The sequence below is a fragment of the Methylomonas paludis genome (genome assembly GCF_018734325.1).
In the GTDB taxonomy this organism is placed as follows: domain Bacteria; phylum Pseudomonadota; class Gammaproteobacteria; order Methylococcales; family Methylomonadaceae; genus Methylomonas; species Methylomonas paludis.
Genome location: NZ_CP073754.1, coordinates 3,108,997 through 3,165,906, shown reverse-complemented (window position 1 = coordinate 3,165,906; position 56,910 = coordinate 3,108,997). Strand labels below are relative to the sequence as shown.

At 48.3% G+C, this 56,910-nt stretch carries 57 protein-coding genes and 3 tRNA genes (2 of these 60 cut by a window edge); 35 read left to right on the top strand and 25 right to left on the bottom strand.

The genetic code is table 11. The features are described from left to right. A protein-coding gene (locus KEF85_RS14365; RefSeq protein ID WP_215581737.1) for a hypothetical protein crosses the window boundary here: on the top strand, positions 1–63 show its final stretch. It extends 345 nt beyond the left edge of the window; only the last 63 of its 408 coding nucleotides appear in the window; its start codon lies beyond the left edge, outside the window; the stop codon is at positions 61–63. A 154-nt stretch (positions 64–217) separates the two neighbouring features. On the opposite strand, the gene KEF85_RS14360 is transcribed toward KEF85_RS14365, so the two are convergent. Further along, the gene (locus tag KEF85_RS14360) at positions 218–1,237 is read right to left on the bottom strand and encodes a DUF3466 family protein (protein WP_215581735.1); all 1,020 of its coding nucleotides are present in this window, start codon (positions 1,235–1,237) and stop codon (positions 218–220) included. Between the two features lie 391 nt (positions 1,238–1,628). On the opposite strand from KEF85_RS14360, the gene KEF85_RS14355 reads away from it, so the two are divergent. Next, on the top strand, positions 1,629–2,030 hold the full coding sequence (locus tag KEF85_RS14355; protein ID WP_215581733.1) for a thiol-disulfide oxidoreductase DCC family protein: 402 nt from the start codon (positions 1,629–1,631) through the stop codon (positions 2,028–2,030). Here KEF85_RS14355 and KEF85_RS14350 read toward each other — a convergent pair. The 3 genes from KEF85_RS14350 to KEF85_RS14340 form a co-directional block, all read right to left on the bottom strand. Beyond that, positions 2,020–3,321 carry a M18 family aminopeptidase gene (locus KEF85_RS14350; RefSeq protein WP_215581731.1) on the bottom strand — a complete coding sequence of 434 codons (1,302 nt, stop codon included), beginning with the start codon at positions 3,319–3,321 and terminating at the stop codon, positions 2,020–2,022. The two genes, KEF85_RS14355 and KEF85_RS14350, sit on opposite strands and share 11 nt — an antisense overlap. Further along, the gene (gene msrB, locus KEF85_RS14345; RefSeq protein WP_215581729.1) at positions 3,318–3,713 is read right to left on the bottom strand and encodes a peptide-methionine (R)-S-oxide reductase MsrB; all 396 of its coding nucleotides are present in this window, start codon (positions 3,711–3,713) and stop codon (positions 3,318–3,320) included. Before msrB ends, KEF85_RS14350 begins: the two co-directional genes overlap by 4 nt. Before the next feature lie 457 nt (positions 3,714–4,170). Continuing rightward, complete coding sequence (locus KEF85_RS14340; RefSeq protein WP_215581727.1) at positions 4,171–5,628, bottom strand: TolC family protein; 1,458 nt, start codon at positions 5,626–5,628, stop codon at positions 4,171–4,173. A 536-nt stretch (positions 5,629–6,164) separates the two neighbouring features. Here KEF85_RS14340 and KEF85_RS14335 point away from each other — a divergent pair. From KEF85_RS14335 to KEF85_RS14325, 3 genes are read left to right on the top strand one after another with little or no spacing between them, the layout of a single operon-like run. Next, on the top strand, positions 6,165–6,485 hold the full coding sequence (locus KEF85_RS14335; RefSeq protein ID WP_215581725.1) for a YtcA family lipoprotein: 321 nt from the start codon (positions 6,165–6,167) through the stop codon (positions 6,483–6,485). 18 nt (positions 6,486–6,503) lie between these two features. Further along, the gene (locus KEF85_RS14330; protein WP_215581723.1) at positions 6,504–7,691 is read left to right on the top strand and encodes an efflux RND transporter periplasmic adaptor subunit; all 1,188 of its coding nucleotides are present in this window, start codon (positions 6,504–6,506) and stop codon (positions 7,689–7,691) included. Further along, positions 7,688–9,952 carry an FUSC family protein gene (locus tag KEF85_RS14325; RefSeq protein ID WP_215581721.1) on the top strand — a complete coding sequence of 755 codons (2,265 nt, stop codon included), beginning with the start codon at positions 7,688–7,690 and terminating at the stop codon, positions 9,950–9,952. The genes KEF85_RS14330 and KEF85_RS14325 overlap by 4 nt, the downstream gene beginning before the upstream one ends. Before the next feature lie 12 nt (positions 9,953–9,964). On the opposite strand, the gene KEF85_RS14320 is transcribed toward KEF85_RS14325, so the two are convergent. Together KEF85_RS14320 and KEF85_RS14315 are read right to left on the bottom strand one after the other, a co-directional pair. Then, complete coding sequence (locus tag KEF85_RS14320) at positions 9,965–10,696, bottom strand: UDP-2,3-diacylglucosamine diphosphatase (RefSeq protein ID WP_215581719.1); 732 nt, start codon at positions 10,694–10,696, stop codon at positions 9,965–9,967. A 103-nt stretch (positions 10,697–10,799) separates the two neighbouring features. Continuing rightward, complete coding sequence (locus KEF85_RS14315) at positions 10,800–11,312, bottom strand: peptidylprolyl isomerase (RefSeq protein WP_425515572.1); 513 nt, start codon at positions 11,310–11,312, stop codon at positions 10,800–10,802. A gap of 182 nt (positions 11,313–11,494) precedes the next feature. Here KEF85_RS14315 and cysS point away from each other — a divergent pair, with 182 nt between their 5' ends. The 18 genes from cysS to KEF85_RS14230 all read left to right on the top strand — a co-directional run bounded on the left by cysS (position 11,495) and on the right by KEF85_RS14230 (position 21,546). Then, entirely contained in the window at positions 11,495–12,868 is a 1,374-nt protein-coding gene (gene cysS, locus KEF85_RS14310; protein ID WP_215581714.1) for a cysteine--tRNA ligase, read from the top strand. 9 nt (positions 12,869–12,877) lie between these two features. Further along, positions 12,878–13,507 carry a methenyltetrahydrofolate cyclohydrolase gene (fchA, locus tag KEF85_RS14305; protein ID WP_215581712.1) on the top strand — a complete coding sequence of 210 codons (630 nt, stop codon included), beginning with the start codon at positions 12,878–12,880 and terminating at the stop codon, positions 13,505–13,507. 330 nt (positions 13,508–13,837) lie between these two features. Further along, a tRNA-Pro gene (locus tag KEF85_RS14300) sits at positions 13,838–13,914 on the top strand. A gap of 8 nt (positions 13,915–13,922) precedes the next feature. Beyond that, positions 13,923–13,999, top strand: a tRNA-Arg gene (locus KEF85_RS14295). A 19-nt stretch (positions 14,000–14,018) separates the two neighbouring features. After that, positions 14,019–14,094 (top strand) — tRNA-His (locus KEF85_RS14290). A gap of 187 nt (positions 14,095–14,281) precedes the next feature. Next, a complete protein-coding gene (locus tag KEF85_RS14285; RefSeq protein ID WP_215581710.1) occupies positions 14,282–14,575 on the top strand; it encodes a DUF4258 domain-containing protein in 294 nt (97 codons plus the stop codon). 37 nt (positions 14,576–14,612) lie between these two features. After that, positions 14,613–14,873: a type II toxin-antitoxin system MqsA family antitoxin gene (locus KEF85_RS14280; RefSeq protein ID WP_215581708.1), complete on the top strand. Its 261-nt coding sequence runs from the start codon at positions 14,613–14,615 to the stop codon at positions 14,871–14,873. A gap of 208 nt (positions 14,874–15,081) precedes the next feature. Beyond that, complete coding sequence (gene tnpA, locus KEF85_RS17125) at positions 15,082–15,189, top strand: IS66 family insertion sequence element accessory protein TnpA (protein WP_425515570.1); 108 nt, start codon at positions 15,082–15,084, stop codon at positions 15,187–15,189. Continuing rightward, entirely contained in the window at positions 15,153–15,779 is a 627-nt protein-coding gene (locus KEF85_RS14275) for a penicillin-insensitive murein endopeptidase (protein ID WP_246534962.1), read from the top strand. The genes tnpA (KEF85_RS17125) and KEF85_RS14275 overlap by 37 nt, the downstream gene beginning before the upstream one ends. Before the next feature lie 74 nt (positions 15,780–15,853). Then, the gene (locus KEF85_RS14270; protein ID WP_215581706.1) at positions 15,854–16,243 is read left to right on the top strand and encodes an HAD family hydrolase; all 390 of its coding nucleotides are present in this window, start codon (positions 15,854–15,856) and stop codon (positions 16,241–16,243) included. Positions 16,244–16,303: 60 nt separating this feature from the next. Then, entirely contained in the window at positions 16,304–16,636 is a 333-nt protein-coding gene (gene tnpA, locus KEF85_RS14265; RefSeq protein ID WP_215579397.1) for an IS66 family insertion sequence element accessory protein TnpA, read from the top strand. An 8-nt stretch (positions 16,637–16,644) separates the two neighbouring features. Next, a complete protein-coding gene (gene tnpB / locus KEF85_RS14260) occupies positions 16,645–16,998 on the top strand; it encodes an IS66 family insertion sequence element accessory protein TnpB (RefSeq protein WP_215579399.1) in 354 nt (117 codons plus the stop codon). 45 nt (positions 16,999–17,043) lie between these two features. Beyond that, positions 17,044–18,699, top strand: a complete 1,656-nt coding sequence (gene tnpC, locus KEF85_RS14255) for an IS66 family transposase (protein WP_215579402.1) — start codon at positions 17,044–17,046, stop codon at positions 18,697–18,699. Beyond that, on the top strand, positions 18,689–19,054 hold the full coding sequence (locus tag KEF85_RS14250) for an HAD-IA family hydrolase (protein WP_281413644.1): 366 nt from the start codon (positions 18,689–18,691) through the stop codon (positions 19,052–19,054). Before tnpC ends, KEF85_RS14250 begins: the two co-directional genes overlap by 11 nt. Positions 19,055–19,487: 433 nt before the next feature. Beyond that, positions 19,488–19,796: an HAD-IA family hydrolase gene (locus KEF85_RS16845; protein WP_246534961.1), complete on the top strand. Its 309-nt coding sequence runs from the start codon at positions 19,488–19,490 to the stop codon at positions 19,794–19,796. A gap of 292 nt (positions 19,797–20,088) precedes the next feature. Next, entirely contained in the window at positions 20,089–20,343 is a 255-nt protein-coding gene (locus KEF85_RS14240; RefSeq protein ID WP_215581702.1) for a hypothetical protein, read from the top strand. Positions 20,344–20,803: 460 nt separating this feature from the next. Continuing rightward, entirely contained in the window at positions 20,804–21,274 is a 471-nt protein-coding gene (locus KEF85_RS14235; protein ID WP_215581700.1) for a MarR family winged helix-turn-helix transcriptional regulator, read from the top strand. Between the two features lie 107 nt (positions 21,275–21,381). Continuing rightward, positions 21,382–21,546, top strand: coding sequence for a Txe/YoeB family addiction module toxin (locus tag KEF85_RS14230; RefSeq protein WP_215581698.1), 165 nt, complete (start codon positions 21,382–21,384; stop codon positions 21,544–21,546). Between the two features lie 131 nt (positions 21,547–21,677). Here KEF85_RS14230 and KEF85_RS14225 read toward each other — a convergent pair whose 3' ends face one another. From KEF85_RS14225 to KEF85_RS14215, 3 genes are read right to left on the bottom strand one after another with little or no spacing between them, the layout of a single operon-like run. After that, on the bottom strand, positions 21,678–22,907 hold the full coding sequence (locus tag KEF85_RS14225; RefSeq protein ID WP_215581696.1) for a metallophosphoesterase: 1,230 nt from the start codon (positions 22,905–22,907) through the stop codon (positions 21,678–21,680). Beyond that, positions 22,897–23,274 (bottom strand): DUF3106 domain-containing protein, encoded by a 378-nt coding sequence (locus tag KEF85_RS14220; RefSeq protein ID WP_215581694.1) that lies wholly within the window; start codon positions 23,272–23,274, stop codon positions 22,897–22,899. Before KEF85_RS14220 ends, KEF85_RS14225 begins: the two co-directional genes overlap by 11 nt. A 14-nt stretch (positions 23,275–23,288) precedes the next feature. Continuing rightward, complete coding sequence (locus KEF85_RS14215) at positions 23,289–23,876, bottom strand: RNA polymerase sigma factor (protein ID WP_215581692.1); 588 nt, start codon at positions 23,874–23,876, stop codon at positions 23,289–23,291. Between the two features lie 275 nt (positions 23,877–24,151). Between KEF85_RS14215 and KEF85_RS14210 the strand changes: the two genes are divergently transcribed. Then, a complete protein-coding gene (locus KEF85_RS14210; RefSeq protein WP_215581690.1) occupies positions 24,152–24,535 on the top strand; it encodes a Rieske (2Fe-2S) protein in 384 nt (127 codons plus the stop codon). An 80-nt stretch (positions 24,536–24,615) separates the two neighbouring features. Here the strand turns inward: KEF85_RS14210 and KEF85_RS14205 are convergent, their stop codons facing one another. The 5 genes from KEF85_RS14205 to KEF85_RS14185 all read right to left on the bottom strand — a co-directional run bounded on the left by KEF85_RS14205 (position 24,616) and on the right by KEF85_RS14185 (position 33,893). Next, positions 24,616–26,871, bottom strand: coding sequence for a tetratricopeptide repeat protein (locus tag KEF85_RS14205; RefSeq protein ID WP_246534960.1), 2,256 nt, complete (start codon positions 26,869–26,871; stop codon positions 24,616–24,618). Positions 26,872–26,987: 116 nt separating this feature from the next. Beyond that, entirely contained in the window at positions 26,988–29,489 is a 2,502-nt protein-coding gene (locus KEF85_RS14200; RefSeq protein WP_215581688.1) for an arylsulfatase, read from the bottom strand. A gap of 14 nt (positions 29,490–29,503) precedes the next feature. Next, complete coding sequence (locus tag KEF85_RS14195; protein WP_215581686.1) at positions 29,504–30,172, bottom strand: VPLPA-CTERM sorting domain-containing protein; 669 nt, start codon at positions 30,170–30,172, stop codon at positions 29,504–29,506. 528 nt (positions 30,173–30,700) lie between these two features. Beyond that, positions 30,701–33,202, bottom strand: coding sequence for an arylsulfatase (locus KEF85_RS14190; RefSeq protein WP_215581684.1), 2,502 nt, complete (start codon positions 33,200–33,202; stop codon positions 30,701–30,703). Between the two features lie 13 nt (positions 33,203–33,215). Further along, entirely contained in the window at positions 33,216–33,893 is a 678-nt protein-coding gene (locus KEF85_RS14185) for a VPLPA-CTERM sorting domain-containing protein (protein ID WP_215581683.1), read from the bottom strand. 678 nt (positions 33,894–34,571) lie between these two features. Here KEF85_RS14185 and KEF85_RS14180 point away from each other — a divergent pair. Beyond that, entirely contained in the window at positions 34,572–36,914 is a 2,343-nt protein-coding gene (locus KEF85_RS14180) for an alpha-amylase family glycosyl hydrolase (RefSeq protein ID WP_215581681.1), read from the top strand. A 9-nt stretch (positions 36,915–36,923) separates the two neighbouring features. Here the strand turns inward: KEF85_RS14180 and KEF85_RS14175 are convergent, their stop codons facing one another. From KEF85_RS14175 to KEF85_RS14165, 3 genes are all read right to left on the bottom strand, one after another. Continuing rightward, positions 36,924–37,400, bottom strand: coding sequence for an amine oxidase (locus tag KEF85_RS14175; protein WP_215581679.1), 477 nt, complete (start codon positions 37,398–37,400; stop codon positions 36,924–36,926). 2 nt (positions 37,401–37,402) lie between these two features. Then, entirely contained in the window at positions 37,403–38,197 is a 795-nt protein-coding gene (locus tag KEF85_RS14170; protein ID WP_215581677.1) for a symmetrical bis(5'-nucleosyl)-tetraphosphatase, read from the bottom strand. A gap of 417 nt (positions 38,198–38,614) precedes the next feature. Then, positions 38,615–39,187, bottom strand: a complete 573-nt coding sequence (locus KEF85_RS14165) for a hypothetical protein (RefSeq protein ID WP_215581675.1) — start codon at positions 39,185–39,187, stop codon at positions 38,615–38,617. Positions 39,188–39,799: 612 nt separating this feature from the next. On the opposite strand from KEF85_RS14165, the gene KEF85_RS14160 reads away from it, so the two are divergent. The 4 genes from KEF85_RS14160 to KEF85_RS14145 all read left to right on the top strand — a co-directional run bounded on the left by KEF85_RS14160 (position 39,800) and on the right by KEF85_RS14145 (position 44,841). Further along, positions 39,800–41,335, top strand: coding sequence for a phytoene desaturase family protein (locus KEF85_RS14160; protein ID WP_215581673.1), 1,536 nt, complete (start codon positions 39,800–39,802; stop codon positions 41,333–41,335). Between the two features lie 2 nt (positions 41,336–41,337). Next, complete coding sequence (locus tag KEF85_RS14155; RefSeq protein WP_215581671.1) at positions 41,338–42,930, top strand: aldehyde dehydrogenase family protein; 1,593 nt, start codon at positions 41,338–41,340, stop codon at positions 42,928–42,930. Between the two features lie 2 nt (positions 42,931–42,932). Beyond that, positions 42,933–44,426: a phytoene desaturase family protein gene (locus KEF85_RS14150; protein ID WP_246534959.1), complete on the top strand. Its 1,494-nt coding sequence runs from the start codon at positions 42,933–42,935 to the stop codon at positions 44,424–44,426. Positions 44,427–44,640: 214 nt separating this feature from the next. Next, positions 44,641–44,841, top strand: coding sequence for an addiction module protein (locus KEF85_RS14145; protein WP_215581667.1), 201 nt, complete (start codon positions 44,641–44,643; stop codon positions 44,839–44,841). A gap of 498 nt (positions 44,842–45,339) precedes the next feature. Here the strand turns inward: KEF85_RS14145 and ispH are convergent, their stop codons facing one another. The 5 genes from ispH to KEF85_RS14120 all read right to left on the bottom strand — a co-directional run bounded on the left by ispH (position 45,340) and on the right by KEF85_RS14120 (position 50,390). Continuing rightward, complete coding sequence (ispH, locus tag KEF85_RS14140; RefSeq protein ID WP_215581665.1) at positions 45,340–46,296, bottom strand: 4-hydroxy-3-methylbut-2-enyl diphosphate reductase; 957 nt, start codon at positions 46,294–46,296, stop codon at positions 45,340–45,342. Positions 46,297–46,335: 39 nt separating this feature from the next. Next, positions 46,336–46,821, bottom strand: coding sequence for a ribonuclease E activity regulator RraA (gene rraA, locus KEF85_RS14135; RefSeq protein ID WP_215581663.1), 486 nt, complete (start codon positions 46,819–46,821; stop codon positions 46,336–46,338). A 9-nt stretch (positions 46,822–46,830) separates the two neighbouring features. Next, on the bottom strand, positions 46,831–48,189 hold the full coding sequence (gene trhP / locus KEF85_RS14130) for a prephenate-dependent tRNA uridine(34) hydroxylase TrhP (RefSeq protein ID WP_215581661.1): 1,359 nt from the start codon (positions 48,187–48,189) through the stop codon (positions 46,831–46,833). A 105-nt stretch (positions 48,190–48,294) separates the two neighbouring features. Continuing rightward, on the bottom strand, positions 48,295–49,701 hold the full coding sequence (locus tag KEF85_RS14125) for a sensor histidine kinase (protein ID WP_215581659.1): 1,407 nt from the start codon (positions 49,699–49,701) through the stop codon (positions 48,295–48,297). Then, positions 49,701–50,390 (bottom strand): response regulator transcription factor, encoded by a 690-nt coding sequence (locus KEF85_RS14120; RefSeq protein ID WP_215581657.1) that lies wholly within the window; start codon positions 50,388–50,390, stop codon positions 49,701–49,703. The genes KEF85_RS14125 and KEF85_RS14120 overlap by 1 nt, the downstream gene beginning before the upstream one ends. Before the next feature lie 197 nt (positions 50,391–50,587). On the opposite strand from KEF85_RS14120, the gene KEF85_RS14115 reads away from it, so the two are divergent. The 5 genes from KEF85_RS14115 (at position 50,588) to KEF85_RS14095 (ending at position 54,064) form a co-directional block, all read left to right on the top strand. Next, complete coding sequence (locus tag KEF85_RS14115) at positions 50,588–51,031, top strand: Spy/CpxP family protein refolding chaperone (RefSeq protein ID WP_215581655.1); 444 nt, start codon at positions 50,588–50,590, stop codon at positions 51,029–51,031. Positions 51,032–51,147: 116 nt separating this feature from the next. After that, a complete protein-coding gene (locus tag KEF85_RS14110) occupies positions 51,148–51,363 on the top strand; it encodes a TraR/DksA C4-type zinc finger protein (protein WP_215581653.1) in 216 nt (71 codons plus the stop codon). Positions 51,364–51,564: 201 nt separating this feature from the next. Then, positions 51,565–52,239: a class I SAM-dependent methyltransferase gene (locus tag KEF85_RS14105; RefSeq protein WP_215581651.1), complete on the top strand. Its 675-nt coding sequence runs from the start codon at positions 51,565–51,567 to the stop codon at positions 52,237–52,239. A 17-nt stretch (positions 52,240–52,256) separates the two neighbouring features. Then, positions 52,257–52,913: a thiopurine S-methyltransferase gene (locus tag KEF85_RS14100; RefSeq protein ID WP_246534958.1), complete on the top strand. Its 657-nt coding sequence runs from the start codon at positions 52,257–52,259 to the stop codon at positions 52,911–52,913. Between the two features lie 419 nt (positions 52,914–53,332). Continuing rightward, positions 53,333–54,064, top strand: a complete 732-nt coding sequence (locus KEF85_RS14095) for a pteridine reductase (protein WP_215581647.1) — start codon at positions 53,333–53,335, stop codon at positions 54,062–54,064. On the opposite strand, the gene folK is transcribed toward KEF85_RS14095, so the two are convergent. Both folK and folB read right to left on the bottom strand, forming a co-directional pair. Then, positions 54,053–54,553 (bottom strand): 2-amino-4-hydroxy-6-hydroxymethyldihydropteridine diphosphokinase, encoded by a 501-nt coding sequence (gene folK / locus KEF85_RS14090; RefSeq protein WP_215581645.1) that lies wholly within the window; start codon positions 54,551–54,553, stop codon positions 54,053–54,055. The genes KEF85_RS14095 and folK overlap by 12 nt on opposite strands. Further along, on the bottom strand, positions 54,550–54,906 hold the full coding sequence (gene folB, locus KEF85_RS14085) for a dihydroneopterin aldolase (RefSeq protein WP_215581643.1): 357 nt from the start codon (positions 54,904–54,906) through the stop codon (positions 54,550–54,552). The genes folK and folB overlap by 4 nt, the downstream gene beginning before the upstream one ends. Before the next feature lie 89 nt (positions 54,907–54,995). On the opposite strand from folB, the gene plsY reads away from it, so the two are divergent. Further along, positions 54,996–55,568, top strand: coding sequence for a glycerol-3-phosphate 1-O-acyltransferase PlsY (plsY, locus tag KEF85_RS14080; protein WP_215581641.1), 573 nt, complete (start codon positions 54,996–54,998; stop codon positions 55,566–55,568). Positions 55,569–56,242: 674 nt separating this feature from the next. Here the strand turns inward: plsY and tsaD are convergent. Next, positions 56,243–56,910, bottom strand: partial view of a tRNA (adenosine(37)-N6)-threonylcarbamoyltransferase complex transferase subunit TsaD gene (tsaD, locus tag KEF85_RS14075; RefSeq protein ID WP_215581639.1) — the 3' portion only. 349 nt of this gene lie beyond the right edge of the window; only the last 668 of its 1,017 coding nucleotides appear in the window; its start codon lies off the right edge, out of view; the stop codon is at positions 56,243–56,245.

Genomic DNA, 56,910 nt, shown 5'->3' with positions numbered 1-56,910 from the left:
CTTTTTGGGGTATGTCTGATGAGTCTGGGGTTTATTGCTTCCCTTTTAGAAGCGGCTCAGTAAGCGAATGCTTAATGGTAGCAGGCGTTAAAAAATACCCAGTCAGATTTGTAGGCAATCAGTATGGCGTATCGACTGAATTCTAATATTGTCGCGGGCTGAACCCGAATCTGGTTCAGCCCGCAAGCAACAGTTGCCTATTTACCAGGGGCAGAGTTTAGCCCGCGATAAATGGCTTTGAATGTTTTTGTTGTTTCATACCAAAGAATGCAGCGATTGCACTACCGAACAAATACAGTGCCGAAGGCAGCGGTACGTTGCTGGGCGTGGCCAGAAAACCATGCCGACCGCCGGCATCGATGAAATTACCGGACACCAGTCCGCTGGTATTGATGCCGTATCCCAGAGTACCGTTGCTGTAACCGGGCGCAATCACGCCGGCAATGGCGCTGGGGTAATCCAATGTGGTAAATACCCCGTTTTCGTACACAAAGCCATGATTACTGTTGTTATCGGTATAAGTTCCGATTAACCAGCCCAGATCGTTAATACCGGTGACATAAGTACCCTGGGTGGCGTTGGGGTCGTCTATGGTGGTGAATGCCCCGCCACTATACACAAAGCCGTGTTCCCCGCCGGCATCGTTATAGGAGCCGGCTATTTCGCCGCTGGCATTGATGCCGGTCAGAAACGTGCCGTTATTCAGGCCAGTCAAGGCATTGGGGTCATCCAGCGTGGTATAGGTGCCTGCAGTATAGGTAAAACCATGGATAGTGCCGCTCGCGCCTTGATAAAGACCAACGATCTCGCCGCCGGCGTTAATACTCAATGCGGCAGTGCCGATGGACGCGCCTGGTACGTCTATCGTGGTGTAAGTGCCGCCATCATATAAAAAACCGTGCCCGCCGCCGGTGGCTTTGAAATATTCACCCACTACCTGACCGCCGGAGTTTATCGCTAAAGCGTGGGTGCCATTACCCAATGCACCGAGCGAAGGTACGGCATTAGGGTCATCCAGTGTGGTGTAAGTGCCGTTGGCATCTGTAAAACCATGATCCCCGGTGCCGTCCGAGAAATAACCGGTCACTACGCCATTATTATTAAGGCCGGTCGCATAAGTGCCGCGAGTGGCATTGGGGTCGTCAAATGCGCTGAAAGTATAAGTGGAAGCCTGTACCGTACCGGTATTGCAGCCGAGTACCAGGGCAAAAGTTAGTAAACGTTTTATCTGGGTCATGGTGAACTCTTCCTAAAAATCAAATTTGCAAGCATCAACGGCACTTAAATCAGGATATTTGACAAAATGCCACGAGTAAAAATGTTGGTGGCCAAAAGCGCCGCTGTTTATGTTCGCCCGGTAGGCTTGGTTAAATAGCACCGATATTGCCGAATAAAAAATACCATACAAATACCATAAGTCAATATATTGATGGTTTTTGGCCATTTTTAAGTTATTAGGTGTTTGTTTGGTTTATTTATGGTTTGTGTGGAAATATTGGCAGGTATGACTTGGTGAATTGGAATAATCTGTACGTCTGACTTGCCGAAACTGGTTGCCAGGGTATATTGCTTGTCATGTTTGGTAATGGAAAAACAGCAATGCGCCTATTATTTGCATGGTCGAAATTATGAGTACGCGAGCTGATTTTATTTTGTTTTACGATGGCTTATGCCCAATTTGTCGGCGCGAAGTGGCTTGGTTAAGACGGAGAAATCAAAATGCCAAACTGGGGTTTGTGGATATTAATGCGGCTGAATTTAAAGCAGAGGTCTATGGTAAAACCATGTCTGAGCTGGTCGCTGAGATTCACGGTGTTTATGAAGATGGTCGGCTGATTAAAGATGTGGCGGTTTTTGAGGTTGTTTATCAGGCAGTCGGACTGGGCTGGTTGGCGGCCTTACTGCGTTGCCCGGTATTAAAACCGGTGTGGAATGTTTTATATCGCGGGTTTGCCAAGTCTCGGCCCGGATTAGGTAGACTGCTGGGCGGTAAGGCTTGTCATCGTAGTGGGGGATGTTCTAATTGGTAAAAAAACTGCTTAGCGCCTGCACCATGTAGCTGTGATCCAGAACGCCGGCACTCTCGCGCAAGCTGTGCATCGCCCACATCGGATTGCCGACATCTACAGTACGAATGCCTAGCTTGGCTGAGGTGAGTGGACCAATGGTACTGCCACAAGGCAGATCGCCTCGGTGCGAATATTGCTGGTAAGGTACGCCGGCCTTGCGGCAATACTGAATAAACTGTGCGGCGGACTTACATTCGCTGGCGTAGCGCTGATTAGCATTGATTTTGATAACCGGCCCTTGATTGACTAGTAATTTATGATTGGGTTCGTAGGCGTTCGGGAAACTGGGCTGATAAGCGTGGGCCATGTCGGCACTGATCATAAAGCTGTGGGTCATGGCGCGATGATAGGCGTCGCGGCTGGTATCAGTGGCGTTGACTATGCGCTGTAGTATATCGCCCAGTAAACTACCCGAAGCACCTTTGCAGCTTTCACTGCCGACTTCTTCATGATCAAAAAATGCACACACCAGGCTATTACCACTGTTTAAGCTGGTTTCGGCGAGAAATGCACTTAACCCGGCATGGCAGGAAGCCAGATTATCCAATTGGCTGTTAGCCAAAAACTCCTGTTCCGCGCCCCAAAAACTGCCGGATTGAGTATCATAGGCATTCAGTTCCCAGCCTAAAATATCAGCCTCGGCAATGCCGGAAGCTAGACTCAGCAGGCTGGAAAAATAATCTGCATGCAACTGCTGATTAGCATTTGCCGATAAAATGGCGGCCAGTTCAGTTTGTTTGTTCAGTTTTAAGCCATCCTCATTTACTGCCCGATTCATGTGGATGGCCAGATTCGGTAAACGCAGCAATGGATTTGGGAACTTAACCAAACGGCTGATTATATTGCCGACAGCATCCTGGTAGGCTACCCGTCCGGCTAGGCCTAAATCCCGGTCTGTAAACGTGGCGAGTATTGGTCCACCATACACTTCAAGGGCCAGCCGTTGGATATTATCACTGTTCAGCAGCGGATTGGGTTTGACCCGTAAACCGGGTGAGTCGGTGTGAGCGCCGACAATTTTAAAGCCGGTTTCCGCTACAGATTGTTTGCCCAGCACAAACAGCACAATGGAGGAATCATCCCGGATCACATAATAACGGCCGCCACTGCTAAGTGACCAAACATTGGTCTCTTCCAAACGCTGAAAATTAAAAGTCAGCAATTTTTGTTCAATACTGGCTACAGCGTGCCAGGGACTGGGGCTGGCATCAATAAAATCCAGTAAATCCTGAGCAAGTACCGCAGCAGTCATGAGCTGACTTGTAAATCTATCGCCACTGAATTAATGCAATAACGCAGGCCGGTGGGCGGTGGTCCGTCAGGGAAAACATGACCTAGATGAGCGCCGCAATTGGTGCAAGTGACTTCGACACGGCGCATGCCATGAGTAGTATCTTCGATTTGAGTAAGGGTGTCCGCGTGTAAAGCTTTCCAGAAGCTAGGCCAACCACAGCCGGAATGGAATTTATTTTCTGACGAAAACAGCGGCTGCGAGCAGCAAACACAGTGGTAAATCCCGGTTGCAGTGCAATCCGTGTATTTACCAGTGAAAGCTGGTTCCGTGCCTTTTTCCCAACAGACATGGTATTGCTCAGGCGTGAGTTTTTGCCGCCAGTCTTGTTCGTTATCGGATGGAGTTGTCATCTGCTTACTATCGGATGTCGCAAAAAGCTTATTGTACGCCCCTGTCTAGTCTGAAACAAAATCACATTTTTTAAGGAAAATGGCATTGTCCGGATTTAATGGGCGAATATGTTCAGTACGAACAGTATCAGAGCTTAAAATGGTCAAATCTTTATGCAACTGCTTTAATTTCGTTATTGAAATTGTAACCGCTGGTTTTTTCATGAAAAAACCAGCACAATTGCTGAAATTAATTGATTACTTACTGAACTACTTGGTTTTTTGTCGGTCTGCGCTTATGGAGATAGTAAGATTCCATAGCCGGTAGGAGGGGTTCAGTTATGAACTCTGGTTCTACCGGTTTTTTTTGTAGAGCAAGAACGGTTAGCAGTTTAGTTGTCCTTTTCAGATTGTTCCTGATTCCCCTCTGCTTGGACAACTTGCTGCTGGTTTAAACTGCACTAAATCCGCTTCCTGCTCATTGGGGATTGCGGCCAAACGCCCCACTATCTGAATTGAAATCCCCCCGGTTATGTTCTCCCGCTACATAAACCAGGGTTGCCGCTGAGCGTAGTAAAGTAGCGCGGCTGTCTATCTCGGTAAATCGGGCGTGCGCCAAATCCTTTTGCGCGGATAGCAACTCTATGACGGTGGAAAAACCGTGGGTATAAGATTCCTGAGTGGCGGCATAAGACTCCTCTGCCGCTTTCAACAAGGCCAGGGCAAATTCGCGTTTTTCCAGCGCGGTTTTGGTGTCGGCATAGGCTTTCCAGATATCACGAATAATTTCCAGGCGGAAGCTATCCAGCTGAGCTCTAGAAACCTCTTGTTTAGCTTCCGCTTCATGCACCGCATTACTGCGTTCAAAGCCATCGAACAAAGTCCATTCCACATTCAGCATTACCGTATCAACAACATTGCTTACCGAATAAATATCATTACTCAGTGAATTGGTGTGAATATTTCCCCAGTATTGATTGCCTATCATGCCGCGCAGAGAAAGCTTGGGCCAGAATTCCGCTCTGGCTTTCTGCACTTCGGCTTCACGGGCACGCAATTCGGCAAGGCGTGCCATCAGATCGGGGCGTTGCTCCAAAGCCTGATCGACAATTTTTTCAACCGACTCTACCAGTCCTGCCGGCAGCGGTACATTACTCAAATCGATCAATTGCAAGGCGTAAGTAGGCGAAACGCCAAGGTTGGCGGTCAAATCGGCTTGCGCTTGAATTACCGAGCTGCGAGCATCCTGGAGGTCATAACTGGCTTTTGCCTGTTCCTGAATCGCCAGCAACAAGTCGGGACGAGTCGCCAGTCCTTTGCTGAGTTTTGCCTGAACTGAAACAGTGCCTGCCTTGGCTGCTTCCAGTGTCTGTTGCGCTGCCGTTACTTTTGACAGCACGGCCTGATAGGCAAAAAAACTGCTGGCAACGCGATAGGCAATTTCCTGATGTTTACGATTAAAGGAAAAATTGGCGGCATGCAAGCGCTGTGTGCCAGCATCGACCGTGGCTTCCCGGCGTCCGAAATCGAATAGTGTCCAGGCCAAATCCAAGCTGCCGGTAGATGAATAACCATGACTGACCAATGCGCCGCCAGGGATAGGAAAGCTGGTTTTGAATTGTTGGCCAAATGCCATCGCCGATAAAGTTGGATACCAAGCGCTGCGATTTCTTTCCAGACGGGCGGCAGCGGCTTGTGCTTCTTCCCAACTAGCTCTGGTTTCCGGATTAGTATGCAAGGCAAGGTCAACCAGTGCCGGCAGGTCGTAGATTAGCTTAGGATCAATTTGATTTTGGTCGGGCAAGCGACTTGAAAGTGCCGATTTTTGCGTGGCGTTACCGTTCACATCTCCAGAACTACTATGATTTACCGGAAGCGCCGGATTGGCTAGGTCATGTTGTGCCGGGCTTGGCGATGAGCAAGCTGTTAATGCCATCAATATTGAAATTGCCCAACTGCAGATAAATCTTGGCAGACAAGATGCGGATGCCAATAAATTATTGCACTTGCAGCGCAGCTGCTGTGGTAAGCCTGAAAACACCTTGTTCAATCGCCAATGCTGTTGTGAAATAACTATAAAGTTTAATCCCGGAAACACAGGGTATTGCTGATCATCAACCAATCTTCCTGGTAATTACGGAGTGAATGTTGCATACCCATCTTAAACAAGCACTTAGCTGCGTATGATGCATTGCATAGTGTTTAGCAGCTACAACTGTGGTTTTTAAAGGGAAATGTTGACGCTAGCTAGTTACTCGCGCTGCAATAATCGAATCTGCACTGTACCATTTTGTATAGTATAGAATGGTGGCTAATTTTAAAAATTATGCCTTTATTTTTCTAATTCAGCTAATTGGGTTGGCATCGGTTCATCCAGAAAGTATTAGCTATAGGCCAGGGTGTCGCGATTAGCCATCGAAACAATTGACGTCAACGGATTCAAATTAAAAAACACCGCCTAAAATATTTCAAATGTTTTTACTAAAATTATTGAAGTTTAGTATCTCTGATAATGCTCAGATTAGGCTATACCGGCCCGGATTACAGAAAGCAGGTATTGGGGTTTATTTGACTGTTTTCTTGACTGCTTGTGACCCGATATTGAGTCTTGAAGGGTCTTTCTGGCCGGCCTGGATTATCTGTATTCTGGCCGGGCTCTTGGCAAGTCTGGTGCTGATGTGGCAATTGGTGAGATACAGGCTAACACCGTATCTGGGGCCGCCATTGTTGATTGTGCCTAGTCTCTGGGCCTTATGCACTTTTGTCATTTGGTTGTTATTTTACTCGATTTAACTGCGGGTACCGTTCATTATGGAAAACAGTCAAATTGATAATCAGGCCAATAAGCTCAAACACCGCATATTGCTGGGTCGTGGCATTGGTATTTTGATTGTGTTGGGTGCTTTGGTCAGCGGTATTCTGGTTTGGCATATAAACTATCAAAACCCTAGAACCAATGATGCAATGGTTCGAGCGAACATTGTCGGTATCGCTCCAGAAGTGAGTGGTCGTATCGTGGCATTACACGTTGAAGACAACCAGTACGTCAAGCAGGGTGACCTGTTGTATGAAATCGACCCGCGCCCCTACCAGGCCAGACTCGATAAGGCCAGAGCAGAATTACAGTTGGTGGAAAAAGAGGTGGATTCCCGGCGCGCCTCCAGTGGTGCTGCTGAGCTTGCCATCGAAAGACTGGATCACCAACGCGCCGCCGCCAGTGCTGAAGTCAGCCGGATAGAGGCAGAAGATGAGTATTTACATAGCTATCTGGAACGCCTTGAGCCATTGGCAGAAAAGCAATTCGTAAGCCAAGATCAGCTCAAGCAGGCTCAATCCCGCTATGCTGCCTCACGCGCTGCGCTGGCAGACGCTCAAGCCAAGGCGCTTTCGGCCCGCAGCGCAATAGCGGAAGCCAAAAGTGAGAGTAGCCGCGCGGTGTCACTGATTGCCCAGGTCGGTAAGGTCAATGCCCGCATTGAAGCGGCCAAAGCAGTTGTTACCGCCGCCGAGCTCGATGTGGAATATTGTGTGGTACGCGCTCCGTTCAATGCCTATGTCACTAATCTGAATATACGCGAAGGCGAATACGCCAAGGCCGGAATGCAGTTGTTCGCTTTGGTTGATGACCGTCATTGGTATGCCATCGCCAACTTCAAAGAAACCTATCTGAATTCTATTCATCCAGGACAGGAAGCCGAAGTATTTCTGGTTGCTTATCCAGGTAATCGCTATCGAGGGGTGGTGACCGGTATCGGTTGGGCCAACTCGCCGGATAATATTAAGCAACAGGGGGTGTTGCCGGAGGTTCAGCGTACTTTGAACTGGGTGATTCTGGCGTCCCGTTTTCCGGTACGCATTGAGATACACGAACGAGATGCTGAACACCCGTTACGGATGGGGATGACTGCTTTTGTGACCGTTCTGGATCGCCCAGGCCAACTTTCGGAAGGGGTACCAGCGACTGACAAGGGAGCCGGCAACCCCCAGGTTCGGCAATGAATCTCCGCGACACACAAACGGTTGCAGTCCCAAACCAAAGCAGGCTTTGGTTTGGGACTGGGCTGATACAATTTCTGCAGACTGAGCTTAGCGATTTTCCAGAACGGCGCGTTGCTGCATTGCGTTTGTTTATCGTAACCCTAACTATTAGCCTGGTTAGTCAGGCGCTGCATATTCCGCCATTGGGCGCAATTTCAGTGCTTATCTGTCTGAGTTACGATGCCTATGCAAATGCCGGTCAATCCTTGGCATTTGGTATACGCCAACTGGGATATATTATCGTCACTGCTTTGGTGTCAGTATTTGCGCTGATGTTTGCCGGTAACGATCCCTGGTTGTTGCTCCCCTTATCGCTGATAATTATTGCCCTCGCGCTGTTTCACGCCCGATTGATCGCCTGGCCTACCGGTATTGCCCTATGGTATTCCGTGTCTGTACTTTATAGTCCAAGTACTCCAGATGCAAACATCTACCACGCCTTGTGGAATATCCCGATTCTTGGTGTATTGGCTATCGGTATCTGGACAGTGGTACATCTGACTATCAAACCGCAAGATCCGCTTAAACAGTTGCAGGCAAATATTGCCGGGCAGCTGGCGGCTGTAGCTTACATTTTTAGTATGCGCTTAGCTGATAGTGGTATGTCCAGTCATGAGCAGGTGAGCCCGAAACCTGTCAGTGCAGGTAACTTTGGCAAGATACTGGGTTTGCTGGAAAATGCAGAACTGATACACCCCTCTTTGTACAAACAGCATGATACTTATTTGGCCTTATTACTGGAAATTGATGGTTTGCGCCAGTTTGCCATTTGGTTGGATCAGGTCTTAACAGCAGAGTACCGCACTCAAGCAATGACCACAGAAAAATTAAATGTTTACCTGGCCTTGCAAAGTGCTTGCGCAATATTATGCCAAGGTTTGGCGGAATCGCGCGAGGTTTCTGAGCAAATCAACGCGTTGCTGACCGATGACGTGTTACACCGCTATTCCTTGCAAACAAATCCCACGCTGTTAGCAGCCATGTGGCGAGCGTTGCAACGTATTTCCGAATTGATGCATCAACTGCATCAGCCGCTGGTTAGGCCGGCAGATAACAGTCTAGATGAGGAGGCCGACAGTAATGTGGCTGAAAGCTGGTTTCCAGCCTGGTTTGGCTATGAATATTGGGCAATGCATGCCGATAGCCTGCAATACGGGATTAAATTTTCTCTGGGAGCCATACTCTGCATGTTGGTCGTGGAAAGTCTGGATTGGCCGGATATCAATACCGCCATCCCCACCTGTTTGGTTGCAGCACAAACCAGTCTTGGTGCCGACTATCGACTATCCATATTGCGTTTGTCGGGAGCGATCCTGGGTGCGCTGTGCGCTTATTTTTATGTGCTGGTGTTCCAGTCTCAGTTGGATACTATCATCGGATTTGCTTTAGCAACGGCACCGATCTGGGCTTTGGCCGCCTGGATTTCAGCAGGCAGCGAACGTATCGCCTATATGGGCAGGCAAATCGGCTTTTCGTTCGCATTATTTGTCTTGCATGATTTTGGCGCAGTCACCGATCTATATTTACCGCGAGACCGGGTTATCGGTATTTTACTTGGCCTTATCGTGATGGGCGTGCTTGACTATGCGCTATGGCCGCGGCGTTCGATTACGCTTGCCAGACACCATTGTGTTTCGGCGCTGCAGACTCTTGCCCAGTTCACCATCAGGCTGCCTGATCTTAGTCATCTGCTTAAACACACCTTGCCGTTACGCTTGTCGGCAGAAAAGGACTTGGCTGCCGCACAAGATCTGGTTATTCACGCACTATTGGAACCGGATGCACGCTTGGCCGACAAAGCCAAAGACAGAACGGCACTGCGGGCGGTTATCAAGGATGCCGGCAATTTGTCCGGTTTGTTGCAAATTAGGCGGCGCTACCGATTATTAAGCGGTCAGCAATTCAGCAGTTTTCCAGAAGAACTGCAACAGCATAGCCGTGCTTTCGATACGGCATTGGCAACAGCTTTGGAAAATACGGCCTTAGTGCTGCAAGGCGAACCACAAAAGCCTTGGACTCAGATTGCCGATGTCCACGCGCTGCTGAAACAAAGTTACATCGAACATCATCGCATCGACAGCTTACCCGCAGATTTGGCAATGGAGTGGCAATTGCGATTTATGCTGGATCAACAAATCATGGAGTTGATAGAGCAGATTCAGGAAAGAGCATTGGATTCTGTTTCATCTCGCCTGGAAACCAGTCCAACGATGGTTGTGTAGCGGTATAAACACTTAAACAGTTTCAACCTGCCAGACTCCGTTTTGCCAGAACAAAGCAGCTGCACCGTCTTTTTTCCATTCAGCCAGCACCAGTCGTAATGCGGGTACAGTGCCGATATTAAACTCGTGGCGGGCCGGGCGATGGGTATGGCCGTGTACCAGTGTGTAACAACCGTATTGTTGCATGACGCTCACTACGGTTTGCTGGTTAACATCCATTATGTTCTGGCTTTTATGGCGCTTGTGCCAAAAACTGCGTAACCGGTACCAACGGGCGGCTAACAGGCGTAGCCAAAGCGGTTTGCTCAATACATTTTGCTGCCATTCCGGGCTATGGGATTTGCGGCGGAAGATTTGATAGGCCAGATCGTCGCTGCACAGCAAATCGCCATGAGTCAGCAAGACTGGTTGATCTTCCAGTTCGATGACGCTGTACTCAGTCAGCAAATGGATGCCGGTTGCATCGGCAAAGTCTGCTCCCAGCAAAAAATCCCGGTTGCCTTGTAATAAGTAAACCTGAGTGCCGCCGGCTGTTAATTGTCTTAAAGCCTGTTTGATGGTTTTATTGGGTGGGGTATTGTCATCGTCACCTATCCAGGTATCAAATAAATCCCCCAAAATATACAAAGCCTGGGCAGATGCCGCGCGCTGCTGTAAAAAATTTAAAAACCGCCGGGTAATTTCGGGTTTTTCAAAGGATAGATGTAAGTCGGAAATGAACAGACTGCCGGTTTTTACGGTCATGAGCTAAGCCTCCTCTTGGGGATTGCCGGCAGGAGCACCGCACCAGATGGGTTACTCCTGCAATGAAAGCATCGAACCGGCAGCCCGCCGATTAGTTGCTGAATTATTCCACTACTTCAGCTTTTTCAATGACGATATCGGTTTTAGGTACGTCTTGATGACCGCCGCGATTGCCGGTGGCTTGTTTGGCAAAGCTGTCTACCACATCCAGGCCTTCTACCACTTCACCAAATACCGCATAACCCCAGCCGCTGGGAGTAGGGCTGCTGTAATCCAAAAAGCTGTTATCTTTATAGTTGATAAAAAATTGAGCAGTTGCTGAATGTGGATCGCTGGTCCGAGCCATAGCCAAGGTGCCGCGTTTGTTTTTCAGGCCATTGTCTGCTTCATTTTTGATTTGAGCGTTGGTGGTTTTTTGGCTGAATGAAGTATCAAAGCCACCGCCTTGCGCCATAAAGCCAGGTATCACCCGATGAAAAATGGTGCCATTATAAAAGCCCTGCTTAACATAAGTCAGGAAGTTGGCACTGCTCAGTGGGGCTTTTTCGTCTTCCAGCTGAATAACGAACGCGCCCAAAGACGTGGTGAATTTTACTTTAGTGTGAGTGTTGGACATGGTTTTTTCTGTTGAAAATGAAAGAGTTGAAAATAAAAACAGGATAATAAATACAAGTGCACTGCGCATCGCTGCTCCTTAAATCGCTGTGAACCATGAATTTTATGTGTTTTTAGCTTGAAAGAGAAGCTGAAAACTTGATAGATTGCCGGGTATTTTGCTGTATTTATCCATCACCCCCCATGCTGAAAATCTATAATACCCTGACGCGAAGCAAGCAAGAGTTTATTCCCAGACAGCCCGGTAAAGTGGGTATGTATGTTTGTGGGATGACAGTCTACGACTATTGCCACATTGGACACGCCAGAGTTATGGTGGTGTTTGACACCATCGCCCGTTATCTGCGCCATTCCGGGTATGAGCTGACTTATGTGCGCAATATTACCGATATTGACGACAAAATTATCCAGCGTGCCCATGATAATCATGAGTTATTTACCGACCTAACCGCCCGTTTTATCGAAGCCATGCACGATGACGAGCGGGCTTTGGCAGTGCTGCCACCCGATCAGGAACCTCGCGCCACTCAATCCATTCCAGACATTATTGCCATGATAGCCAGCTTAATCGCTAAGGATTATGCTTATATTGGCGGTAACGGCGATGTGTTTTACGCCGTAAATCGTTTTAACACTTATGGCAAGCTGTCCGGCAAAAATATTGAAGATTTACAAGCCGGTGAGCGGGTTGATGTGGATACCGCCAAACGTGATCCACTGGATTTTGTATTGTGGAAAATGGCCAAAGCCGGCGAACCGGCTTGGGGTTCACCGTGGGGTTCTGGCCGCCCTGGCTGGCATATTGAATGCTCAGCCATGTCTACCTGCTGCCTGGGCAATCATTTTGATATACACGGCGGCGGCATGGATCTGCAATTTCCCCATCATGAAAACGAAATTGCTCAATCGGAAGCCGCAACCGGCGAAACTTTCGTCAATTACTGGTTGCATAACGGTTTTGTCCGGGTTAATGAAGAAAAAATGTCCAAATCTTTGGGCAATTTTTTTACCGTGCGCGAAGTGTTGAAGCAATACCGCCCGGAAGTCATCCGCTTTTTCATACTGGCCAGCCATTATCGTAGTCCGTTAAATTATTCTGATGAACAGCTTGATGATGCCGGTACCGCATTGACCAGGCTCTATAATGCCTTAAGAGGTGTCGTTATCACCGAACAGGCTATCGACCCGGATTATCTGGCACGCTTTGAGCAAGCCATGAATGATGATTTTAATACGCCGGTCGCCTTGTCAGTGTTGTTTGATCTGGCTAGAGAACTGAATAAAGCCGAAGACAAAGACTTGCTGGCCAACACGCTCAAGCAATTGGCCAGTTTACTGGGCTTGTTGCAGGATGATCCTGAGCATTTTCTACAGGGTGCGGCGGCGACAGACGCTATTAGTGCCGAACAAATAGAAGCGTTGATAGAGGCCAGAAAAACCGCAAAAGCCAATAAAGACTGGGCGCAAGCCGACAGCATACGTGATCAGCTTAAGGCTCAGGGTGTTTTACTGGAAGATGTTAGTGGTGGCAACACCCATTGGCGGCGGGAAAATTGAGGAACCAAAATGACTGAAATAAAAGATTTGCCTGTCGAAATATTTCTTCAGCAATTAGCTGGCAAACAGGCCACGCCCGGCGGCGGCAGTGCTGCTGCGCTGATGGGGGCCCAGGCGGCAGCCCTGGTGAGTATGGTGTGTCAGCTTACTATCGGCAAGCCCAAATACGCGGCAGTGGCAGAGGAAATGCAGGTATTACTGCAGCAGGCCGAAACTTTGCAGCACAGCTTAACCGCCATGATTAAAGCCGATGTTGATGTGTTTGATGCCTTAATGCAATGTTATAGCCTGCCTAAAGCTACGGATGCCGAAAAAGCCGAACGCATGAGTCAGATACAAGCTGTTTTAAGACAGGCCACTCAGGTGCCGCTGGACTGCGCCAGGGCTTGTGCCCAAGCCATCAGTCTCAGTCATATTGCTGCCGAAAAAGGTAGTCTGGCTGTGATTAGCGATGCCGGTGTGGCCGCCATGTCAGGGTTTGCCGCACTAAAAAGTGCGGCGTTAAATGTCTACATCAATGCCGCCAGTCTTAAAGATCGGGAATTTGCCGAAGCCAAACTGGCAGAATTGGCAATCATACTGGCCGACAAAGATCAGGAAGTGGAAACCATCTATCAGCTGGTTAAAAACAAGCTGTAAGATTGGTTAAGCGCACAGGTTTTTTCTCAGTTATATAGGCAATAGCCAAACTGCTGCAGTAACTAAATCAGCAGATTTTAGGCTGGCGTATTACTGACAGAATTATAAGTTTGTAAATCAATGGGTTGTTTTTATCAAGCTTGGGCCTGGCGTACTGCGCCAACTTGCCAAGCCTAGGTAAAACTTAAAAAAACGGCGCGAATGTGAAGTTGGGCAGATAGGTCAGGAATGAAAACCATACAAAAATAGTTGACGAGTTATGTCAGTGTCTGTATGATAGCAACTCTTCACGGGGAGCTTCAGTTTCTCTGAACTAAAAGAAGATCAATTCGGGGTATAGCGCAGTCTGGTAGCGCGTCTGCTTTGGGAGCAGAATGTCGGGAGTTCGAATCTCTCTACCCCGACCAAATGATTTGCGCTTGTAGCTCAGTAGGATAGAGCATCGGCCTTCTAAGCCGAGGGTCGCAGGTTCGAATCCTGCCAAGCGTGCCACTCGCGAATTCAAATTATGGTGAGCGTAGCTCAGTTGGTAGAGTCCCGGATTGTGATTCCGGTTGTCGTGGGTTCGAGCCCCATCGTTCACCCCACCAAAATCAATAAGTTAACCTAATATCTGCAAATATTTTTTGTTGCTGGTGACAAAAAATCAATCATTTGCCGGTTTTCCGCTTAACATCATAGATATTCAGCATACTGGCCGTTCTGTGCCCAGATCTTTCTAATTTATCCCCAGTTGTATCACTAACCCCTTTTAATAGAATCAGCGGTACAGGCATGATCGATCACGAATCATTGGCTCTGTTGCTTGAAAACATTCGAGCGGCGATCAATAGCGGTCAAATACTTTGGAAACGCCACGCCCTAGAGCGGATGTTGCAACGTGGTATCAGTCGCCAACAAGTTAAACAAGCTATTTTGGATAGCATGATTATCGAAATTTACCCGAATGATCACCCCATCCCCAGTTTATTGCTGGCAACCGACCAACCCCAACCATTGCATGTGGTTTTGGCTTATGATGTACCAATAGCCAGTGTCATATTATTACGGCCTATCGGCCCGATTTAACTCATTTTGAAGCCGATTTAACTACGCGGAGGTTTTCATGACCCAATCAAACATCTTTTGCCCGGTTTGCCATGGCGGTCGCAAACAGCCTGGCCGCACCACGTTTACCGTTGAACTAGGCTTTGGTGTGGTGGTGGTGCGGGATGTGCCGGCCTTGGTCTGTGATTTATGCGGCACGGATTGGCTGGAGGACGCGACCGCTGAAAAGCTGGAACAGATTGTAGAGCAAGCTCGTTTAAAACACCCCGTGGTGGAAGTGGCGAACTGGCCTCAGGACATTCAAGCTTTGGCGTCTTAGAGCATAATTTAGCAACGCTATATGACGCTATATTTGGAGAATCGGTATGCATGGTCAACAATTACTGTAAAAGATAGAAATTCTGCCGCCAGAATTGCAAAAGCAGGTTTCAGATTTCGTCTTGTTTTGTAAGCGTCCGACGAAACCATCTAGCCAACCCGCCGATAAAGTCCGAAACTAGTCGCCTAGATTAATTTGGAGTGCTGGTATGGTAATCCCTGAAAAATGGCTAAAGCATATAGAATCCTGGCAACGTAGTGGTTTAAACCAAGCCGATTATTGCCGCCAACAGCAAATCAACTACACGACCTTCTAGCGCTATTGCTATTTTCTGTGGTGGCCAATGCGGCTGAAGAAAGTATTTGCTTCGGAAGTCAGGATAATGGAAGTCTTGAAAACGGTTGGCAACTGCCCGCTATTGGAAAGAACTATTCTGCAAACAGCGATATTGGAGTAATCATAGGTAGAAATTATGTGCATAGCATGGTCTATAAGGTTGTTATTTACGCTTATGCAAAGCTTGAAACGCAGGCTCTATCAAAGGGTTATGTCTATGGGGAATCTGGTTATAAAGAAGGCGGCAAGTTTAGACCTCATAAAACGCATCAAAACGGGCTGTCTGTGGATTTCGTTGTTCCTATCGTAGATAGTGAAGGCATTTCCGTGAAGCTGCCAACTTCTATTTTAAACAAATTTGGCTACGACATCGAGTTTGTTGGTGCAGGCGAATACAAAGGTTTAAAAATTGATTATGACGCAATGGCTTCACATCTCTGGGCTTTGAAAGCTTTGGCAGAAAATAATGGTGTAAAAATCAGGCGTGTTATCTTTGACAATGAGCCCCATCGTTCACCCCACCAAAATCCAATTTACAATGTGAGTTTTGTTAATCCCGCCTATACCTAAGCGCGTTGCAGTGTTCCATGGCTGGATTATGCGTTGGCGATTCCTATTCCGTGAAAATATTGCTAGCAACGATTATGATAAAATACAGTGGGATTATCTTTGACTTCAACGGCGTATTGCTATGGGATTCGCCACTTCATGTTCAAGCTTGGCAAGCAACAGCCATGCGGCTTAGAGGCACGGAACTGAGCGACGAAGAATTTTCAATCAATGTTCATGGCCGCACCAATGCGCATATTCTGAGCTATCTCACAGACCGCGCCCTTTGCGGGAAAGAGCTCCTTGACCTCATTCAAATCAAGGAATCGATGTACCGGGATTTATGTTTAAAAAATCCGGAGAAGTTTGTCTTGTCTCCTGGAGCGGTGGCGTTATTAGACTTTATTGTCGCTAAAGATATACAGCGCACCATCGCAACGTCCTCGGAAAGAACAAATCTCGTAAGCGCTCAATTTTCCGCGTAATTCCCACCCCCCAGCCTACCATGTCAGAATTTCCCATCGATATTATTTTGGGGATTACCAATGGCATCAATAGAAAACAAGACCGGTCACGATTTTTGGCAAAGGCACGTCGCGCAATGGCAAGCGTCTGGCTTGTCCCAAGTAAACTACTGCCGCCAGCAAGCGCTGCATACCCACCAGTTGAGTTATTGGAAGCGCAAATTTTTGATCGATTGCGAACCGGTTGACACTGAACGTAAAGCGACTGGATTTACCCGTGTCCAAGTGGCTGCACCTATCGCCATGCCCTCATCGCCAAGTTTGTCATTGTGCTTCCGGGATGGTACACAATTGATTGGGATTTCTCAGAATAATATGGCTTTGATTCAGCAATTGATAGAGGTGTTACGGTGACTTGCATTATGCGCCCCTCTTTAGAGCTGACAGAGGTTTATCTTTACCGACAGGCCATTGATTTTCGTAAATCCCATCGCGGGTTGGCGGCAATTGTTGAGTGCGAACTCGGCCATAATCCGTTTGATGGCGGACTGTATGCGTTCACCAATAAGCAGCGTACTAAAATCAAATGCTTGTTCTGGGAAAATACGGGCTTTGTGCTTTATTACAAGACCTTGGTCGAGGATAAGTTCAAGTGGCCGAAGGGTGAAGAGGCATTGTTGACGTTAACGGGACAGCAATTGAATTGGCTGCTGGATGGCTACGATATTAGCGTGATGAAAGGCCATAAAAATCGGCATTATGAGTCTGTTTTTTAAGGAAAAACGCCTGCTTTTTGGCTTGAATTCAGGTATAATAAGCCTATGATTTTATCCCACTTTTCTAGCATAGAACACGATGAACACTCGGCTATTTTGTTGCCCGAGATGCTCGCCGAGTTGCTTGAAAAAGCGCAACGAGTGGATGAATTAACACAGGCCGTTGAGCTTAAATCAGAAGTGATTGCTACGCTCAATCAACGTATACAGTTGTTAGAAGAAGCGTTGCGTTTATCCAAAATCAAACGCTTTGCGCCCTCAAGTGAGCAGTCCGGGCAAACTTCATTATTTGATGAAGCCGAAGTCGAGGCCACGGTTGAGCTTGAAGCCGCAACGGATGCAGCCGTTGACACAGTAGAGGCTGTTGATTCGAGCGTTGAATCAGAAGCTTCTGAGCCCAATCCACCTAAGCCAAAACCTGGTCGCAAACCATTTGCCAGCCACTTACCGAGAAAGCAAATCTTTATCACACTGAGCGATGAAGAAAAAGCCGGTGCAATTACAACCTTCTTTACTAAAGTTAAAGAAGAATTAGACATCATCCCTGCCCAAGTGCGGGTTTTAGAATACATGCAGGAAAAAGCGGTGTTTCTGGAGCCTGCTCAAGCTGAAACACAACGCCGTATTATTGCCGCTGCTCTGCCCAAACATCCTGTTCCAGGCGCGATGGGCAGCATTGATTTAATGTGTAATGTAATCATCTACAAATACTGCGATGGCTTGCCGCTGTATCGGCTGGAAAACATCTTAGCCCGTTATGGCGGCGAACTCTCAAGAGCCACACTGGCCAACTGGGTCATCGCACTGGCTAGAACGCTGCAACCTTTGATTAACCTTATTCGGGATCATCAACTGGCTGGTAACATCATCATGGCCGATGAAACCCGAGTGCAGGTTCTTAAAGAACCGGGGCGACCGGCCACCTCGGATAAATTCATGTGGGTGACGCTGGGCGGCACGCCTGGTCAACCCAGTGTGTTATTTGAATATGATCCGACCCGCAGCCAGGAGGTGCCGTTGCGCTTGCTGGAGGGCTTTTCGGGTTATCTGCAAACCGATGGTTATGCCGCTTACAATGCCGCCTGTATTATCAATCATATCATCCAGCTCGGTTGTTGGGATCATGCGCGCCGTAAATTTAAAGAAGCTCAAGATGCGCAGCCCAAACCCAAGAAAGGCAAGCAGCATAAAGCCAGCAAAGCCGATCACATGCTGAGTTTAATCAATACACTCTATATGATTGAGCGGCAAATCAAAACTCTGAGTGCCGCTGAAAGATTCCAGCAACGCTGCAAAAGAAGCCTGCCGGTTTTGAAGAAACTGAGAGCGTACTTGGACGACAATCAACACAAAGTGCCTAAGGATAGTTTAACGGGCAAGGCCATGACTTACATGAGCAACCAATGGGATAAGCTGATGGTGTATTGCTCGAATGGGGAGCTGAACATTAGCAATATTCTTGCTGAAAACGCCATTCGCCCCTTTGTAATGGGTCGCAAAGCATGGCTCTTCTCTGATACTCCAAAAGGCGCACAGGCCAGCGCGATTCATTACAGCCTAATTGAAACAGCAAAAGCCAATGGCTTGGAACCCTGCGCCTATTTAACCCATGTACTCAAGGCATTGCCTTATGCCGATACCGTTGAAAAAATTGAAGCCCTGTTGCCTTGGAATTTAAAAAATACTGATTTTGCTAGATAGGGGGAGTACGCGCTTTATTAAGCGCTTACCAAATCTCGACTTTTTCATACAGCACCTTGAGTTGGAAAAATGGTTCGACCCACAGCAGATTGTTTACGATGACGGTCTGCTTCCCGGAAAGCCCGCGCCCGATATGTATATCAAGGCGGCAGCAAACATCAGCCTAACTCCGCACGAATGCATTGTAGTTGAAGATGCCATTTCCGGTTTCCAATCTGCTCATGACGCCAAAATTGGCTATATCGTGGGCCTTGGCCCACTTGCCGCGCACGGTAAGCTTCTCGACTGCGAGGGGGTATCATCCGTGATAGAGAGTTTTGAACAATTTCCTCGCGGGTTGCTGCTAAATGCATAATTGAGTAGAGTCAAAACGCTAATGCTTCAATTCAAGGGTCTGCCGAAAAACGACGATACCTATTATTAACCATTGGGGCTCGATAGATGAAAAGTATCTGTGTGATCTTTGATTTGGACGGTACTCTGATTGATAGTGAGGGGCTTTGCAACCAAGCGTTTCTCGATTTGCTTCCACAACTAAATGATACCCTGGAGACATTGACAGCGCGGTATCGATCGCGGCAAAAAGTTAGCGCCAATTCTTACTGATCTTGAAAACCGTCTTCGCCTTTGTTTACCCGATACGTTTGAACAACATTATCGCCAGCATGTGGCGGAACTATTCGCTTGTCAGCTAAAACCGATGCCCGGCGTGATTGAAATGCTCGAAGCCGTAAGCTCCCCCTAAGTGCATTGCTTCCAGCGGGCCTGTTTCGAAAATCCGTCATGCATTGCACGTTAGTGGCCTGGCGCCTTTCTTTGATGATCGCCTCTTCAGTTCATATGATATTGGCTCTTGGAAGCCGGAGCCAGGCTTATTCCAATATGCGGCCAACGCGATGGGCTTTATGCCTAGCCAATGCGTGGTTATTGAGGATAGCGATGTTGGGATTGTGGCCGCCGCCGCTGCAGGGATGAAATCTTATCGATATGTAAAAAATTGTGAACTCTTATCCCACCAACCCGGCGATGAAACCTTATTTGACGATATGTTGCAGCTTCCCCCCTTCTTGCTCGCTTTGCCAGCAATACCTAACTGAACTTTCAAGGATCGGGAAGCGATGCATCAGGTGCGAATATCGCCTCAGGAAGTTGGAAAAAGGCAGATTTTGAATGGCAAGCATGAAACAAAGCGAGCGTCCAATATCAGTGTATTTCTCAAGAATAACCTGTTGCAAGATTTGCGCATTACACCGCTTATTTTTCATGTTATTACCAGGGGCTCTAAAAAACTTTTATGAGTTACCCCCTAAATAAATTCAATGCCTTACAAATTTCGAAGTGCTTGAGTTTTATATTATTAAGGGCTTCCAATCTATAGCATTCATACCTATGCTGAATCTAGCTGCTGTTCTCTCCGTACCTTTAGCCGCTTTCATCGCTGCTGTGGAGAGCAATGCGGACAAGGAAGTGGTTGCCGATTTGGTCAGCACTGCCAAACAACAGCAAAAAGACATCGAGAACAATGATCTCGAAGTTAAACGCCAGCAAGCCGGCAAACGCTTGAATAACGCATGGAAAGCCGCCAGGGAAGGCGATTTGCAATTGGCTGGTACATCCGCTGAAAATCTTGGAAGCGGAACGTAAGTGGAGCGAAGATTTTTAGTCCCCGATAGGCGTAGCGCCGGGCGGGTTTTCGAAGCGAAGCGGAGAAAACCTGCAAGGCATCGCGAAACGCCGTCAAGTCACTTGGAGCCGAAGTTCCGATCCCCTTGTTGGGTCGGAACGAGGTGAGGAGGACGAATCGGGGCCGCCGGAGGCATTAGCGGTCGCGTAATTTTTGCCGCTTGTTGGGGCTGGGATGCCCCTAAACAAGCTTTCGCAAAAATAGCGACTCACTGAACTGAAAGAGGCTTTGGCTCGCTATGAAGAAATGCAAAAAATTTACATCGCCAACCACTAAGCCATAATCAACCATGCTGGCTGATGCATTGATCAGCCAGCATATTAGTAATATATGATATGTATGGCAAGCTGTAAGGTTTATCTTGAGGGCTGGATGGCTTAGCGTTATCATAAGGTTCTAGTTAGAACAATATTTAAAATTATGACATCGCCTGCAACATTTCCAGCCGTATTACGCCAGTTACTACGCACACACCAAGTATTTCTGTCATATGCGGCTAGGCACGTTCATGCGCTTGATTTAACTTTGCCTCAATACGATGTAATTATTACCTTAGGCAATACTTCGGGTATGCCGCTCAAGAAGCTCGGTGAAGAAACTTTGATTACCAAAGGCACGCTAACAGGGGTTGTCGGTCGTCTGGAGGATAAGGGGATTGTAGAAAGATTAGCTTCAAAAAAAGACGGACGCAGCCAAATAGTCCGTTTAACCGAAGCGGGACGCGCTATATACGAACAAACCTTCCCAGACCATTTGATCCATATCAATCGATTGTTCGATGCTTATGCCCCTGAGGAAGTCTCAAGGTTGGAAGCGGATTTGGTACGTCTGAATCAAGCGGTCATCACTGCCCGCGGCGAGGGTATTGAAAAGCTTGCTGATGGATTTTAGGTGTATGTCGCTTGATTGGCTTATAAATCTTTTTTCGAATTCTCCGATGGCCCCGATCTGTCCGTTTCACTTTGACCCGACAAGGGGGGGCGAAACTTTAGTTTCGTATGATTCAAACCTTGAGCTGCCATTATGAAGGCATTGGTAAGCCTGAACTATTAAAGCATGGCCTCGCTGGTGACTGGTCGCGCCGAATTGATGATGAATATAGAATTGTTTATAAGCATCAGGACGAAGCGATTTTGATTGCCCAACTTCGTTATTACTATTAGTTGATGAGTTGGCATAAAACCTAGGGTATTGTTTAATGGTTTACGGAAAAAACCAAGCAGCAAAGAAAACCGTCAGAGAGCATTCCCCACTAAATACTCTGTTACGAAACTTTCATATATGCTGCAGCCTATCAAGCGGCTTGATCTTGCGGTTGCTGTGCTCTGCTTGCCGGGTCGGGGATCAGTCGCAATAACGTAATCTCGGATGGCGCGCCAAAGCGTTTGGGCGGTCCCCAGTAGCCGGTTCCCCGGCTGGTATAAACCCAAAGCCTGCCAAGCCGATGCAGTCCGGCTGTGAATGGCTGTTGCAGGAAGACAAACAGATTCCACGGCCAGAATTGCCCACCATGGGTGTGTCCGGACAGTTGCAGATCAAAGCCAGCCGATGCCGCTGCAGGAGCCGAACGTGGCTGGTGGGCCAGCAATATCCTGGGGATGCCTTCCGGGCTGCCGGCCAGCGCTGCTAAAGGATCGCTTCGTTGGGCAAGGTCAAACAAATGTGCGCTGTAATCCGTTATTCCTGCAACGACCATGCGTGCGCCGCCGTGTTCGATGACCACATGTTCGTTTATCAGGCCCCTGAGACCCAAACGCTGGAATTCTGCCATCCAATTCAGGGCACCCGAATAATATTCATGATTGCCGGTGACGACAAAGGCACCATGCCGCGCCCTAAGTCTTGCCAAAGGTGCGGTATGAGCCGAAAGTTCGAGCACCCCACCATCGACTATATCGCCGGTAATAGCGATAAGGTCGGCATTCAAGCTGTTGACGCGATCGACGATGGCTGCAACGTAATCGCCCTTGATCGTTGGTCCAACATGAATGTCGCTAAGCTGAACGATGGTGAAACCGGCCAGCGGCATCGGCAAACCGGCCAGCGGGATATCGATGCGGACCACCTGCGCTACCCGCCGCGCATTGACGAAACCGATCACGGTCAACAGCGCTGCGGCCACCAGAACGGCCGCCGCCGTTGAGCCGGCCAGCGATGGCGTCTGCGCTATAAGCAAAAACACATCGCGCAGCAGCGTTAGCACCAAAACTGAGGAAAACAGCCCCATGACCAAGGAACTTGCCCAACTGATTCGGTCGGCCATCGAATGGCTCGGAACTAAAAAACGGGCAAACATTCCCAAAGGTATCAGCAACGCGGACAGGCCCAGCAGCAGCCCACCCACCACCGTCCCCGGCATGCCGATGGGCAGCGCCGGCAGCAAGCGCCAGCCTATGTAGGCATGAAGTCCAATCAGGATCGGCATGACGGTCAGTGCAAAGCGGCGCAGTCGTCTGGACAAATCGGCTGATGCTCTGGCTTGTGGCGTTTCCGGCTGCCCGGCCAAATTTGTGTTATTCGCCATGATGTGTCGGGCTACCTACCGTTTTATCTTCAGCTTTATCCGAGCGGCACCAGTGGCCCCAGCGGCTTTTGAAATGGCCTTTCAGTTGTTCCCGCTCTTCCGGGGTCATGCTTTCCCAATGTTGGCGGCGTTCCTTCCAGCGGCCATGAGCGTGGCAGCCGCCAAACAGGATTTTGCTCAGCAGTAAAATACCCAGGGCCTGAAAATAGCCGATTTGCCGCGCCCCAACAAACAGCTCCGGCATCAACCAGTTCCACAGCAGCATCACCAGCAAGCCTAAGGCGGCAATACCTGTGACTATCAGCAGTGCGATCTTGAAACACCTTGACTTACATGCCGGAGTGTCGTTTGAACAGTTCGTTTTCAATTTTGTTTCCTTTATCATGAAAGCTCATCATAGAGCGGTTGCAGCCGCGTGCGCAGATGCAGTACGGCCAGTCTTTTCCATCCCAGTAGGGTATTTAGGTTTTCCCCGCTTTGAACGGCCAGCTCCTTGAAGCTAAGTCCGTCCAATTCATGGGCAATGAATACCTCGCGTTGTCTGGCGGGCAACTCATCCAACGCCATTGAGATTGCCTCCAGCAACATGGCTCGCGCAACGCTGGCTTCCGGCCCGCTATCCAGGGCCGGTAGAGCCTGATCAAGCCAATAGCCCTCTTCGCTATCCTCCGCCTCCGGGAATGGTTGCTCGCGTTTCTTGCGGAACCGGTCAATAATGCGATTGCGGGCTACGCGGAACAACCAGGCGCCTACCTGTTCAATCGGTTCCGGCAAGCGGTAGGCCTCGACCAGCTCGAATAACACCTCTTGCAAGATGTCTTCTGCGTCTTCGGGATCAGGTACGCGTTGGCGAATGAAGCCACCCAGCCGCCCGCTTTCCCGGACTATGGTTTCGGTAAGATGCCGGTTCTGTTCAGTCATCAGCGTCTGCAGGTCATAGCCAGATCGATCGGTCAGTGATGTATTCATACTTGTGTAGACGAATCATAAGCCCGAATATTGTGGATGAGAGAAAATATATTTGGGGAGATTAGTGGTTGATCAATATTACTTTGACGGAAGCATACAAATGGAAGTGCCGACTCTGGATGCGCATCGTTCGCCGTATCCGTCAAAACAAGATTGGTCGACTACTAGTGGTTTGCCAATGATATATTGATGGCTGAGCTTTACCCATTTGGCAGCGCGGTGTCCTGTCGGAGGACGCCGTGAAGAGAAGAGACAGTCAATTATGAGTCAATATCATGTCAGTTAAAAAAAATGAGCCGGTGGCAATATGCCGTGGCGTAGATGTTCCAGAATTCGGTAAATATGGGTTCACGATACTGCAGCAGGGTGAACGGCGCGAGGCCATCTTGATTCGGTTTAAAGGCACGGTCTACGGCTATTTGAATCAATGCGTACACATGCCCAAAACCCTGGACTGTGAAGATGGCAATATTTTTGACGAAACCAGCCGGTATTTACAATGTTCTATGCATAAAATCTGTTACGACCCGACCAGCGGTGCATCCATCAGCGAGCTGTGTTCCGGAAAAAAACTCACTGCCTTAAAAGTAAAAGAACAAGGTGAATGGGTATATTGGCTGGATAAAAAAGCGATAAGTAGGATTGACCGCTTGCTTTAAACGATAGCGTAGGGTTTGGTTTAGGTCCATCAGGCATCATGTTGCCGATCATCCTTGACCGGCAACTGTCATTCTTGCAATTACTTTTTATGACCTGCCAATTGCTGTTTAAGATCCTTCAGCACCAAGTCACCCGGTGCATTTTGCAAACCAATTGCCACTACTGTCTGTGCTTCGGCGGTTCGTCCGGCGCTATGCAAGGCTAAAGCATAAACATAACGGAAGTGGGTATCTGCGGGGGCAAGTTCCGTGGCATTTCTCAATGAGATCAGCGCATCGGCCAGATTTTTCTGCCGTATGCGCAGTAAACCCAGGCTATGATGCAGTGCCGCTGCTTTGGGTTGCAGGGCCAGACCATCCAATAATACTTTTTCACCTTCAGTATCCCGACCGGTTTGGCGATAAAAATCACTTAGATTGATGTAAGCCGGTACCCAGCTTGGATCGAGCGCTAGCGCCTGGCGGAAGCTTTGTTCTGCGCCTTTGGCGTCACCGTTTGCCGCGTAGAAATTGCCAAGGTTAACCAGTGAGCCGGGCTGATCGGCATTTAGTTTTTGCGCGGCCAGATAATCGGCACCGGCTTGCTGGAGATCGGTTTTTTCATTGGCCGGCAACTGTTCCGTTGGCGTACCGGTCAGTGCTTCTGCAGCCAGCGCGCGTATTACCCGTAGCGGATCACGCAATAACTGGTGACTGGCCTGCCAGCGTTGCTCAACCGGTAAGGGGTCTAAAGCTTCCAGAGCGCCGGCCCGCACCAACGGATCTTTATCAGCCAAGGCTTCTGCCAGCAACGGAAAGGTTTCTTCCGTCAGTCTGCGGCGCAGTTCTGATACGGCTGTTGCTCTGGCAATACCGGGTTGATCCTGGTCACGAATTAAGGCTACTAACTTTGTATCGGCATCGACGGCACCGACCCGCGCAGCGTGCAAGGCTTCGGCATAATGCTGATAGCCTTGCGGCTCGTGTCCTAGCCAGCGTTTCAACTGTTTTGCAGCCCAAGTAGCTTGTTTGTCTGTGTGGCAATTGACGCAGGCGTTAGGTGTGCCAAATTTCACTGAAAGATCGGGGCGGGGAATACGAAAGCTGTGGTCATGGCGGGTATGTACCACCATATAATCCTTGGTAGGCATATGGCAATCCACGCAATTGGCACCCTTGGTTCCGGTTTTGTGAAAGTGATGTTTTTCGGAGTCATATTTATTAGCCTGGTGGCATTGCAAGCATACGCCATTGCCTTCTGCTCGAAGTTTTAAGCTATGTGGTTCATGGCAATCGCTGCAGCTGACGCCGGCTTGGTGCATTTTGCTTTGCAGGAATGATCCATATTCATAAACCTCACCATCAATCTGGCCATCGGCATGATATAGCGTTTCACGCAATAATCCAGGAAGATGGGTATCCAAAAGTGGTTCACCCTTTTGATCATAGGTAAATAATTGGCCGCGCCGGGAATGGCAACGGGCGCAAACTTCAATTTCTTTGCTGGTGGTGCGTGGCTCACTACGATTTGCATTATCCGAACCAGGGGCGAATCCCCAGTTAACGCCATGATGTTCATCCAATTTAAATGTCAGACCTTTTTTAACATCATCGGCTGGATTCCGGTCTTTGGCTTGTGCCCAATCCACATGACCCGAGCCGGGTCCATGGCAAGCTTCGCAGGCTACATTGATTTCAGCCCACTGGGTATTGTATGTTTGACTTGCTTGGTCATAATTCTTTTCCAATTTGGTCGAATGGCATTCGGCACACATATAATTCCAGTTTTGCGACGGCTTGGTCCAGTGCAATTCATCAGTATGGTCGATTTTTTCGTTTGGATAGAGATGAAACCAGTGCTGTCCACCCTGTGCGGCCGACCTGCTATCCCAGGCAATTGACAGTGCCTGCAGCCGCCCACCGGGTAATTCCAGTAAATATTGTTGCAGCGGTGAGACGCCGAATGTGTATTTAACTTCAAATTCAGTTAGCTTGCCGTCTGTGCCATCGGTTTTGACAAAATAATGGCCATCACGACGGAAGAATTGGGAAACAACGTCATCTTTCTTGAATTCAGCCTGATTAAAATCGCCGAGCACTGTGCGTTCATTGGCTTCCTGCATGGCGAGATCATGGTGAGAACCTTGCCAGTGTTTGGTCTGATCTGCATGACAGCCACTACAAACCGCTACGCCGACAAATTTCGGCTCTGATGGCAGTGTTTGTGAGATGGGCGGTGTGATGAGGCCTTTTGATACAGGCTGGGAGGATTGTTTCGCTAACCAGTTGTACCCGGCAATGGCTATCAGGGTAGTCGCCAGCACCAGAAACAATGCCGATCTATATTGTTTTTTCACCAAAGAATCTCTCTTTATTAAAGCAGGAAAGTATAGAACACAAAACAAGAAGAAGGCCGAGCCAGCCTTGCGGCTGACTCGGCCTTCCCAGTCAAGTTTAAATTAACCGGACACTATCAGGGTTGAGAAACGCCTGGTGTGACGGTAACTTGACTAATGGTACCTGTATAGGGAAATGTGCCGTATTTGTTATACAGCGTCCATGAAACAGGGGCGCGGCGATCCAAACCGACATCAAAACCATCCAGCGGAGCAGCGAAAAATGAAGGCAAACTCACCAGCCAGGGCGATAATTGCCCTGAAACAGATGTGCCATTCACGCTAAGTGTGGCCAAACCGTTGCCACTTGCTATACTGGTTTGGGCGCCCGCTGTAAAACTTAAGGTGATGTTCTGTGTGCCCGGTGTCAATGGAATCGGACTCAGGCTGTTTGGCACACCGAAAGCAACATTTTGCAGAATCAGGTTGCCGTTTTCGATATACAGCACCAGGCCTAAATCATCGCCGCCTTCCGCAAAAATCACACCTTTATTGCCGGCGTTATAATTAACTGTGGCATTGATGGTGTAGTTTCCTGCTGAATGAACCGTTGCCGCTGTGGCAGTTCCATAAGGGTTCCAGTAAGGCGAAATCAGTGGAGTAATTGCAAACTGATCCACCCATGCGCCTTGGCTTACGGTTATGGGTTGAATCCGATTGGCAAGATATGCCGGCTGCTTGGCGGTAAGAACCGCAGACCCGCCCTGAAACAGCGGATAAACCTGATGTGCCCATGCCGCCGTGGTGAAAGCACTATCCAAAGCGGTCACTTGCGATGGATTGGCCGATGCCAGATTTTGGGTTTCGGAGAAATCCTGATTCAGATCGTAGAGTTGCCATTCGCTAGCCGAGAAGGCTGTTCCCGCGGTATGTTGGGTCACTGCGTACCAGGCATGTGTGCCATCGTTCAGATAATAACCCCGGTTGCCGGCCAGTTCAAAGTATTGCTGAGTATGTTGCTCCGCTGCTGTGGCCGGGTTGCTGCCATCCAACAGATAGCGGAAGCTGGTGCCTTCGATGGGTTTGGTCGGTATGCCGTTGTAAACAGTTGGATTTTGAATGCCAACGATATCCAGCAGGGTGGGAGCAATATCCGTAACATGCGTGAACTGGGTGCGAATATTACCGTTGTCGGCAATATGACCCGGCCAGGACACGATTAAAGGCACCCGGCGTCCACCGCCGATGGTGTCTTGCTTATAACCACGGAACGGCGTGTTGGACACCGTGGCCCAGCCCAGTGGATAGTGTGGTGAAGTTTGTGGGCCGCCTATTTGCGCCTCACGGGTTTCATCGAAAGCCACATTGGTGTTGCCGGCCAGGAGTAAAGTTTCCAGGGCTATAGTGGTACCATTCAAGCCGCCTTCCTGAGAGCCGCCGTTATCGGATGCAAACACGATAATGGTATTATTCAGCTGCCCGGAGCTTTCCAGATAATTGTAAAGTTGGCCAAAGCTGCGATCCAGGGTGGCTACCCAGGCGGCATACGCTTCCTGATAACGGGTGAACAGTTGCTGCTTATCGCTGGGCAGTGCGCTCCAGGAAGAGACGCCGGGATTAAGTGGCGGTAAGGTGGTGTTGGCTGGAATCAAACCGGAGCTAAGCTGCTTTTGATAACGGGCTTGACGGATGGCATCCCAACCGGCTGAATACTGGCCTTTAGCATGTACAGCGGCTAATAGATCCGGATCCGGATTTAAGGGCGCATGGACGGCATTATCGGCAAAATACAGGAAGAAAGGTTTATTCGGATTGGCCGTTTTCGCCGCCTTAACATAAGAAATAGCTTTGCTGGCCCACAGATCGGAGGTATTGAAACCGTTAGGATACTGATTGACCTGGACTCTGCTGTTGCCGTCGTAGATCAGGTCTGGATGTTGCGGATGCGTTTCGCCGCTTAAAAAACCATAAAATTTATCGAAGCCGCGTTGTAGAGGCCAGGAAGTGTATGGACCGTCTTTTGATCTATCCGCCAACTGAGTCAAATGCCATTTGCCGGTAGCAATCGTGGTATAGCCGTTCAGATGCAGGGTTTCCGCCAGAGTGACGGCATTTTGCTGAATTTCGCCGGCATAGCCTGGGTAACCCGGATTAGAATCCGCTACAAAGCCTACACCTGCTGAATGACCATTGATGCCGGTCAACAAGGCCGCACGGGTCGGTGAGCACAACGAGTGGGTGGTATAGTTGCGGAACCGCAAGCCGTTATTCGCCAATTTGTCGAGGTTAGGGGTGGAAATCTCCGAACCGAATGAGCCCAGATCCGAATAACCCAAGTCGTCTGCCAATACCACCACAATGTTAGGTGCGCCGGCCGGTGCATTGTTGGCTGCGGGCGGATTGGGTACCGCCGGTGTTCCCTGAGGCGTCGGGGTCGGCCACCACGGCGTTGATGCGCCTGCGGCAGGTGCAACGGTGCCGCCGAATCCATAATAGGCTGCGGTAGACGGATCTGCTGCTGATGCCACACCTGATTGGCTGCTCAGCGCAACGATACCCAGTAACAAAGGCAATAAGCGGGGTGATGATGTCACGACTAGCGTGGTGGTGCGCTCTCGCGCAGGTTTTTTAATAAACATAAAGCCTCCCTGTTTTAAGCCTGATTAACATTAGAAAAAGTGTGCCGACGTCTCAGTGCACTTAGCGCGCCGACCGCGGTAGCGAAAAACCAAGCGGCTCCCGGCAGAGGCACGGCTGTGACGCCGCTAATCTGCAATTGGTAAGGGTCGTTAATCAAATTTTGTGCAGGATCACCCGCGTTGGCATAGACCTGAAAGCTATTAGCATTAAACTCAGTTGCCACGCCAGTGCCTGTGGTGTCGGTGGTATAAGACCAGCCGGCGCTGCTGTCATCAGTCGCAGACACTTCTATCCAATAACGGGTATTCGCCGCCAATTGAATAGGGGTAGACTGGGCAAAATCGACAGTGGTGGGGGTATAAGCTGACAAACTGGTATCGCTGATAGTACCCAGGGTTGCCAATAAACTGCCAAGTGACGCGTCGCTGTCACTGAACAGAGAAACGGTCACCGTACCGCTGGTGCTAGCGTCATTACTGGTTAGCGCTAGTTGGAGATCTGTCAGTGAAAACGGGTTGGCGCCGGTTGAAAACGAATCTGCCAGTGGGCCGAAATTGGCGTTTGAAACAAGATTGAATCCGGCGGAAACTGCACTTAGACTGTCATATATCGTATCCGCATTGGCATTTATGGCGATAGGCAATAAAGCCAGGCCAAACAAATATTTCTTCGTGAATTGCATGATTTAATACTCCATTTAAGTAATATGCGGCAAAAAATTCGCATTAATCATGCCAAATGAAGGATCGAGGCCGGCAAACCACGGCTAATAGTTTTTAATGGTATTGAAGTTTAATCTGTTTTGTAAGCTAAGCAGCTGATAATGAATGTTAAATATTAGATATTCTTTTATGCTTTTATCATAAAAAAAGTTAATCGATTAATGAAACTTGTTGCCGCATCAATATCCGAAGTACTCCAAAATTGGTTTGACTGCGGATATGCCAACACCTATTCAGCAATATGTGGTATTAAAATAGCAAAGTGCCGAATACCATTTAGAGTCTAAAAATACTAGGCATAGCAGATTACGGTAATATCGGTAGGTCAACCTGGTTTAGAAAATGCGTTCTCATTGCTTATCCTTATATTAAGAAGTCTTTGCATGAGTACTTGCCTGGAAAGTGTGGAATAGAAAATAAGAAGAAGGCCGAGCCAGCCTTGCGGTTGACTCGGCCTTCCCAGTCAGGTTTAGCTTAACCGGACACTATCAGGGTTGAGAAACGCCTGGTGTGACGGTAACTTGACTAATGGTACCTGTATAGGGAAATGTGCCATATTTGTTATACAGCGTCCATGAAACAGGGGCGCGGCGATCCAAACCGACATCAAAACCATCGAGTGGTCCGCCAAAATCAGACGGTAAGCTAACCAGCCAGGACGGCAGTTGTCCTGAAACGGATGAGCCGTTGACAGTAAGCGTTGCCAAACCATTGCCGACGCCTAGTCCAGTTGGAGCACCCGCTGTAAAATTTAACGAAATGTTCTGTGTGCCCGGTGTCAATGGAATCGGATTCAGACTAGTGGGAACACCGAAAGCAACATTTTGCAGAATCAGGTTACCGTTTTGGATATACAGTACCAAGCCTAAATCATCCCCGCCTTCCGCAAAAATTATGCCTTGATTACCGGCGTTATAATTAACTGTGGCGTTGATGCTATAGTTCCCTGCTGTGTGTATAGCGCCTGCTGCCGTGCTGCCGTATGGGTTCCAATAGGGTGAGATCAGCGGCAGGATAGTGGATTGATCCACCCATGCGCCTTGGCTTACGGTTATGGGTTGGATCCGGTTTGCCAAATAAGCTGGCTGTTGAGATGTAGAAATAGCTGTGGATCCCTGGAATAGTGGATAAACCTGATGCGCCCATGCCGCCGTGGTGAAAGCACTATCCAAAGCGGTCACTTGTGACGGATTGGCTGATGCCAGATTTTGGGTTTCGGTAAAATCCTGATTCAGATCGTAGAGTTGCCATTCGCTAGCCGAGAAGGCTGTTCCCGCGGTGTGTTCGGTCACTGCGTACCAGGCATGTGTGCCATCGTTCAGATAATAACCCCGGTTGCCGGCCAGTTCAAAGTATTGCTGAGTATGTTGCTCCGCTGCTGTGGCCGGGTTGCTGCCATCCAACAGATAGCGGAAGCTGGTGCCTTCGATGGGTTTGGTCGGTATGCCGTTGTAAACCGTCGGATGTTGAATACCGGCGATGTCCAGCAGGGTGGGAGCAATATCCGTAACATGCGTGAACTGGGTGCGAATATTACCGTTGTCGGCAATATGACCCGGCCAGGACACGATTAAAGGCACCCGGCGTCCACCGCCGACTGTTTGTTGCTTATAGCCACGGAACGGCGTGTTGGACACCGTGGCCCAGCCCAGTGGATAGTGTGGTGAAGTTTGTGGGCCGCCTATTTGCGCCTCACGGGTTTCATCGAAAGCCACATTGGTGTTGCCGGCGAGGAAAAGAGTTTCCAGGGCTATAGTGGTACCATTCAAGCCGCCTTCCTGAGAGCCGCCGTTATCGGATGCAAACACGATAATGGTATTATTCAGCTGCCCGGAGCTTTCCAGATAATTGTAAAGTTGGCCAAAGCTGCGGTCCAGGGTGGCTACCCAGGCGGCATACGCTTCCTGATAACGGGTGAACAGTTGCTGCTTATCGCTGGGCAGTGCGCTCCAGGAAGAGACGCCGGGATTAAGTGGCGGTAAGGTGGTGTTGGCTGGAATCAAACCGGAGCTAAGCTGCTTTTGATAACGGGCTTGACGGATGGCATCCCAACCGGCTGAATACTGGCCTTTAGCATGTACAGCGGCTAATAGATCCGGATCCGGATTTAAGGGCGCATGGACGGCATTATCGGCAAAATACAGGAAGAAAGGTTTATTCGGATTGGCCGTTTTCGCCGCCTTAACATAAGAAATAGCTTTGCTGGCCCACAGATCGGAGGTATTGAAACCGTTAGGATACTGATTGACCTGGACTCTGCTGTTGCCGTCGTAGATCGCATCCGGATGTTGTGGGTGGGTTTCAGCGTTTAAAATGCCGTAAAACTTATCGAAGCCGCGTTGCAAAGGCCAAGAGTTATAAGGACCATCTTTGACCCGGTCAGCAACTTGGGTCAAATGCCATTTGCCGGTAGCAATCGTGGTATAGCCGTTCAGATGCAGGGTTTCCGCCAGAGTGACGGCATTTTGCTGAATTTCGCCGGCATAGCCTGGGTAACCAGGGTTAGAGTCTGCGATAAACCCCACACCTGCCGAATGACCATTGATGCCGGTCAATAATGCCGCACGGGTCGGTGAGCACAACGAGTGGGTGGTGTAGTTGCGGAACCGCAAGCCGTTATTCGCCAATTTGTCGAGGTTAGGGGTGGAGATTTCCGAACCGAATGAGCCTAGATCCGAATAACCCAAGTCGTCTGCCAACACCACCACAATGTTAGGTGCTCCAGCGGGCGCATTGTTGGCTGCCGGCGGATTGGGCACCGCCGGTGTACCCTGAGGCGTAGGGGTCGGCCACCAGGGTGTTGATGCGCCTGCGGCAGGTGCTACGGTACCGCCGAATCCATAATAGGCTGCCGTTGACGGATCAGCCGCTGCTGTCACACCTGATTGGGTGCTAAGTGCAACGATACCAAGCAATAATGGCAATAAGCGCGGTGATGAGGTCACGACTAGCGTGGTAGTGCGCTCTCGCGCTGGTTTTTTAATAAACATAAAGCCTCCCTGTTTAAGCCTGATTAACATTAGAAAAAGTGTGCCGGCGTCTCAGTGCGCTTAGAGCGCCGATCGCGATTGCGAAAAACCAAGCGGCTCCCGGTAGTGGTACCGCTGTGACACCGCTAATCTGTAATTGGTAGGGATTGTTAATCAGTGCTAGCGCTGGATCACCCGCGTTGGCATAGACCTGAAAGCTATTGGCATTAAACTCAGTTGCCACCCCGGTTCCAGTGGTATCGGCGGTATAAGACCAGCCTGCGCTGCTGTCATCAGTCGCCGACACTTCTATCCAATAACGGGTATTCGCCGCCAATTGAATAGGGGTAGACTGGGCAAAGTCGACAGTGGCTGGTGTATAAGCTGACAAGCTGGTATCGCTGATAGTGCCCAGGGTTGCCAATATACTGCCAAGTGAGGCGTTATTGTCACTGACCAGGGAAACGGTCACCGTACCGCTAGTGCTAGAGTCATTACTGGTTAGCGCCAGTTGGACATCGGTCAGTGAAAAAGGGTTGGCGCCTGTCGAAAACGAATCTGCCAATGGACCGAAATTGGCGTTTGAAACAAGATTGAATCCGGCAGAAACTGCGCTGACAGCACTTAGACTGTCATATATCGTATCCGCATTGGCATTTATGGCGATGGGCAATAAAGCCAGGCCAAACAAATATTTCTTGGTGAATTGCATGATTTAATACTCCATTTAAGTAATATGCGGCAAAAAATCCGCATTAATCATGCCAAATGCAATATTAAAACCAGTCAAAAGCGGTCGATAGCATTTTAAAGCTATCGAGGATCAATATGATGGCTTGGAGTAACTAACTGATAATAAAATTAAACATAGTCTGTTTTCTGTTAGTGCTTATCATGAAAAAAAGTTAATCAGGTTAATGAAAGCCGTTGCCTTATCAATATCAGCAGTAGTCAAAAACTAGTTTAACTGCGGATATATCAACAGCTATTCAGCAATATGTGGTATTAAAATAGCAATATAAAAATTATCTGAAATAATGCTGCTCGTATGATCATTATTTCTTAAGTAATTGACTAACTCAAATGCTATTAATTAATACTTGTTATCAATTGCAGCTAGCTTCTTTAGTGTGCGTCCAGAAAAGTGTTGACACACACATTAGGCAGGATAACAATTACCAAAACAATGCCATTAGTTCTGCCGCTATCAGCAAAATATCAGACCAGATAACGCAATGCTCTTAACCAAATTTGAGGAATCAATATGGCAACGCAGGCAATTGAGTTTCAATTTTTGACGGGTTTAAAGAGATCTATTTTTCGCAACCCGCGTCTTTTCGGAAGCTGGGATGTTAATGGCCGTTACTCAGACAATTGGACTGAGTCTGTTATGCAGGAAGTGCTTGGCGAGGATGGCTGTCCTATGTTCACGACATCACTTGCGTTTGAACTTGCTGATCAGAGTAAGACTTTTAAGTGGGGGGTGGTGCTTGATGGTCCTCAGGGCAGTAATTTTTGGGGTGTTCCTACTGAAATTCAAGATGTAAATTCGGTTGATCGCTATCGTCTGTTTACTCTAAATAACGCGCAGTCAACTCAAATTGAACGCTATTATTTCACTAACTTACGTTGTTTAGGGGCTAATAAATACTATCTAGGCGGTAGTAGTGTTCCCAGCTTGCGCTTTGGTGTTTGGGCACCTAATGCGCTAGGTGCAGAGGTGGTATTTGGTTCATTAGATAATGGTTATATTGCCGATGATGGTTCCGGGATAGATTCTGCTCAGCCGGTTATTTCGCTTAGCCGTATGCCTGACGGTGTATGGCTAAGCCAGCCGGTGCTAAATTTTGAGCAGTTCAAAAGCTTACCTTATATGTATCGTATTTTGAACGGCCAAAATAATCCGGTTTACCGGACAGATATTTTTTCGCGCAGCCAGATTGGCAAGGGGGCTGTGAATCCGGCTAATGATCAAACCTGGTCCGGTAGTGCTGATAGCCTGTCTGGAACAGTTAGTTGCAGTGTAATTATTGACCCGGATGTAATCCGCAGAAACTTCGCCTCCACATCACCAGGAAATGAACCTGATCTAATTCCGGCAGAAGAATTTTGGGCTACTGAGTTTACCCCAGGTTTAGCTGTGCCTACCCGGTTGGAGGACATCGTTATTTATGAATTGCATGTCGGTGCTTTGGGGTTTGGTAAATCAGAGCCTGGCGATTTATCCGATGCGATCAGTTTTTTGGATCATCTGGTCGCTCTTGGAGTAAATGCTGTCGAACTACTGCCACTGGCCCAGTTTTCCAGCAATATTGGCTGGGGTTATGGTGACACACATCATTTATGTGTTGAATCAAGCGCTGGAGGGCGTGACAAATATCGTCATTTTGTCCGTGAATGCCATAGACGCGGTATTGCGGTAATACAGGATGTGGTCTACAACCATTATGATGGTAATGCTGATCGGGCCGAGTGGCAATACGATTCAACCGATCACGTACAAAATATTTATTACTGGTATGAAGGGCTGCCAAGCGATTATCCTGCTTATGAACAAGCTGCACATGATCCGTCATTACCCCCAGATAAACGGCCCGCTGCTGGTCAGGGTGGCTATATTGATAATGGTTCTACCGGTTATACGCCGCGCTTTTGGGAAGAAAAAGTTCGGCAGCAATTTACCAGCGCCGCCGCCTTTCTGATTGAGGAAATGCATGTTGACGGCTTGCGTGTGGATTTGACTCAGGCTATTCATCAGGACAGCTGGCTACACGCGGATGGACGCTTGATCAATAATGCCAGGGTTTTCGGACAAAAATTTCTGCGTGAATGGAGTCGGACCCTGCGAATGATTCGGCCAACAGTTATGCTGATTGCCGAAGATTACACCTTTCAGGATTTTGTAACCAAATTGCCGGCTCAAGGTGGCCTGGGGTTCGATGCAGTGTGGGATATGAATTTTTACCACAGCTTGGTTGGTGACGCGGATGGCGGCAGCGGTCATGCGCGATTGCTGAAACAGGCCGGTTATGGCTGGAATGATCCGCTCCAGATGGATAGTTTTTCCGGTGAATTGTATGCCAGTCAATATGGAAAAATTGTCTATCAGGAATCGCATGACGAAGCGGGTAACGACAAAGGTTCTGTACGAACCTTGGTGGTGGCTGTCAATTATGTCCCGCTTATCGGTGCGACCCGAGTTGCTGCTGAAGCGCGTAGCCGGGTATGTTTTGGCTTGTCTCTACTTTCTGCCGGTACCCCCATGTTCTTTATGGGGGAAGAGATTGGCGCGCAAAAACCCTATACCTATGATCATTTTCTGGAGAATCGGGAAGACATACTCGGCGAACGAGTCGGAAACGGACAATGGCTGTTTCGGTTTTATCAGGATTTGATCAGCCTTAGTCGCCGCTTTCAGTCTATCAGGAGCCGTAATATTGATATTCTCTACCAGTCCAATAATGATCGCCTGATTGCTTTTAAACGTTGGGACGGTGACGAGCAGATTATTATCGTAGCAAGCTTTAATAATATTGCCTTTAGTAATGGTTATGTCATTCAGAAAGATTTAATGGCAATTCCGGATGCGAGCTGGCGTGAGGTATTGAATAGCGATGCAAGTGTTTATGGCGGACAAAATATTGGAAATTATGGTGCCGCCATCGCTTCCAACCAAGGTCTACTCAATATCGTGGTTCCTGCCAGCGGTTTTGTTGTTTTTGTCAAACAATGATATCCCGGTTTAATGGCGATGCTCTGGCCGGCATTCCAGCAGGTAAGCGTTGGCGGTTAAGGCAAAACTTTGCCAAAGTTCGGCTATGTCGCGTTTAACGGCATTGACATAGGCTTTGTCCGGCTTATGTTCATCCGGGAAATTGGAGAGTGCGCAAGAGGTGCGATGCTTGTCGACCACAAATAGTAAAAATTCATCAACAAAACCGTCAAATGTAGCCAGCACTTGTCGAGTTAATTCAGAATAACCCCGATTGACTGGGGTAAGGCTGCTGTCAAAGTTTAGGCTGATTAACTGAGCCAAGGCCTGATCATAACTCTGAGCTAATACCAATAACACATTACGCTGAAAACAGTTTTGCCATTGCTGACTGGATAAATCCGCAGCCAGTTGCTGTTGATACTGATGTTTCATGCTGAGTTTAGCTTTGGCCAGATAGTCGTTAAACCCGGCAAGTGCAGCGTTGTTGATAGTTTGATGGGGCATTTCTACTCCTGGTCGGCAAAGATGAGGGTTGGCATGGCAGACAATTTCAAAGCCGCTGGTTTGCCGTGTGCCGGTAAGGGATAAATGCCTGGATAATGTGTATCGTTAAAATTGGCTTCATCAGCAAAAATAATTTGCAAATGGCTGGTCTGCCGCTCCGTTTGCCTATACCATGGCCTTAAACCGACCGGCTGCTTGTGGAGAGGGCCTGTGGCACTGAAGTCCAGTTTGCCGTTTTGTTGGCAATATTTCATCAGGGTATAGGCGTTGGTAATGAAGTTCAGACGTTTCCAGCCTCTAAGCTTGGCATGCCAGCCGGTTTGATCCTGACGTCTGTTTTCCAGAAAACTGGCAAAATTGCTGCCGGAAAGCACTGATTCCACTTCATAGGCAAAGGTCAAGGCTTGGCTGAGGGTCCATGCTCCTGGAATGCCGGCATGTGTCAGTGTAAAGTTAAGTTTGGCATCGTGATGGATTAGGGCTCTTTGCCGTAACCACTTTAATAGTGCATCCCGATCTGGCGCAGTCAGGATTTCACTGAAGGTATCGGCAGCATCTGCAGATAAAAAACCGCTGGCTATGCTTAATAAACGTAATTCTTGAGGGCCTAAAATCGTAATGGCCTGTTTGCCCAGATTCTTCACAAATCGTAGTATCTCCAGTGAGTCTGGCCCGGTATTGATCAGGTTTCCACAAAACCACAAGTAATCCAGTTCAGGATTGAAGTTGATTTTATCAAGCAAGCCCACTAGCGAGGCATAGTCGCCTTTTACACTGCTTATGGCGTATATCGGCATAATATTTAGTTTAGGGTTAGGTTACCTACAGAATTAATGATTTTGTATCAAGTTTGATGCCAGTCTGAGCCACGGAATGCCAAGAAAATAACCATTTTGGCAAGGCTGTATCAACTAGTTGAATGGTAAGGATAAATTTCTGTAAAGCTGGCGAGGGAAATTAATGTTGATGCCCATCAGTAGCATTTTGCCGGCAGTGGCATGAATTTAGGCAAACAAAATCAGGGAGATTGTTGTTAAGCTGACAGACAAAAAAGATCAGCTAGGCAGAGCGGAGATAGAGCAACACTTAGGCTTTTCAGTATCAGATGTTGTGCAAATAAAAATGGGTACTGAGCAGGATGCCCACACAGTACCCTTAGTCTGGCAGATTTTCAGTCTGTTATGCTAAGTAAAGTTTCTGATTGTTCAGAATTACTATTCGCATTTGTTTTCAGCAGCGCCGCAGCATTCAGCCATTTCACCGCCATGTTTTTTGCAGTGTTCGGTTCCGCATTGGTGAGCAGCACCGCCTGTGTGTTTGGCGCAATGGCTGGGTTTGCAATGACTTGCGGCTTCGGCTTCATGATGCGCACAGTGTTCAGCGCCGCAAGCGTGTGCTTTGGCGGTAGTTTCTTCAGAGCAATGTTGGGCACAAACCTGATCTTTTTGGCCAGGATGCTCGGCACAATGGCTGGCGCAGTCATGTTCTGCAACTGCTTTGTGCTCACAATGTTTCAGACACACCTTGCCTTTTTTACCCTTGTGGGTAGCGCAATGTTTGATGCAATCATGGCCGCCGTCCTCGGCTTGGTGGTGTTTGGCACAGTGTTCAGTTGGTGTTGGGATTTCGGTCTTTGGAGCAACAGCTGCAGTTTGCTCAGTAGGCGTGGATGGAGTGCTGGCTGCGGTGGGTTCTACAACCGGTTCGCTGACAGGTGCGGTTTCGCAACCTGACAGAGCCAGCAATGTTGGCAAAGCAATGGCAATCAGTAATTTATGTATTTTCATAGTAATTTTTATTGTGTAGTTGTAGACAGGGTTAAGATTTTATTGCGGTTATCTAAACTATACAATCAAAATTAATTATAAAACTACGTTTAATTAATAAATATCAGCTAGTTTAGTGGCATTTAGCATTTTTTTATTAAATTATTGGTATATTTTGATAATTATTCGATATAAAGCCTTGTTTAGGCGTGGTGTGGAAGAGAAAGTGGCAGGGCTAGACTGAAGTCAGACGCGCACCGAATCTCCTTTGCTAGAGTTACAAGCTATGCTGTTTGGCTTTAACAATGCTTGTTTTGCGGTTTGGCCGGTTTTGTGGGATTATTCAAAACGAATTGTCTGTCACCTAGTGTTTACAATTCCAGTCGTCGACCAATCTTATTTTGACGGATAATTGGTAGGATGCGCATCACTCGCGCACGATGCGCCTTCAGAGTCGGCACATCCTCTGGTGCTGCCGTCAAAGTAATGTTGGTCAACCACTAGCTTAGTAGCCATTGGACAGATTTGCTCGGTAAGTCGCTGGTGGATTGGTCTATAGTGGATATTCAAGTCAGCGACAGTGGAAGTAATTAAATAATAAAAGCATTAAAATCAATAGATTATCCTCTTATCATGCCCAGTACCAAACATATTATCATTATAGGCGCGGGACCCGGTGGTTTAGGGGCGGGTATGCTGTTAAGCCGACGCGGTTTTAAGGTCAGCATTTTTGAAAATCATGCCGAAGTTGGCGGGCGGAACCGGGCTATCCGGCTGGGTGATTTTTGCTTTGATACCGGGCCGACTTTTTTACTTATGAAGGGGGTACTGGATGAAATGTTCAGTCTCTGTGGCAGACGCAGTGAAGACTATCTGGAGTTCTTGCCCTTGGCGCCCATGTACCGGCTAGTGTATGCCGATCAGGAGTTGTCGGTATTCTCTGATCGTGAGCGAATGCGTGCCGAACTAAACCGGGTTTTTTCTGAGGGGGGGGATGGTTATGAGCGGTTTATGGTTAAAGAGCGGCAGCGCTTTACCCGCTTGTATGCCTGCATTACTCGGGATTACTCGGCACTATCTGCGTTTTTGTCCTGGGATTTAATCCGGGCTTTGCCCTGGTTGGCGTTTCCTAAAAGTGTGTTTGCCAATCTGGGTCAATATTTTCATGCCGAGAAAATGCGCTTGGCATTTTGTTTTCAGTCCAAATATTTGGGCATGTCACCCTGGGATTGTCCGGCGCTGTTTACCATGCTGCCTTATCTAGAGCATGAATACGGTATTTATCATGTGGCCGGCGGCCTGAACCGGATTGCTGCGGCAATGGCCAAGGTGATTGCAGAAGAAGGTGGTACCATCCATACCAGCACTAGTGTCCAATCTCTGGTTATTCAGGATGGTGCCGTCAAAGGTGTCAAACTTGCCGATGGTAGCGAGGTTTTAGCGGATGAAGTGATCGTGAATGCCGATTTTGCCTATGCCATGAGCCATCTGGTAGAGCCGGGTGTGTTACGCAAATACAATCAGCAAGGGCTGCAGAAACTGGAATACTCCTGTTCTACATTTATGCTTTATCTGGGCTTGGATAAGCTTTACGATCTGCCGCATCACACCATTGTCTTTGCTAAAGATTATCATACCAATATCCGCAATATTTTCAATAATAAGCAGTTGAGCGCGGATTTTTCGTTTTATGTGCAAAATGCTTCGCTAAGCGACCCAGGTTTGGCGCCTGCCGGAAAATCGGCTTTATATGTGCTGGTGCCTATGCCCAATAACGATAGTGGTGTGGACTGGCAAACACATTGCAGCAGCGTGCGCGAACAAGTATTGGATACGCTTGGCGAACGTCTGGGTTTGAAGGATATTCGTGAGCATATCGAAACCGAAAAAATTATTACTCCGCAAACCTGGGAAAGCGAGGAAAACGTCTACAAAGGTGCTACCTTCAGCCTGTCGCATAAATTCAGTCAAATGTTGTATTGGCGACCACGTAACCGCTTTGAGGAATTACAAAACTGCTATCTGGTTGGCGGTGGTACTCATCCCGGCAGTGGTTTGCCGACAATATACGAGTCAGCGCGATTGTCTGCCAATTTAATCAGTAAAAAATATCAGGTGTCGTTTCAGGACATCAAAAAAAGCACTTGGCTGAAAACCAATAAGGCCTAATCATGGTAGAAATACAGGCAGTTTCGCCGCTTGACGGCAAGCTGCTCGGCAGTTTTGTCGGCAGCACGGAGCAGACCATCCAGCTTCAACTATTGGCCGCACGCAGCGCCGCTCAGATTTGGACGCAATATCCAGTGGCGAAACGGGCCAAAATACTGTCAGGTTTGCGGCCGATTTTGCTGGCTGAAAGTAAGGCAATTTGCACTATTATTATGCAAACTACCGGCAAGGTAGCAACTGAAGCCTTATTGGGTGAGATTTTTCCGGTACTGGATTTGTTGCGTTATTATGAAAAACACGCTGCGCAGATTTTAAGTTATCAACCGGTGTTTACTTCGCCATTTGCTTATCCGGGTGCGACTGCTGGGTTTAGCTGGCGGCCTTATGGCGTGGTAGCAGTCATTTCGCCGTGGAATTTTCCGTTTCAGTTATCGCTTGTTCCCTTGCTGACAGCATTGTTTGCCGGTAATGCGGTGATTTTGAAAGTGTCCGAATTGAGCTTACCGATAGGACAGCTGATTATAGATTTGTTGGCTCGCCTGGATTTGCCGAATGGGCTGGTGCAGTGGGCGGTAGGTGCCGGTGAGTGTGGGGCCCAATTAATTGATGCCGGGCCGGATTTGGTCTGTTTTACCGGTAGTTTGGCCACTGGGCGCGAAGTGATGCGGCGTGCCGCGACGCATCCGCTACCGGTACTGCTGGAAATGGGTGGCAAAGATGCCATGTTGGTGTTTGCCGATGCTTATTTGCTACGGGCCTGTGATGCCGCTTTATACGGTGCGTTCAGCAACAGCGGGCAGGTGTGCATTTCCACAGAGCGTTTATATGTCGAACAGACCTGTTATGCCGAATTTCTGGCCATGTTACTGGCTGGTGTAAGCAAACTTAAGGTCGGGGAAGGCACACAGGCTGATTTGGGTGCGATCAGCTCACCTGCCCAATTTGCGGTGATCGAAGCGCATTATCAGGATGCGCTGGCAAAAGGAGCCAAAGCCTCTGGGCCCTTGCTGGGCGACGGCAATTTCATCAGACCGGTGGTATTGTGGGATGTCAGCCATGACATGCTTATTATGCGTGAGGAAAGTTTTGCGCCTTTTTTGCCGGTAATGGCTTTTCAGACAGAAAATGAGGTGGTTAATCTGGCTAATGATAGCGAGTTTGGTTTGAACGTCAGTATCTGGAGTCAGGATTTGCACAAAGCCCAGCGCATTGCTGCACAATTGCAGGTAGGTAATTGGGTGATTAACGATGTTTTGAAAAACGCCGGTCATCCGCGTCTGCCGTTTGGCGGTGTCAAGAACAGCGGTTTTGGCCGTTATCATGGTGCGGAAGGCTTGCGCCAGTTCAGCTATCCGGTGTCGGGTCTTATCAGTCGCAGCCGGATAGCCCGAGAGCCGAACTGGTTTCCCTATACCGAACGCAGCTATCGGCAGTTAATGGGCTTTATGGATTTTGTTTATGGCTCTGACTCTCTTTACCGGCGTATCCGTCGCAATTGGCGGGTCTTACTGGCTTTCCGTGAATATTCGGCCATCAATATTGTCCAAGCATGGCAGAATCTAAAATTATTGTTGCCTTGGAAGCGGGATTATTAGTCATGAGTGATAAGCAAAATAAACGTATCGTTATTGTCGGCGGCGGGTTGGGTGGTTTGTCTGCCGCCATTTCTCTGGCGACCGAGGGTTTTAGGGTAGAACTGCTGGAAAAAAACGACAAAGTCGGCGGTAAACTGAATATTCTGGAAAAAGACGGTTTTACTTTCGATTTGGGACCATCCATTCTGACCATGCCGCATATCTTCAGAGAATTGTTCACCCGTGCTGGGCGTAATATGGACGATTACGTCAGCATTCAGCAGGTAGAACCACACTGGCGGAATTTTTTTGAAGACGGTACTACCCTGGATTTAAGCGGCGATGCCGAAGTCATGCGCCAGGAACTGCTTAAACTGGGGCCGGAAGCTGTCGGCGAATTTGAGCGGTTTATGGCTTATGCCAAACATCAAGGCCAAGAAACCGAAGTCGGTTATTTTGCCCAAGGCCTGGACAGTATCTGGGAGCTGTTGCGGTTCTATGGTCCCTTGCGCAGTCTACGCAGTTTCGATGTATTCCGCAGTATGGATCAAGGCGTGCGCCGGTTTATTTCCAACCCCAAACTGGTGGAAATATTGGATTATTTCATCAAATATGTGGGGTCTTCGCCTTATGACGCCCCAGCTTTGATGAATCTGTTGCCGTATATTCAGTTTGAATATGGTTTATGGTATGTCAAAGGCGGTATGTACGGAATGGCCCAGGCGATGGAAAAACTGGCGTTGGAGTTGGGTGTGCAGATACGCCTGAATGCGGAAGTCACCGCGATTGAATCAGCCGCAGGCCGAGCCACTGGCGTTCGACTTGTGGACGGTCAACACCTGGCAGCGGATATCGTGGTGTCCAATATGGAAGTCTTACCCGCTATGCGCGAGTTACTACAGGCCACTCCTGCCGAATTGAAAAAACTGCAACGCTTTGCCCCTAGTTGTTCCGGGCTGGTGTTGCATCTGGGCGTGAACCGCTTATATCCGCAACTGGCGCATCACAACTTTTTTTATTCCGATCAACCCAAACAACATTTTGATGCTGTGTTTCACAGTGGTCGATTGTCTGATGATCCGACCATTTATCTGGTGGCGCCGGTCAAAACTGATCCTACCCAGGCCCCGCCGGATTGCGAAATTATTAAAGTGTTACCGCATATTCCTCATCTTAATCCAGATCAACCGCTCAGCCCGGCAGATTATCTGGCCTTTCGTGACCGGGTGCTGGACAAGCTGGAGCGTATGGGTTTAACCGATCTGCGCAAACATATCGTCACCGAAGAATACTGGACACCTCATGACATTCAGGCCCGTTATTATTCCAATCAAGGCTCTATTTACGGTGTAGTGGCTGATCGTTATAAAAACCTTGGTTTCAAGGCTCCGCAACGCAGTAGCAAATTCAGCAATCTGTATTTTGTCGGCGGCAGTGTCAATCCCGGCGGCGGTATGCCGATGGTGACCTTGTCCGGCCAGTTGGTCAGGGATAAAATATTGGCAGATTTGCGGTAGTTGTTAGTTTGTAGTTAAACTATTGATACACCAATGTTATATTGAGGGATGAACTTTACCCATTGGCTGCCAGGACACCCCGGCAGCCAATCAAGCTAGCCGTCAAAATAAGATTGGCCGACTACTATGTGACCTTGATATTATTCGAGCAAAATACTTGCAAAATTCAAAAGATAAAATCTTATAGGCGTTGCAATCAGCATGCTTACTCACGATGACATCGCCCGCCACCGCACCGGAGCGCCTCGCCCTGATAAGTGAGCTTTGGGATAGTTTAAATGAAGCTGAAACGCCTTTGCCGATGCCGCAGTTTCAGGAACTCCAGCGCCGCATCGCAACGTTCAATAGAGATAGTGCCCACGCTGTAAGCTGGGAAGAATTAAAGGCCGAATTGATCGAACGCGCCGCCCAGTGATAAAAAGTATTATCTTCATGCCCGCTGCCAGGCTTGAGATTATTGAAGCTCAGAACCTGGTAGGAGAAAGAAAAGACGGGGTTAGGTGCGGAATTTAGAGCGGAGATTGAATTCCAGCTTGAGCGTATAGCTGAATACCCGTTGCGTTTCCTCCCTTATGCTGGCCGATGTGCATAGAGTAAAGCTAAGGCGATTTCCCTATGGGCTGTACTTTCGATCCGATGAAAAATCGATATGAGCTCTAGCTTGAAGAGTAGTGTTAAGGTTGTTTACTATTGCAATCTTTTAAATATAGTAAGGTCAGCGTCTTGATTATTGTTGATCTGGAGGGCACGAGCTACCCAATTTTCATGAAGTTTGATAGTTTTGCACATATTGTTTTTCTCTGATTGATAGGGGCGTTCGGTGCATTACCTTTAGCGTAATGCACCAGATCAACATGCGGCCGCAATACTGCTACGCTAGTGCCACCAAAAAGCCGCATCGCTAAAAAGTGGCTCAAGCCTCCATATGTCTTTTCAATTCCTTGGGAATCGAAAACACCACTTTTTCTTCAATACCGGTATTTTCCCGTACCGAAGTTTGTTCTCCACCCCATTCGATCAGACGGTTGATCACTTCCTGCACCAGCACTTCCGGAGCCGAAGCGCCGGCGGTGACGCCAACGGTGCCGATGTTGTCAAACCAGTGCTGCTGCAAATCTTTATAGGTGTCGATCAGATAAGCCGATTTGCCCAGTTGCTCGGCAATCTCCCGCAAGCGGTTGGAGTTGGAACTGTTAGGTGAACCCACCACCAGTATCAGATCGGCAATGCCGGCCAGATCATGTACGGCATCCTGGCGATTTTGGGTGGCATAGCAAATATCGTCTTTCTTTTGTTCCTTGATGGACGGAAATTGTGCGCGTAAGGCATCCACCATGATTTTGGTGTCAGTCATGGATAAAGTGGTCTGGGTCACATAGGCCAGATTCTCCGGATTATTGACTTTCAGGTTTTGCACATCTTCCGGAGTTTCCACCAGATAAATATCACCATTTTCGGTACATTTCTCATACTGGCCCATGGTGCCTTCCACTTCTGGGTGACCGGCGTGGCCAATCAGAATCACTTCTCTATCCTGTTTGGCGTGTTTGGCAACCTGCATGTGTACTTTGGTTACCAATGGGCAAGTGGCATCAAAAACCGTCAGATTACGTTCTTCGGCTTCTTTTTGTACCTGCTTGGAGACACCGTGGGCGCTGAAAATAAGATAAGAACCAACCGGTACATCACTTAGGTCTTCGATAAACACTGCGCCTTTTTGTTTCAGACCGTCAACCACGGTACGATTGTGCACCACTTCATGCCGAACATAAATCGGTGCACCAAAGGTATCGATTGCTTGATCGACAATTTCAATGGCCCGGTCGACACCGGCACAGAATCCACGAGGGTTAGCGAGTACTATTTGCATAATCTTGACTCTTTTACTAGGGTATTGGGAAATGCGATTTTAATCCAATTTTGTCTCGGCGACGATAATTCCGTCACAATCGGCATATAAATAATGATTTTTCTTAAAATTGACCCCGGCAAAGGTAATCAATATATCGGTTTCGCCCGGGGCATGTTTGTGGCTGCGCAAGGGGTGGGTGTTCAGGGCTATTACCCCAATCGGCAGTTGATCAATTTGCTCGGCACCACGAATGCAGCCGTATATGAGCACACCTTGCCAGCCGTTTGCCACTGCCAGTTCAGCTAGCGTGGCACCGAACAGTGCACAGCGCCGTGAGCCGCCGCCATCAATGACCAGCACTCGGTCGTTGACCTTCTGTTCTAAGGTGCTTTGAATCAACGCGTAATCTTCAAACACTTTCAGGGTGGAAATCAGCCCACTGAAATGCCGCTTTTGGCCGTATTGTTTAAAAATCGGTTCGGCAATCTGAAAGTTTTCCCGGTCGGAAAACTGGTCGCAAAGTTCCGCAGTTTGAAATGTCATGCCGATATCCTAATAATAACGCGCCAGTAAACCGTAACGGCAGTCGGGGTTGGGCAATTTGATTTGCACCTCATAACCGCCGCCTAAAGCTTCCTGCATGTCATTACCGTATTTATCCCGCATTGTATCCACCACGATATCTTGATTGCCGCCTGGTAAAATCAGTTCCAGCCGGTCACCCACGGCAAATTTGTTTTTGACACTGATGTCGGCATAACCACTATCGGTGTGGTAATGGGTGATTTCGCCGCAAAACTGTTGCTGATGACTTTTGGAATAGCCGGACATGTAATTTTGATGATCCTGGGTATGATGGCGTTGATAAAAACCATCGGTATAACCACGATTGGCCAGATTATCCAGGATACCCAGCAATTCCGGCTGAAATGGTCGTCCGGCCAGGGCATCATCTATGGCCTGCCGATAAGTCTGGGCGGTGCGCGCCACATAAAAATGCGATTTGGTGCGGCCTTCTATTTTCAGACTGTCTATGCCGATTTCCACCAGGCGCTGTACATGTTCAACGGCGCGTAAGTCTTTGGAGTTCATGATGTAAGTGCCGTTCTCATCTTCCATTACCGGTAGATATTCGCCTTTACGGCCTTCTTCTTCCAGAAAATAAATGTTGTCGGCCAGCGGGTGGCGTTGAGCACCGCCGCAACTGGCAGTGGAATCAAAGCTTTGATTGATGTCGGCCATTGATAACACCGAATTATTGGCCAGAATATAATCGCCTTCGGCATTTTCTTGGGCCGGAACGGTATCGTATTTCCAGCGGCACGAATTGGTGCAGGTACCCTGGTTAGGGTCGCGGTGATTAAAATAACCGGACAACAGACAACGTCCAGAATAGGCTATACACAAGGCGCCGTGTACAAACACTTCCAATTCTATGTCCGGGCATTGCTGGCGAATTTCGGCAATCTCATCCAGAGACAATTCGCGGGATAAAATAATACGTTCTACGCCCATGCTTTGCCAGAATTTGACACTGGCGTAATTGACGGTGTTGGCCTGCACGGACAAATGTATAGGCATATCCGGCCATTGTTCACGGGTCAGCATGATTAAACCCGGATCGGCCATGATTAGCGCATCCGGCCCCATGGCAATTATTGGCTGCATATCCTTGATAAAGGTTTTGACTTTGGCATTATGCGGAATGACATTGGCGGCCAGAAAAAATTTTTTGCCCAGTTGATGGGCTTCGGCTATGCCTTTGGCAAGATTGTCTGCCAAAAAGTCGTTATTACGCACCCGCAAGCTGTAGCGGGGCTGTCCGGCATACACGGCATCAGCGCCGAAGGCAAAGGCGTAACGCATATTGCGGATGGTGCCGGCTGGAGAAAGAAGTTCAACCTGTTTCATATCTGGATAAATTAAAGCTTAATGTCCAGCTATTTTAGCACTGCTGTACAAATTGTGAGTGCTTGAAATATCACGCAAAAATGCTGCGGTTATGTTTTGGTGCGTTTAAGCCGGTAATGGCAGCTCTATGATTACCCGTAAACCACCGCCGCGCCGATTCCGGGCTTGAATGTCACCGCCTTGGGCGGCAATGGCCCGGTAGGCGATGGCCAAGCCCAAGCCGGCGCCATTTTTGTCGCGTGGAGTGCTGCGAAAAAACGGCTGAAAAATGGCTGCTAGATGCTGTTCCGGCACACCGGGGCCATCATCATCAATTCCGATCCGCAATCGGCGCTGACGGGCATCAAAATGAACCGTTGTCTGCACCTGACCACCGGCTTGGCAATGCTGAACGGCGTTGCGTAACACATTTTCTATGGCGCGATGCAGCAATTCGCTTCGGCATTGACCGCTGATATGGTTGGGGCCCTTATAATTGATACCCACTTGCAGCGGCTCTGCCTCAAATTGCACATCGGCAATGATATCGGCCAGCAGGTCGCCTATATCAATATGGCTTATTTTTTCGGCATCGACTCCAGCTTCCAGGCGCGACAACATTAGCAATTCGCCAACCAGCTGGTTCATACGTTGAGTTTCACGTTCTATGCGTTCCATACTGGCGGCAAGTTTTTCCGGTTGCTGCTGGGCAAGGCCGATTGCGGCCTGAATGCGAGCTAAAGGTGATCGTAATTCATGAGACACATCATGAAGCAGATGTCGCTGAGCACTGACCAGGGCGCAGATTTGCTGTGCCATATGATCGAAGTCGCGGCCCAGTTCGGTCAATTCATCACTACGTCTGCCCATGGCCATACCGATTCGGGTATCGAGCGCACCGCCGGCCAAGGCAGCAAAGGCACTACGCAGCTTGCGGATCGGTTTGGCGAAATACCAGGCCAGCAAGGCGCTGAACATTAAGCTGGCCAGTGTGCCGGCACTAATCGCCAACCACGGAGGTGGCCGTCGGCCAGGCCGGGGGTGGCGTGGTATGTCTGGTGGTGGCTCTCCACCCAGCTCATCAGGTGGTGGTTGATGCCGGTTGCCACGCAAGCCGTGGGCTGTCCAGGGAGCAAACAACAGGTAACGATGGCCATCATCAGCTGAAACCATGCGTAAGGCTGGGCTAGCCGTCTGCTGCAAATATAGATTGCGTATTTGTTGTAATTGCGAGTCACTAAGGCTGCGTTCCAGAATTTCCTGGTCGGCATCGTTCACGGCATAGACCGCAGGGAACGGCCCTTCCTGCACACTATCCAGAAAACTACGCAAACCGCTGACTCCGCCGTGTGTCAAAATGCCGGCAGCAGCGTTCACAAAAGCCGAGGCATGGCTGTCTATGATGTCCTGTTCGTTTGCTGAGCTTAATAAGTTGCTGTTATGTCTTACCCACACCGCCGTGCCGACACCAATACCCGCTGTCAATACTGCCAGCCAGAAGGCAAAGAAAAATTTCCAGAATAAACGCCCCATCACTCATCCTTTATCAATTGATAACCCTGGCCGCGTACGGTTTGGATATAAGAACTGCCGTCGATTTGATGGCCTAATTTTTGCCTGATGCTGCTCATGTGTACGTCTATGCTGCGATCGAACCGGGCTAGCGGGCGGCCCAATGCTTTTTCAGAAAGTTCGGTTTTGCTGACAATTTGTCCGGCGTGAAGCGCCAGGGTTTCCAACAGGTTAAACTCAGTACTGGTCAGTTCCAACGGTTGTCCTAGCCAACTGGCCCTGCGTTTGTGCGACCATATTTGTAAATGACCGGTACTTAAGGGTTCTGGCCGCTCATCTGGTGTCATAGTTTCGCTACGCCGTAAAATTGCCCGGATTCTGGCCACTAGTTCTCTGGGTGTGCAGGGTTTGGGCACATAATCATCCGCACCGGATTCCAGGCCGATAATGCGGTCGATATCGTCACCACGGGCACTGAACATTAAAATTGGTAAACGGCTGTCGCGACGCAGTTGAGTCAATATTTCTGTGCCTTTAATATCCGGCAGCATAATGTCCAGTATCAGCAGATCAAACTGGCCGGACAGGGCCAAATTCAGTCCGTTGCTACCAGTATGGGCAACCGTCACACTAAAACCTTCTTGTTGTAAATAGTCCTGAAATAAGTCGGTCAGATCGACATCATCATCAATAATTAAAATTTTACTCACGCCTACACCTGTGCAATGGGTTATAGCCATCATAGCTGCCCAGGCACAGCAATGCCAGTCGTTCTGAAAGACATTTACCAAAATTTACATTTGCATAACAGCACTTTACATGGCTTAAGGCGATACTGAACCTGACGAAATATTTCAGGTTTCGTCTGATGGTTAGATTAAATTCTCAATAGATACAAGGAAAAATCATGCGTAAGATAATGTTGATATTAAGTTTGGCGCCGCTGGCTGCACTGGCCAATCCGGTTGATGTCAATTGTGGACAATTTCCGGATCATCCGCCAGGTCATCATGGTCATGGTGGTTTTGGTGACCAGCTGCCGCCGTATTTGGAAAAAATAGACTTAAGCTCCGCGCAAAAAACTGAGATTAAAAACTTGCTCGAGAGTCGCAAAGCTGAATTTGCAGCAAAATTCGGCCAGGATAAGTCGGCTATCCAGGAGTTACATAAACTCAGCTTTTCCAATGAATACAGTACAGAAAAAGCCAAGGCTCTGATCGAAAAAGCCACTGTCAGCCATCAGGAAAAAGTCCTGCAAAAAGCTGAATTGGATAACACAATTTACAAGTTGCTGACCAGTGAGCAACAGCAAAAATTGCAAGCCGAAATTGCCAACTTTAAAGGCCATTAAGTCGTCGGCAATTTAGGCCATGGCCAAGGATGGCTGTGTTGTTTGGCGGGTGTATAATATGCCCGTCTAAGCAGCACAATCTGGATGCTGTATTCCGAATTGATCAGGAGCTAATTATGTCAACAGCATGGGCGGGCGGCACTGATGCCATTGTGGAAAGAATGGATAAAATGACCGAGCTATTCGTTGCGGAAGCCCGTAAAACAATTTATAACGGCGTATCTGCCACGCATTGCGAAGAATGTGGTGAGCCTATTCCCGAGGCTCGTCGCAAAGCCATTCCCTGTCAATATTGTTTATCCTGCCAAACCAAACTTGAAAAACAGCGTTAGTTCCGATTACTTGCCGTACCGGGCAATTTTATTAGCAAAGTAGGGGGTGGCAATGTTACTCTGTATTGATAGCCTATAGTCCAGTAGCCCAGCTATCCGCAAGCGCCTTGTCGGCCGCATCCCTCTTCTCGCGAAGCGTTGTGCCAGTTCGATCAGAAACTTTTCCTGATTCACAACCGCAGTTAACGAGAAATACCGTTTATGACTACCTATCAGCTGAGGCTGCAAACTGTAACAGTTGGCGGCAATAGCTACCAGATATCTTCTTTGCTGGATCTCCAGCAATATGCCGATGCTGCCGGTCTGGCAACTCAGGCCGGAGTCCCTCCCGCCGGTTGGCCGTTGTTTGGGCAATTATGGCCCTCGGCACGAGTACTGGCCTTATTCATGGATAGTTACGATCTGATCGGCAAACGCATCCTGGAAATTGGCGCCGGTCTGGCCCTACCCAGTCTGGTTGCTCATCACCGTAGTGCTGATATTACGGTCAGTGACTGGCACCCTCTCAGTGAAAATTTTTTGCAGCAGAATGTATTGCTGAATAAGCTTGGTCCCATCAAGTATAAAACCGGTAGCTGGGACAGAGAAAATCCGGCTTTGGGCCATTTTGACGTGATTATAGGCAGCGATGTGCTTTATGAACGCCAGCAGCCGGAACAATTGGCTAATTTTATTCATCGGCATTCCGCAACGGCTGTGCAGGTGATTATTGTTGATCCTGATCGAGGCAATCGAGTGGCATTTTGTCGGGAAATGACGGATTTGGGTTTTGGCTATTCCAGTCGGCGCGCCAATAGTCTTACTGAAAACGGTGATGTCTATAAAGGTTGTTTTTTGACTTTTAACCGCAATAATGCCGAGCAGGTCATCGCGTGAGTGGCCGGGATAACCCCTTGTGGTTACAGTTTTGGCGGGATCGGCGTAACGATTTTCATCAAAATAAAGTTAATACCTTGTTAACCCGATTCTGGCCGGCATTTGATAGCGCTCCCGGCAGTCGGGTATTTGTACCCTTGTGCGGAAAAAGTCTGGATATGTTGTGGCTGGCCAACCAAGGCTATGAGGTTATCGGTGTGGAATTGAGTCCGATTGCCGTTAAAGCTTTTTTTCGGGAAAATCGCTTAAAACCTGAGCGCCGCCGCATCGGAAAATTTATAGTATGGAAATATGAGCGCATTACTATCTTATGTGGAGATTATTTTGCTTTGACCAAGATTGATTTGGGTCAGGTTGATTTGATTTATGACCGGGCAGCTCTGACTGCTTTGCCGGAAGATATCCGTAGCCTTTATGTTGCTCAGTTACGTTTGATTGTACCTGAGCAGGTGAAGGTTTTTCTGCTGACTGCAGAAGATCACGAAGAAGTAATTAGTTTTGCTGATGTTTCCAGTATTGCCGCCGAAATAGCCGTCCTCTATGCCAATGATTTTGAAATAGAGCTGGCATACAGCGAAAGCATCTTGGAGTCAGATCCGACCGAGCCGGATCGGGTTGCAGAGCTTACCGATTATAAGCTGTATCGGTTGACTGGACGGACGGTAGCAGCATAATCTTAGTTTTATTGTTATTTTGGCGGCTAATACCTTGTTGATATTTGAGTGTTTTTTGATTACATTGCCAAGGCGGCCCATACTTGCCGCATAAATAACAATAGAATTGGGAGGGGATTATGTTATTTTTGGCTAAATTATTTGGTATCTTGACGTTGATATGGTTTTACTTAACGGCTAAAAATCACGGCGGGCCATTATTAAACTGGTCTATTATTGGCTTGATCGGTTACTGGTTAACTTGGTGGCTGTCGAAAATGCTGATAGTTGTACCATTGGCGGATATGGTGCCAAAACATTCTGTCGTTGAGTTTCTGTTGACGCAATCACCCGTAGCCTGCTCCGTGTTGGCTTGTTTTTTTATCAGAAAAAAATTGCTGGCGAGTTTAGCGGCTAATCCATAAGCACCGGCGGCTGAAGTGCGGAAAAATGTACTGATAACGGGCGCAGCGCGGCGTATTGGTGCGGCTTGCGCCCGTTTACTGCATGAGCGTGGTTGTAATATCATCGTGCATTATCACTGTTCTATTGCACCGGCTTTACAGCTATGCCGCGAACTCAATGCCCTGCGAGCCGATTCCGCAATAGCGGTTAAGGCTGATTTGACCAAGCTGTCGGAATTGCAGAATCTGGTTGATATAGCTCAAGCTAGTTGGCAAGGTGTGGATGTATTGGTCAATAATGCCGCACAGTTTTTTCCTGGAGCGGTTGGTCAGGTTGGTGAGTCGGATTGGGATCTGTTGATCAATAGCAATCTCAAAGCGCCGTTTTTTTTGGCGCAGGCCTTGGCGCCGGTTTTAACCGAACGTCGGGGTTGTATCATCAATATTGTCGATATTTATGCCGAGCGCAGTTTACCCGGATATCCGGTATACAGCATTACTAAAGCAGGATTGGTGGCAATGACCCAATGTCTGGCCAAGGAACTGGCGCCGGCGGTACGGGTTAATGCGGTTGCTCCCGGCGCGATGTTGTGGCCGGAACAGGAGTTAGAAGTCCTGCAAAAGCAGCAGATAATTGACCGTGTGGCTTTGCAGCATATCGGCCAAGCTCTAGATATTGCCCAAGCCGTGAGTTTTTTAATTGCTGAGGCTGATTATATTACTGGGCATACCCTAACAGTAGACGGCGGGCGGCGTCTATTCATTTGACGGCCAAGGTGGCTGCACCCGGCGCTGTTGCAGATCGGTTTGGTCGAAATTTTGCCACAACTCGGCAAAAGATTTTTTACTGATGGGATGCAGCTCATTACCGGCAATCTCCGCCAAAGGTTCTAGCACAAAGGCATAGCGTTCTATTTCGTCTCTGGGAATGCTTAAACGACCATCACGTATTACCTGTTCACCATACAATATTAGATCCAAATCTAGTGTCCGGGATGAAAATTTGGCTGCTTCCCGATTGCGGCCATGCGTCAGTTCTATTTCGCGTAAAGCTTTAGCAACCTGCTTTGCACTGAGTTCCGAAACAAATCGGACTATCAAGTTGTAAAAAGTGTCTCCCACAAATCCTACGGCCGCTGTTTCGTAAATGCTGGAAATAATAATGTCGCCAAACAATAGGCGCAGGCTGCGTAAGCTGGAAGGGATATTGATATCCTTGTCAATATTGCTGCCGACACTGATATAGCCCACGGTCATGATTTTTGTCCACGTTCAATGATGATACCCACATCCTGAGCCCGGCTGATGGCACCTTTTTTATTCAAGATGATTTTTACCCACGGAATCGCAAACTCCGTTAACAGCAGTTGGGCGACTTCTTCTATCAGTTTTTCCACCAGAAAATATTGGCTGTGCTCGACAAAATCGACTACCCGATCAGAAACCTTTTTGTAATCCAGAGCATAGGCGATATCGTCACTGGCGGCGGCTTTTTGAATGTCAAAAGCCATTTCAATGTCCAGCACAATTTTTTGTTTGATAGTGCGTTCCCAATCGTAAATGCCGATGATGGTATCGATTTCCAGCCCACCTAAAAAGATAATATCCATTGTTGCTTTCCGGTTATGATATTTAAAAAACCCAGTATCGGGTAAAACACCCGGCTGTTCAAGTTTTGCATATTAAGAGAGGATTTTAAATGATAGAGTGGTTGTTGACGCCCTTGGCTTATCTGACCGGTTCGGTGTCTAGCGCAATTATCGTCTGTAAACTAATGGGGTTGGCTGATCCCAGGACTAATGGATCCGGTAATCCAGGGGCAACCAATGTCATGCGGATCGGCGGTAAAAAAGCGGCCGCCATTACTTTATTTGGCGATGCTGTCAAAGGTTTGCTGCCTGTATTGATAGCTAAGGAATTGGGGGTGGATAGTCTGGTGTTGTCCAGTGTAGTGTTTGCCGCATTTCTCGGCCATTTGTACCCGATCTTTTTTCAGTTTAAAGGCGGCAAAGGTGTCGCCACCAGTTTTGGCGTTACTCTGGGAGTTAACTGGCTGTTGGGGTTAGTGGTTTCCGGTACCTGGTTTTTGGTTTATAAAATCAGCAAAATCTCTTCCTTGTCGGCACTGGTGGCGGCTACATTAACACCGCTATATGTCTGGCTAATCGTCTCGGATCTCAATCTCACCATTACTTTTAGCTTGATTTCCCTCATTCTGCTATGGCGACACAAAAGCAATATCCAGCGATTGTTGTCTGGGCAGGAGTCCTAAAAACTCAAATATATTTAATTGCTTTCACGCAGCCGATATCAATCAAGCTGGTTGATCAGATGTTTTTTGTTTGTAGTATCTGACAACAGACGCCTGGGTAGGCAGCAGACTTAAATATGAATAGTGACAAATGAGTCAAATGTACCTTGATACGGTTTCGCCGTTTTTTAACGTAAAATGTGATGGAATCGAAAAAACCTCGAATAAATTATGGTTATAATTTGTACCAGTTTTCTGATAGTCTGGCTTGCTGAGCTTATCGGCCAAAATTCGTGCCGCATTTTGGCCGATAAGCTATCAATATTAAAGGATTTTGTAATGGTAAAAAATGCTAAACAATAATTCTGCGGATACTGTACTGAGCAATTTGCTGTTCCTGTCCGCAATATTGGGTTTGGCCGGCCTCGCCAGGGTTTGGATGGACAGTCAATCATAAATCACTAAATAATTATAACTATAGGCGGTGTCTATGCTAACCAAAAAAACTGATAAAATTCGCTTTGTGATTGCAAAATACATGATCGATTGGGGCGTGGTTCTAGGCGTACAACCGGTTCATACTTACCGTTTGGTCAAGTGTTTTAATTTGCTCAAAACTGCTGATTGTTATCTGTGAGATATGTAAGCCGTTCCCGGTTTGCCCGGTGCTTAAGCATTACCGGGCATGGACGGATTTAGTGTGAAGTTACAGTTAATTCCGCCATAGGCCAGCGTGGTCTGGCAAAAATCTCCAGATTTTGGGTTTGTCCAGCCCTTAGCCGCTGGCAGCCTGCATAGGCAATCATTGCCCCATTGTCGGTACAGAATTCCGGGCGCGGAAAATAAATCCGGGTGCCTTGTGCTTGAGCCATATCCAGTAAATGCCTGCGTATCTCTTGGTTGGCGCTAACGCCGCCGGCAATAACCAAGGTGTTTAAGCCAGTTTGTTCCAAGGCGCGCCTGCATTTAATCGTCAAGGTTTCCGCCATGGCTTTTTGAAAGGCGTAAGCCACATCCGCTTTGTCTTGCGGGGTTTGCTCGGTACTGTTAATGGTGTTCAAGGTATAGGTCTTCAGGCCGCTAAAACTAAAGTCCAGACCAGGCCGGTCAGTCATAGGGCGTGGAAACTTAAAGCGTTCTTGGCCTTGTTCGGCAAGTTTTGCGAGTTTGGGGCCGCCTGGGTAGGGCAGGCCCAACATTTTAGCCGTCTTGTCAAAGGCTTCGCCGGCGGCGTCGTCCAGTGATTCACCCAGTAACTGATAAGCCCCGATGCCGGTTACGGCGATTAACAGGCTATGGCCGCCAGAAATTAACAAGGCTACAAAGGGAAATTGAGGCGGATTGTCTTCCAGCATGGGAGCCA

What these genes read in the sequence shown, in the direction of transcription:
- KEF85_RS14360 (WP_215581735.1), bottom strand. Translation starts at nt 1,237, where the DNA reads ATGACCCAGATAAAACGTTTACTAACTTTTGCCCTGGTACTCGGCTGC.
- KEF85_RS14200 (WP_215581688.1), bottom strand. Translation starts at nt 29,489, where the DNA reads ATGTTTATTAAAAAACCTGCGCGAGAGCGCACCACCACGCTAGTCGTG.
- KEF85_RS14110 (WP_215581653.1), top strand. Translation starts at nt 51,148, where the DNA reads ATGTCAACAGCATGGGCGGGCGGCACTGATGCCATTGTGGAAAGAATG.
- trhP (WP_215581661.1), bottom strand. Translation starts at nt 48,189, where the DNA reads ATGAAACAGGTTGAACTTCTTTCTCCAGCCGGCACCATCCGCAATATG.
- KEF85_RS14165 (WP_215581675.1), bottom strand. Translation starts at nt 39,187, where the DNA reads ATGAAAATACATAAATTACTGATTGCCATTGCTTTGCCAACATTGCTG.
- KEF85_RS14330 (WP_215581723.1), top strand. Translation starts at nt 6,504, where the DNA reads ATGGAAAACAGTCAAATTGATAATCAGGCCAATAAGCTCAAACACCGC.
- KEF85_RS14175 (WP_215581679.1), bottom strand. Translation starts at nt 37,400, where the DNA reads ATGCCCCATCAAACTATCAACAACGCTGCACTTGCCGGGTTTAACGAC.
- KEF85_RS14195 (WP_215581686.1), bottom strand. Translation starts at nt 30,172, where the DNA reads ATGCAATTCACGAAGAAATATTTGTTTGGCCTGGCTTTATTGCCTATC.
- tnpA (WP_215579397.1), top strand. Translation starts at nt 16,304, where the DNA reads ATGGCATCAATAGAAAACAAGACCGGTCACGATTTTTGGCAAAGGCAC.
- KEF85_RS14355 (WP_215581733.1), top strand. Translation starts at nt 1,629, where the DNA reads ATGAGTACGCGAGCTGATTTTATTTTGTTTTACGATGGCTTATGCCCA.
- plsY (WP_215581641.1), top strand. Translation starts at nt 54,996, where the DNA reads ATGATAGAGTGGTTGTTGACGCCCTTGGCTTATCTGACCGGTTCGGTG.
- KEF85_RS14155 (WP_215581671.1), top strand. Translation starts at nt 41,338, where the DNA reads ATGGTAGAAATACAGGCAGTTTCGCCGCTTGACGGCAAGCTGCTCGGC.
- KEF85_RS14145 (WP_215581667.1), top strand. Translation starts at nt 44,641, where the DNA reads ATGACATCGCCCGCCACCGCACCGGAGCGCCTCGCCCTGATAAGTGAG.
- tnpA (WP_425515570.1), top strand. Translation starts at nt 15,082, where the DNA reads ATGGTAATCCCTGAAAAATGGCTAAAGCATATAGAATCCTGGCAACGT.
- folB (WP_215581643.1), bottom strand. Translation starts at nt 54,906, where the DNA reads ATGGATATTATCTTTTTAGGTGGGCTGGAAATCGATACCATCATCGGC.
- KEF85_RS14115 (WP_215581655.1), top strand. Translation starts at nt 50,588, where the DNA reads ATGCGTAAGATAATGTTGATATTAAGTTTGGCGCCGCTGGCTGCACTG.
- KEF85_RS14105 (WP_215581651.1), top strand. Translation starts at nt 51,565, where the DNA reads ATGACTACCTATCAGCTGAGGCTGCAAACTGTAACAGTTGGCGGCAAT.
- folK (WP_215581645.1), bottom strand. Translation starts at nt 54,553, where the DNA reads ATGACCGTGGGCTATATCAGTGTCGGCAGCAATATTGACAAGGATATC.
- KEF85_RS14350 (WP_215581731.1), bottom strand. Translation starts at nt 3,321, where the DNA reads ATGACTGCTGCGGTACTTGCTCAGGATTTACTGGATTTTATTGATGCC.
- fchA (WP_215581712.1), top strand. Translation starts at nt 12,878, where the DNA reads ATGACTGAAATAAAAGATTTGCCTGTCGAAATATTTCTTCAGCAATTA.
- KEF85_RS14230 (WP_215581698.1), top strand. Translation starts at nt 21,382, where the DNA reads ATGATTCAAACCTTGAGCTGCCATTATGAAGGCATTGGTAAGCCTGAA.
- KEF85_RS14170 (WP_215581677.1), bottom strand. Translation starts at nt 38,197, where the DNA reads ATGCCGATATACGCCATAAGCAGTGTAAAAGGCGACTATGCCTCGCTA.
- KEF85_RS14280 (WP_215581708.1), top strand. Translation starts at nt 14,613, where the DNA reads ATGACCCAATCAAACATCTTTTGCCCGGTTTGCCATGGCGGTCGCAAA.
- KEF85_RS14180 (WP_215581681.1), top strand. Translation starts at nt 34,572, where the DNA reads ATGCAGGAAGTGCTTGGCGAGGATGGCTGTCCTATGTTCACGACATCA.
- msrB (WP_215581729.1), bottom strand. Translation starts at nt 3,713, where the DNA reads ATGACAACTCCATCCGATAACGAACAAGACTGGCGGCAAAAACTCACG.
- KEF85_RS14340 (WP_215581727.1), bottom strand. Translation starts at nt 5,628, where the DNA reads ATGGCATTAACAGCTTGCTCATCGCCAAGCCCGGCACAACATGACCTA.
- KEF85_RS14150 (WP_246534959.1), top strand. Translation starts at nt 42,933, where the DNA reads ATGAGTGATAAGCAAAATAAACGTATCGTTATTGTCGGCGGCGGGTTG.
- KEF85_RS14320 (WP_215581719.1), bottom strand. Translation starts at nt 10,696, where the DNA reads ATGACCGTAAAAACCGGCAGTCTGTTCATTTCCGACTTACATCTATCC.
- KEF85_RS14240 (WP_215581702.1), top strand. Translation starts at nt 20,089, where the DNA reads ATGCTGAATCTAGCTGCTGTTCTCTCCGTACCTTTAGCCGCTTTCATC.
- KEF85_RS14270 (WP_215581706.1), top strand. Translation starts at nt 15,854, where the DNA reads ATGATAAAATACAGTGGGATTATCTTTGACTTCAACGGCGTATTGCTA.
- tnpC (WP_215579402.1), top strand. Translation starts at nt 17,044, where the DNA reads ATGATTTTATCCCACTTTTCTAGCATAGAACACGATGAACACTCGGCT.
- tnpB (WP_215579399.1), top strand. Translation starts at nt 16,645, where the DNA reads ATGCGCCCCTCTTTAGAGCTGACAGAGGTTTATCTTTACCGACAGGCC.
- rraA (WP_215581663.1), bottom strand. Translation starts at nt 46,821, where the DNA reads ATGACATTTCAAACTGCGGAACTTTGCGACCAGTTTTCCGACCGGGAA.
- KEF85_RS14225 (WP_215581696.1), bottom strand. Translation starts at nt 22,907, where the DNA reads ATGGCGAATAACACAAATTTGGCCGGGCAGCCGGAAACGCCACAAGCC.
- KEF85_RS14185 (WP_215581683.1), bottom strand. Translation starts at nt 33,893, where the DNA reads ATGCAATTCACCAAGAAATATTTGTTTGGCCTGGCTTTATTGCCCATC.
- KEF85_RS14190 (WP_215581684.1), bottom strand. Translation starts at nt 33,202, where the DNA reads ATGTTTATTAAAAAACCAGCGCGAGAGCGCACTACCACGCTAGTCGTG.
- KEF85_RS14235 (WP_215581700.1), top strand. Translation starts at nt 20,804, where the DNA reads ATGACATCGCCTGCAACATTTCCAGCCGTATTACGCCAGTTACTACGC.
- KEF85_RS14210 (WP_215581690.1), top strand. Translation starts at nt 24,152, where the DNA reads ATGTCAGTTAAAAAAAATGAGCCGGTGGCAATATGCCGTGGCGTAGAT.
- ispH (WP_215581665.1), bottom strand. Translation starts at nt 46,296, where the DNA reads ATGCAAATAGTACTCGCTAACCCTCGTGGATTCTGTGCCGGTGTCGAC.
- cysS (WP_215581714.1), top strand. Translation starts at nt 11,495, where the DNA reads ATGCTGAAAATCTATAATACCCTGACGCGAAGCAAGCAAGAGTTTATT.
- KEF85_RS14215 (WP_215581692.1), bottom strand. Translation starts at nt 23,876, where the DNA reads ATGAATACATCACTGACCGATCGATCTGGCTATGACCTGCAGACGCTG.
- KEF85_RS14315 (WP_425515572.1), bottom strand. Translation starts at nt 11,312, where the DNA reads ATGTCCAACACTCACACTAAAGTAAAATTCACCACGTCTTTGGGCGCG.
- KEF85_RS14325 (WP_215581721.1), top strand. Translation starts at nt 7,688, where the DNA reads ATGAATCTCCGCGACACACAAACGGTTGCAGTCCCAAACCAAAGCAGG.
- KEF85_RS14335 (WP_215581725.1), top strand. Translation starts at nt 6,165, where the DNA reads ATGTTTTTACTAAAATTATTGAAGTTTAGTATCTCTGATAATGCTCAG.
- KEF85_RS14285 (WP_215581710.1), top strand. Translation starts at nt 14,282, where the DNA reads ATGATCGATCACGAATCATTGGCTCTGTTGCTTGAAAACATTCGAGCG.
- KEF85_RS14125 (WP_215581659.1), bottom strand. Translation starts at nt 49,701, where the DNA reads ATGGGGCGTTTATTCTGGAAATTTTTCTTTGCCTTCTGGCTGGCAGTA.
- KEF85_RS14160 (WP_215581673.1), top strand. Translation starts at nt 39,800, where the DNA reads ATGCCCAGTACCAAACATATTATCATTATAGGCGCGGGACCCGGTGGT.